Here is a 55,634-nt window from a genome sequence, read left to right as displayed (position 1 = left end):
TCTCGATCCGGAGGCCCAGCTGGGCGGCAGCCACCTGGCCTTCGCCGTCGATCTGCTGCTGCGGCTCCGGCAGGCGGCGCCGGGGATCCATCTGCATGCCTTCTCTCCCCAGGAGCTCCTCTTCATCGCCGAGCGCGACGGACTGCCCCTCGATCGGGTCCTGGTCGAGCTCCAGGCGGCGGGTCTCGGCTCCGTGCCGGGGACGGCTGCCGAAGTGCTCAGCGATCCGGTGCGACGCCTGATCTGCCCCGAAAAGCTCTCCGCCCGTGCCTGGGTGGCCGTGATTCTGCAGGTGCACAGGCAGCGGCTGGCCACCACGGCCACGCTGATGGCCGGTCATCTGGAGAGTGCCGCCGATCGGGCCGCCCACCTGCTCACCCTGGTGGCCGTGCAGCAAGACGCCCACCGCCGCGGACTGCCCGGCTTCAGCGAGTTCGTGCTGCTGCCGTTCGTGGGAGCGGCGGCCCCGGCTCCCCTGCGGCGGAAGGTGGGGCGTGATCAGCCCGACCCTGCCGCCATGCTTGCCCTCACGGCCCAGTGCCGGTTGCTGCTCGGATCCTGGTTTGTCCATCACCAGCCCAGCTGGGTGAAGCTCACCCTGCCGGTGGCAGCCGAGGCCCTGCGCTGGGGCTGCGACGATCTGGGCGGCACCCTCATGGAGGAGCACATCACCACCATGGCAGGAGCCCTCGGCGGTACCCGCCAGACACCCGCCACCCTGCGGGCCGCCGCCGCCCGGCTGGGGCGACCGGCGCTGCAGCGCACCACCCTCTACGGTCGGGCCGAAACGGCGAACCCATGAGCCGCCTGCCCGATCTGCTGCGGCTGCCCCGGCTCCCACGGGTCAGGCTCCCGTTGCCGCTGACCACCGCCACGCTGCTGCTGCTGCTGCTGCTGCCGAGTCTTGCCCTCTGGCGCTGGCCCCGGCCCAGGGCCCAGGGTCTGGAACAGCTGATGGCGACGGCGAGCCTGCTGCAGAGCTTCCCGGCCAGTCCGGAGCGTCCCGTGCCGGCCCTCTGGAGGCAGCGCCTCGGCGAGGACCTGGCCCCCCGCCTGTGGCGGCAGCAGCGACGCCTCTGGTGGCAGTTCTGGGGGATGCACACCGATGGGGCCGCCTACCTGGCGGTGCAGGACCCCGCCGGGGAGGGCGAGCAGAGACCCCTCCCCGCCAATGGCCTGCGGGTGGGCAACCTGCTGGTGGTGGCTCCCGATCCCCTCTCCCGTCGCCTGCTCAGGGACCAGCTCCGCCCCGAACAGCGTGCCGGACGAGGGCTCTACAACGCCTGCCTGCCGCGCCTGGAGAACGGCCAGGGGGTGTTCTGGAACGCGGCCGGCCTGGGTGTGCTGGTGGGCCAGGTGGCCCCGCTGCTGGAGGCCTATCAGGAGGGGTGCCTCTCCCTCGGCCTCGATTCTGAAGGAGTCCGGTGGCAGGGGGAAGCGGCGACCCGTGCCAGCGCCGGAACGGGGTCGATGGTCCCGACCGGTTCCCGCGAGACGGCCCCATCCCTGGCGCCGCTGCCGGCGGATGTCCTGCTGGAACTGCAGGGTTCCTCCCTTGAGCAGCTGTTCCGGGGATTGCTGTCACGCCAGCTGATCCGGGATCCACTGGCGGCCCGTTACGGCATCGACACCAGGGGCCTGGCCCTGCTGCGGCGCTCTCCCTTCCGGCTGCGACTCCTGCCCCAGGCGAGCGGCCCCTTTCAGGCCTCCCTGGAACTTCAGGTGGCGGTTGGCAACGACCGGCAGGGCTGGCGCCAGCTCCTGGCAGGGCTGGCCCGTTCGCTCCAGGCCCAGGACCTGGAGCAGGCCTCTGCGGCCCCCGCCGCCTGGCGCCGCAAGGACGGAGTGGTGCTGGGCGGCTGGCGGTGGATCGGCGAAACCGGACCCACCCCCCAGCTGCAGCTCTTCCTCGGCCCCGTCCCCTCCCGGGGGGCTCCCATCGTCACCACCACCACGGGGGATCAGGCTTCCGGGGACGGAGCGCTGCGGATGCAGGTCCGTCCCCAGGCCCTCGACCTGCTGGGGCTGCTTCCCGAGCAGATGCCCGAACTGGTGCGCCGCTCCGACCAGCTCTGGATGGAAGCGGCACCGCTCCAACCCGGGGGGCGAAGCGCTGGAGTCAGCCGGCTGTGGGGACGCCTTCGGGTGAACCGGTGAGTTCCTGCCGCTCCCGGCGGCGCCGTTCAGCCGCCACGGTCTCCTCCATCAGTTCCACTGCCATGGACATCTTCTCCAGGTTGCTCGCATAAAGGGACAGGTCCTTGTCCAGCCGCTCGCGCAGCAGGCCGATCGACTCGCCGATGTCATGGGCGAGCTGGCGCAGGGCCAGGGGCTCCATGGCGTCATCGGCGAGAGCCTGTTCCAGCAGAGCCAGCAGGCCCACGGCCATCAGCCGGGAGTAGTGGAAATGCGGCCGTCGGATGCTGGCCAGGGCAGTCGACACCGGGTGGGGGGCACCTTCCCCCTGGTGCTCGATCCACTGACGCACCTCCTGCTGGCTGTGGCGTCCCATGGCCGCCAGCGCTTCGGCGGCCTGACGACGCAGCTCGGGGCCGTCGAATCCCGAGGAGGCGCACAGGGCTTCGAACAGAGGAGCCTTCTGCTCATCGGGGCGGTAGCCGCGGGCGAAGCCGTCGAACACCTGCACAAGCCCGACGGCGAACAGGGGATCACTCTGGAAGCCCTTCTGGCGGCTGAGCAGGTGGAGTTCCACCAGCAACTCATCAACCATCCGCCGGTAGAGGGGGCCGATGACATGGGGGAAGGCGCCGTGGAAGGCACGCTTGCTGTCGGCGACGGTGAGAGCAGCGCTCACGCGGTTCGAATCTTCATTGCTGCGACCTTAGCGCTGCAGGCACTCGTCCCGATCAGCGCCTGGGTAAGATCGTTCCAAACGTCTGCCTGGTGCCCATGATCCCGATCGTCATCGAAGAGTCGGGTCGTGGAGAGAGGGCCTTCGACATCTATTCCCGTCTGTTACGGGAGAGGATCATCTTTCTGGGCGAACCGGTCACCGCGGAGTCCGCCAACCGCGTGGTGGCTCAGCTTCTCTTTCTGGAGGCCGAAGACCCCGACAAGGATATCTTTCTCTATGTGAATTCCCCCGGAGGTTCCGTCTATGATGGGCTGGGTATCTTTGACACCATGCAGCACATCAAGCCCGATGTGCAGACCGTGTGTGTCGGCCTTGCGGCCAGCATGGGTGCTTTCCTCCTCTGTGCCGGTGCCAAGGGCAAGCGCAGCAGTCTCACCCACTCCCGGATCATGATCCACCAGCCCCTCGGGGGCGCCAGGGGCCAGGCCAGCGACATCCGTATCCAGGCCGACGAGATCCTCTACCTGAAGGACAAGCTGAACAGGGAACTGGCTGAACGCACCGGTCAGGACCTGGCGCAGATCCAGATCGACACCGATCGGGACTTCTTCATGTCTCCTGCAGAAGCCATGGCCTACGGACTGATCGACAAGGTGATCGAGAAGCGCCCTGTGCGACCGGTCTGAAGCCTTCCCCCGGTCAGGAGAGCTCCTTGATGAACAGGCCATGGGGTGTTCCCATGACACGCAGTCAAGGAAATGAAGCCGGCTTCCAGCCGGCTTTTTGATGCTCCGGACGGTTCTGCCTCTCCCCAGCCGCGGGAGCTGGCCGTCGGCACAGCGGGCGAGGCATGAAAAAAGGGCCTGCCATCTGCAGACCCCGGACATAAGTGATACAGATTCGAAGCAATCGGGACGCGGGCCGAAGAAAAGACTTCAGCTGGCTTCTGCAGGATCAGGAACAGCAGAGCCCTGGAGGGGAGACGGGGGCAAATCGGCGGCCGTCAGCAGTGGGGAGAAACGATCCTTGTCGGGGATCGTGGCGAACTCCGAGACAATCAGCCGGAACTCATCACCATCGAGGCTTTCCTTTTCAATCAACATCTCCACGAGCCGATCCATGCAGGCCCGATGCTCGGCCACCAGCTTGACGGTGTCGACATAGCAGCTCTGCACGATTTGGCGAACGGCCGCATCGATCTTGTGGGCGATGGCATCGGAGACATCGCTTCGCGTCATCAGATCGCGACCCAGGAACACCTCCTGGTTACCGGTCTCGAGGGACATGGGACCCAGCTCGCTCATGCCGAATCGGGTCACCATCTGGCGGGCCATCGAAGCGACCTGCTGGATGTCACCCCCGGCCCCGGTGGTCACCTCCGAATGGCCGAAGATCACATCCTCGGCCGCACGACCGCCCAGGGCGCCCATGATGCGGGCCCGCAGCTGGGCGCGGCTGACGAGCATCTGTTCCTCATCGGGCGCGAACCAGGTGAGGCCCTGGGCCTGACCCCGTGGGATCAGGGTGACTTTCTGGACCGGGTCATGGTTCTTCACCAGGGTGCCCACCAGGGCATGGCCCACTTCGTGATAGGCGATCAGGCGCTTGCTGCGACCGTCGGTGAGGGGTTTGCCCTCCATCCCGGCGATGATCCGGTCGACGGCGTCATCGATCTCTGCCAGGCCGGTGGCATCCTTGCGGCGCCTGGCCGTGAGGATCGCCGCCTCGTTGAGCAGGTTGGCCAGGTCGGCGCCGGTGAAGCCGGGTGTGCGGCGGGCGATCATCTCAAGGGAGACATCGTCGGCGAGCTTCTTGTTGCGGCTGTGCACCTTGAGGATCGAAAGACGGCCCTTGATGTCGGGAGCATCCACCTGGACCTGGCGATCGAAACGACCCGGGCGCATCAGGGCCGAATCGAGCACATCGGGACGGTTGGTGGCGGCAATGATGATGATGCCGCTGTTGCCCTCAAAGCCGTCCATTTCGGTGAGCAGCTGATTGAGGGTCTGCTCCCTTTCGTCGTTGCCGCCGCCGATGCCGGCTCCGCGCTGGCGACCCACGGCATCAATTTCATCAATGAAGATCAGACAGGGGCTGTTCTCCTTGGCCCGTTTGAACAGATCTCGCACACGACTGGCGCCGACACCCACGAACATCTCGACGAACTCGGAGCCGGAAAGGGAGAAAAAGGGCACCCCGGCCTCGCCGGCAATGGCCTTGGCCAGCAGCGTCTTGCCGGTGCCGGGGGGGCCCACAAGCAGCACGCCGCGTGGAATCTTGGCACCTACGGAGGTGAAGCGTTCGGGAGTCTTGAGGAAGGTGACCACCTCCTGGAGGTCCTGTTTGGCCTCTTCAACCCCAGCCACGTCATCGAACTTGACCCCGGTTTCGGCTTCCATGGCGAAGCGGGCCTTGGTCTTGCCGAACTGCATCGCCTGGCCGGGGCCACCTGGCATGCCCGAGGAGCGGCGGGCCAGGAAGATCAGCGAGCCGATCAGCAACAGGGGGAACAGCAGATTGCCGAGCAGCCCGAGGGCGGGAGGGGTGGTTTTCGGGGGATGCACATCGAAGCTGATCCCCTGATCCTTGAGCTTGTTGATCAGCTCCGGGGCCACGCCGGGGAGGTCGACCCGGAGCCGTTGCACCCGGTTGTCGAGGTCGGGATCCACTGCCTCGATCACCGCGGATCGGCCGCCATCGAAGATATCGACGGCGGTGACCCGCCCGGCATCGACGTAATCCAGAAAACGGCCGTAGCTCATGCGCGCCACGGCGGCGTTGCGCGGGGCCGACAGGTCGCCGGTGCTGCCTGGCGCGAGCCGCCCGCCCGAGCCCAGCAACTGCCAGCCGAGAAAGAGGGCGACGGCTATCGGCAGAAGCCAGAGGGCAATGACACGCCAGCGCTGATTCATGGTTGAAACGCTTTTTGACAACCTTAAGGCTGTGGAGCCCGTCACCGGGACGCCGGCGCCCGCAACCTGAAATCAGCTGGCCTGCAACCAGGGGTTGGCGTCGATGCCGCCCACGGTGGGCTCGGGAGGGGGAACGGATTCCACGACCAGGTCATGGGCCTCGATCGACTCGAGCAGTTCGGGTCCCCCCAGCCCGTGCGTCCAGATCTCCACCTCACTGCTGTCGGGGCAGAAAAAGGTGAGCAATTCGAAAGGGAAGACGACACGCTCGAGGAAGAACTGATCGGGTCCGATGCAGCGCAGGATGACCATGCGGTCGGAGCCATTCCGATACCCGCAGTCGATCTGTTCTGTCCGGGACAACTGATCCAACACTTCCTTGAGGCTGCTTCTTCCCCATCTACTCACTCTCCACTGTGGGCATTTGGTGACCGACGCGACGGATCGCCAGTCTTTATGTTTTTTTCCGTTCTCCGGCGGCGTCGGACTGGCTAAGAACCATGATCCTGCCCTGGGCAGCGCATCAGGGGGGTCAGAGGCTTCTGAGGGCTGCGATCGGATCCAGCCGTGCCGCCCTCCTTGCGGGCACCACGCCGAAGAACAGACCGATCGATCCGGACAGGGCCACCGTCAGCAGCACGGTGCTGGCCTCGATCGTGGCCGGAAGGGGCGTGAAGGCGGCCACCAGGGCCACTGTGCCCAGGCCAAGGCCGCTGCCGATGACGCCCCCCAGGCTGGCCAGCACCAGAGACTCCACCAGGAACTGCAGCAGCACATCGCTGCTGCGGGCGCCGAGGGCCTTGCGCAGGCCGATCTCCTCGGTGCGTTCGCTCACCGACACCAGCATGATGTTCATGATGCCGATCCCTCCCACCAGCAGGGACACGGCACCGATGGCCCCCAGCATCAGGGTCAGCCCACCGGTGATCGTGCCGACGATGGTGAGGGCATCCTTCTGGGAGCGCACCGCGAAATCGTCCTCCCGCAGCAGCCGATGGCGCTGGCGCAGCAGGTTGGTGATCTGGAACGCGGCGGCACCGGTGCTCGCCTCGTCGCGGGCCTCCACGCTGATGAAGGTGAGGCTGATCCCGTAGGTGGGATCCCTTCCGCTCAGCTGGCTCACCATGGTGCTGAGGGGGATGTAGGCGTTCTCGTCCTGGTTGGAGCCGAACACGGCCCCCTTGGGGGCCAGCACGCCGATCACTTCGAAGGATTTGTCGCGGATGCGCAGCTGGCGGCCCAGGGCCTCCCCGGTGGGCAGCAGCTTGTCACGCAGGTCAGGGCCGATCACCACCACGTTGCGGGCTCCCTGCAGATCCCGCTGGTCGATGAAGCGGCCGCGGGCCACCTCGAAGCTGCGCACCGGCAGGAATTCGGGCGTGATGCCGGAGATCGAGGCCGAGGAACTGAATCCCCCGGCCTGCACCACCTCGTTGAGGGTGATCTGGGGGGCGACCCGACGCACGCTCGGCACCTGCTCGGCGATCGCCTTGGCGTCCTCCAGCACCAGGGTGCGGGGGGTCTCGATGCCCTGCCGCCGCGTGTCGTTGTTGCCGGGCACCACGAACAGCACGTTGGCGCCGAGGGTGCTGAGCTGGCTTTCGGCCAGGTTCTGGGCGCCTCGCCCCACCCCCACCAGGGTGATCACCGAGGCGTTGCCGATGACGATGCCGAGCATGGTCAGCAGGCTGCGCAGGCGGTTGGAGCGCAGGGTCCGCAGCGCCATGCCCACGGTTTCGTTGAACGGCAGCTTGGAGGCCATGGCGGCAGGCCCGGTGGAACCCCGGTTCTAGAGGAACGAGGGCACGGCCGAGGGATGGGCGCTCTGGGGGCCGCGATGCACCACCCCCTCCTGCACCTCCAGGGTCACCACCTCCCCCATGCGCAGCTCAAGGGTGGCGTTGGCCACCCCGACGATCACGGGGATGCCCAGGCGCTCGGCGATCACGGCGGCATGGCTCTGGCGACCCTCCTCCTCGGCGATCACCCCGCGGGCCTTGCGGATCGCCTCCAGGTAGGCGGCGCTGGTTTCCCTCACCACCAGGATCTCGCCGGCCTCGAGCCGGGCCGCGTCCTCGGGGGAACTGGCCAGCCGCACCTTGCCGCTCACGCTGCCGCTGCCGATGCCGACACCCCGGCCCATCACGGCCGAGACGATGCCCACCTTGACCAGATCGGTGGAGCCGCTGACCCCCTCCAGGGTGCCGGCGGTCTGGACCACCAGGTCGCCGGCTGCGAGCAATCCCTTCTGCTGGGCCGAAGCCATCGCCACGCTGAAGGTGAGGCTGCTGCTGGCCTCGTCCTGGATGAGCAGGGGGTTGACGCCCCAGACCAGCTGCAGCTGGCGGGCCACCGTGACGTCGCCGGTGATCGCCAGGATGGGGGTGCTGGGACGGAACTTGCTGACGTTGCGGGCGGTGGAGCCTGTCTTGGTGAGGGGAAGAATCGCCGCGGCGTTGAGTTGCCGGGCGATGCTGCTGACCGCCTGGCAGATGGCGTTGGGGATGGTGGTGGCCATGTGGCTGTCCAGCACCCGCTGGGGGTAGTCGCGCTCGATCCGGCGGGCGATCTGGTCCATGGTGGCCACCGCCTCCACCGGGTAGTCGCCCACGGCGGTCTCGTTGGAGAGCATCACGGCGTCGGTGCCGTCGAGGATGGCGTTGGCCACATCGCTCACCTCGGCCCGGGTGGGCCGGGGACAGGAGGCCATCGAATCGAGCATCTGGGTGGCGGTGATGATCGGGATGCCGAGACTGTTGGCCTTGCGGATCAGTTCCTTCTGCAGCAATGGCACTTCCTCGGCCGGCATCTCCACCCCGAGGTCTCCCCGGGCGACCATCACGCCGTCGCAGAGAGGCAGGATCGCATCGATGGAGTCGATGGCCTCGAACTTCTCGATCTTGGCCACCACCGGCGTGTTGTGGCCCTGGCTGCGGATCAGTTCCCGGATCTCCAGCATGTCGGAGGGATTGCGCACGAAGCTCAGCGCCACCCAGTCGACGCCCTGCTGCAGGCCGAAAGCCAGGTCGCGGCGGTCCTTGGGGGTCAGGGCCCGGATCGAAAGCTGCACGTCGGGAAAGTTGACCCCCTTGTTGTTGGAGAGCACCCCGCCCACGGTCACCTGGCACTTCAGGGTCTGGCCCGGGCCGTCCACCTCCTCCACCCGCATCTCGACGCGGCCGTCATCAAGCAGGATGCGGCTGCCAAGGCTCACCTCGTCCGCGAGTCGGTCGTAGGTGACCGTGGCGATGGTGTGGTCGCAGTTGACGGCCCGGGAGGTCAGCGAAAAGGAGTCTCCCTTGGCCAGGGTGATGGGTCCGGCCTGGAAACGGCCCAGACGGATCTTGGGGCCCTGCAGGTCCTGGAGGATGCCGATGTGGACGCCGAGCTCGTGGGCCACCTGGCGGATGATGGCGATCCGGTCGGCGTGGTCACTGTGATCGCCGTGGGAGAAGTTGAGCCGGAAGGTGGTGGCGCCGGCCCGGATCAGCTGCCGAAGCACCTCCGGGGATTCGGTGGCGGGTCCGATCGTGGCCACGATCTTTGTGCGACGCATGAGATCGTTGGGGGCCATCGGACGACCGTGGGGAAGGGCGGAAACTACCATCCGAACTTGCCAGGAGCGCGCTTGCAATGGACTTTCAGGACTACCAGCGACGCTCCAGTGAGACCGCGCGCTACCCCGATGCCGGCAGCAATGCGATCTATCCCACCCTGGGTCTCTGCGGGGAGGCCGGCGAGGTGGCCGACAAGGTGAAGAAGGTGCTGCGCGACCGGGGGGGAGTGTTCTGCCATGAGGTCCGTGACGACCTGCGACTGGAACTGGGGGACGTGCTCTGGTATGTGGCCCAGCTGGCCACCGAGCTTGGCCTTGATCTGGAAGATGTGGCCAGCGCCAACCTGGCCAAGCTGGCCAGCCGGGCGGACCGTAACGTGATCGGAGGCAGTGGCGATCGGCGGTGATGCAGCGAAGAACCGTTCTTTCGTTCTCCCGGCTGCTCACCGTTCTGGTCCTGAGTCTGGCCCTGCTGCTGGGAGCTCCCGCTCCTGTCGGCGCCGCCGACCTGAAGGTCTCGGAGGTGATGCTGGAGCCCTGCCCCGCTGACGACCTGGCCACCCAGCCGGAACTGGCCCGCCCCAGCGGTGCCACCTGCTGGGCCCTTCGGGGCGTGGTGGTGAACCCCGGCTCCCGGCCGGTGGTCGACACCGACGTGTTCGGCCTGATCCTCGATGCCAGCGGCGAACCGGTGCTGCCCAACCGCACCCGGGTGGGATCCATCGGTGATGTGCCCCCCGGCCGCTCCTCCTTCGCCCTGCGACTGGCCGTGCCGGCCGGCACCCCCGGGCCTCTGCAGACCCGCAGCGTCAAGGCCCGCGGTTTCAATGCCCCGGTGCGCACCCGCGCCGGAATCGACGACGAGCTGCTGCCCCTGGAGCAGGCCCTGGCGGATTCCTGAGGGCCAGCTTCAGTAGGGGATGCCGGAGGAGAGGGTGGCGATGGAGGCTCCCAGCAGGCTCTGGGCCAGCTGCAGGGCGATGAAGGCCAGCAGGGCGGAGAGATCCAGGCCCCCCAGGGGGGGAATGATGCCGCGGAAGGCGTTGAGATAGGGGTCGGTGATGGCGCTGACGCTGGAGAGCACCGGGTTGCTCCAGTCGAGGTTGGGGAACCAACTCAGCAGCACCCGTGCCAGCAGCACCAGCAGGTAGATGCTCAGGGTCTGGGCGATCACCTGGAGCAGGAAGACGAGGATGTTCATCGAGACAGTCTGATGGGTGGAGCTGCAACCGCTCTCCAACTCTATGGAGGGGCTTCTTCGCCGGGAGGTTCAGTGACCTCGGCGGCCGCCAGGCGCGAGCCCAGGGCGGCCAGATCTTCCGCCTGCAGGGAGAAGGTGCGGTGGAACTTCTCGCTCAGGCTGAGCCAGTAGGAGCGGCCTTCGCTCTGGCGACGGCGCTCGATGAAGTCCTGGGCCAACAGTTCCTTGATGTGGTCGTAGGCCCCCGACCCCCGCAGTTCCACCAGTTCCGACTGCAGCAGCCGCTTCTTGAGGGCGATGGTGGCCAGGGTGCGCAGGGCGGCGACGGAGAGGTCCACCGGCAGCAGGTTCTGCACCAGATCCCCCAGGCCCGCCCGCAGCTGCAGACCGTAGCGCTGGCCCTCCTGGTGGATCTCCAGGGCCGTGTCCCGGTGGGCATAGTCGGCCATCAGGGTGATCAGGGCCAGTTCCGCATCGTCCCGCTCGATCCCGGCGATGGCGGCCAGTTCGCCCAGCTCGAGGGGGCGGCCCTTGAGGTAGAGGATCGCCTCAAGCCGCGCCGGCAGGGAGAGCCCCGGGATGGGATCGATGGCGGTGGGTTCGGGTGCAGGCATGGCGAGGTCCGCCACACGGCGTGGCGGCAACGTATCGCAGGCCTCAGACGCCCACCAGTCCGTTGCTGTTGGCCAGGGGCCGGCCCATCTCGCCCAGGAACAGCCGATAGGCCTGATTGTCGGTCTCGTCCCAGTGCTGGTAGGGCAGTCCGGCGAGGAAGGCCTGCCAGTCGTCGCGCTCCGCCGGCGGCACCTGGACGCCCACCACGATGCGCCCCACGTCGGCGCCATGGTTGCGGTAATGGAAGATGCTGATGTTCCAGCTGGGATGCAGAGCGTTCACGAAGGCCATCAGGGCTCCGGGCCGCTCGGGGAACACGAACCGGTAGAGCCGCTCCTCCCCCTGGTTCCGGGCGCTTCCGGCGCTGGCTGGCAAGCGTCCTCCCACCATGTGGCAGAGGTGCAGTTTGGCCAGTTCGTCGTCGCTCAGGTCGAGGCAGGGAAATCCCTGGGCCTCCAGGGCCTGCATCAGCTGGCGGGTGTCCTGGTGGCCGCTGATCTGCACGCCGACGAAGATATGGGCCAGTCGGGGATCCGCCAGCCGGTAGCTGAACTCGGTGAGGCTGCGCTGGCCGAGCACGGCGCAGAAGCGGGCCAGGCTGCCGGGCTGTTCCGGGATCTCCACTGCCAGCAGGGCCTCCCGCTCCTCCCCCAGCCCAGCCCGTTCGGCCACGAAGGCCAGCCGGTCGAAATTCATGTTGGCTCCGCAGGCCACTGCCACCAGGGTGTGGTCGCGAAGCTGGCGCTGGGCCACGTCCTTCTTCATCCCGGCCACGGAAAGGGCTCCGGCCGGTTCCAGGATCGAGCGGGTGTCCTCGAAGACGTCCTTGATGGCGGCACAGATCTCGTCGGTGTCCACCGTGATCATCCGGTCGACGCAGCGCTGGGCGAGGGCGAAGGTGTGCTCCCCCACCTGACGCACGGCCACGCCGTCGGCGAAGAGGCCCACCTGCTCCAGCCGCACCCGCTTCCCCGCCGCCAGGGAGCGGGTCATGGCATCGGCATCGCAGGGCTCCACCCCCACCACCTGCACCCGGGGCCAGAGGCTCTTGACATAGGCGCCGATCCCGGCGATCAGACCGCCGCCCCCCACCGCCACATAGATGGCATCAGGGGGTTCGGAGCACTGGCGCAGGATCTCGAGGCCGATGGTGCCCTGGCCGGCGATCACGTCCGGATCGTCGAAGGGATGGATGAAGGTCAGACCCCGTTCCCCCTGGAGCCGATGGGCGTGGTCGCAGGCCTCGTCGTAGGTGTCGCCATGGAGCACCACCTCGGCTCCGCGGGCCGCCACCGAGCGCACCTTCATCTCGGGGGTGGTGACGGGCATCACGATCACGGCGGTGCAGCCCAGCCGCTGGGCGGCCAGGGCCACGCCCTGGGCGTGGTTCCCGGCACTGGCGGCGATCACGCCCCGGTCGAGTTCCGCCCGGTCCAGGCCGGCCATCTTGTTGTAGGCGCCCCGCAGCTTGAAACTGAACACGGGCTGGAGATCCTCCCGCTTGAGCAGCACCCGGTTGTGCAGCCGGCGGGAGAGGTTGGGGGCCGGATCGAGGGGTGATTCGATCGCCACGTCGTACACCCGCGCCCGCAGGATCCGCTGCAGGTAGGGGCTCGCCCCGGGGTCGGCGTGGTCGCTGGCGGCCTCGGTCATGCTTCCAGTGTTGCAACCCGACCATGCAACGGCGGCGGTTGTCGCCGCGTGCTTTGTCGAACCCCGTAGATTGACCGTCTGGAAGCAAGGACGGGCATGCATCTGAGCGAGCTGAGCCATCCCAATCAGCTGCATGGCCTCAGCACCGCCGAGCTGGAAGCCATGGCCCGCCAGATCCGCGAGAAGCACCTGGAGGTGGTGGCCACCAGCGGTGGTCACCTGGGACCTGGCCTCGGGGTGGTGGAGCTCACCCTCGCCCTCTACCAGACCCTTGATCTCGACCACGACCGGGTGGTGTGGGACGTGGGTCATCAGGCCTACCCCCACAAGCTGGTCACGGGCCGCTACAAGAATTTTCATTCCCTGCGCCAGAAGGGCGGGGTGGCGGGCTACCTGAAGCGCAGCGAAAGCCGCTTCGACCACTTCGGCGCCGGCCATGCCTCCACCAGCATCTCGGCCGCCCTGGGCATGGCCCTGGCCCGCGACCGCCGCGGTGAGGATTTCAAATGCGTGGCGGTGATCGGTGACGGCGCCCTCACCGGCGGCATGGCCCTGGAGGCCATCAACCATGCCGGCCATCTGCCTCGCACCAAGTTGCTGGTGGTGCTGAACGACAACGACATGTCGATCTCGCCGCCGGTGGGTGCACTCTCCACCCACCTGAACCGCATGCGGCTGAGCAAGCCGGTCCAGTTTCTCTCCGGCAGCGCCGAAGAGGCGGTCAAACACCTGCCGTTCCTGCACGGGGAGCTGCCCAACGAGCTCAAGACCCTCAAAGAGAGCATGAAACGGCTGGCGGTGCCCAAGGTGGGCGCCGTGTTCGAGGAGCTTGGCTTCACCTACGTGGGCCCGATCGACGGCCATGACATCCCTGAGATGGTGCGCACCTTCCAGGCCGCCCACCGCTGCGAAGGCCCGGTGCTGGTGCACGTGGCCACCACCAAGGGCAAGGGGTATCCCTATGCCGAGGCCGACCAGGTGGGCTACCACGCTCAGTCGGCCTTCGACCTGGCCACCGGCAAGGCCTATCCCTCCAGCAAACCCAAGCCCCCCAGCTGGAGCAAGGTGTTCGGCCAGACCCTGGTGAAGATCTGCGAGCAGGATCCCCGCGTGGTGGGCATCACGGCCGCCATGGCCACCGGCACGGGCCTGGACCTGCTGGAGAAGGCTCTGCCCGACCAGTACTTCGACGTCGGCATCGCCGAGCAGCATGCCGTCACCATGGCGGCGGGCATGGCCTGTGAAGGCCTGCGGCCGGTGGTGGCGATCTACAGCACCTTCCTGCAGCGGGCCTACGACCAGATCATCCACGACGTGGGCATTCAGAAGCTGCCGGTCACCTTCGTGCTCGACCGGGCCGGGATCGTCGGCGCCGACGGCCCCACCCACCAGGGTCAGTACGACATCAGCTATCTGAGGTCCGTGCCCAACTTCACGGTGATGGCCCCGAAGGATGAGGCCGAACTGCAGCGCATGCTGGTCACCTCGATCGCCCACGACGGTCCCTGTGCCATCCGCATCCCCAGGGGAGAGGGGGAAGGGGTGCCCCTGATGGACGAAGGCTGGCAGCCCCTGGAGATCGGCCGCGGTGAGCTGCTCACCGACGGCGACGATCTGCTGATCGTGGCCTACGGCGCCATGGTGGCCCCGGCCATGGCCACCGCCGGTCTCCTCCAGGAGAAAGGGGTGAGGGCCGCGGTCGTCAACGCCCGCTTCCTGCGCCCCCTTGATGAGGCCCTGATCCTGCCCCTGGCCCGCCGGATCGGCCGGATCGTGACCATGGAGGAGGGTGCCCTGGCGGGTGGTTTCGGAGCCGCCGTGGTGGAGAGCCTCAACGACCACGAGCTGGCGGTGCCCGTGCTGCGGATCGGCATTCCCGATGTCCTGGTGGACCACGCCAGTCCCCAGCAGAGCAAGGAGACCCTCGGGCTCACGCCCTCCCTGATGGCCGACCGGATCCTGGATCGCTTCCGTCCGGTGTTCCGGGTCGCCGTTCCTTCCGCCCTTGCGGTCTGAGGCGGACCTCCACTGCCAGGTGCTGGTGGTGGGATCAGGGCCGGCCGGCGCTGACCTGGCCCGTCGGCTCGCCCGCAGCGGGGTGGACGTGCTCCTTGTGGACAGATTGAGCGACCTGGGTCGCTCCTCCTTCAGCAGCGCCGCCCTGCCGATCGAGGCCATGGATGCATTCGCTCTGCCGGCCGAGGTGGTGGGCAGTCGCTGGCGGGAATGGCAACTGATCGGGCCCGGTGACGCCACACGACGCTGGGGGTCCCCCAGGCCCCTCGGGGTCGTGCTCGATTTCGGTGCCCTGCGCCAGTGGCTGGCCGATCAGTGCCGCCGCTGGGGCGGACAGGTGAGGCTGGGGCTGCAGGCCGTCTCCTGCCACCAGGAGGACGATCGGATCACCACGGTGCTGCGTCGCGCCGACGGCAGCACCCTGCGGGTCCGCAGTGCCTGGACGGTGGATGCCAGCGGCCACACCCGGGCCCTGCTGGGGGATCCCCCTGCCGCCGGCCCGCGGGATGGACTGGTGCGGGCCGCCGGTCTGGAGTGGCTGCTGCGGGTGTCCCCGGAATGCTGGCAGCCCTGGGCCGACCGGCTCAGTTTCTGTCTCGGCAGCGACTGGGTGCCCCAGGGCTACGGCTGGATCTTTCCCATGACCCCCGGGGTGCTGAAGCTGGGGGTGTGCCGGCTGGTGGACACCCAGCGCGATCAGCCGCCGCTCGGTGCCCTGATCACCGATCTGGGCCGTCGTCTGCTGGGCACCGGCCCGGCTGGCGCGCCCTTCGATGTGCTGGATCGCCACGGTGGCCTGGTGCGCAGCACGATCCGGCGCAGGGAGCCCCACCGCCGGGGCCGGCTGGTGGGGCTCGGGGATGCGGTCAGCACCGCCAACCTGCTGGGTGGTGAGGGCATCCGCCACGCTCTGACCAGCAGCGTTGTGCTGACACCGCTGCTGGTGGAGGCCCTGGGCTGCGGTGGTCGCACTGCCTGCCAGGACCGGGCGCTGGATCCTTACCCAGGCCAACTGCGTCGAGCCCTCGGCTGGCGCTGGTCCCTCAGCGGACGGCTGGCACGGCGCACCTGGCTGAGCCTCCACGAGTCCCGCGCCGATGGGCGGCTGGACCGGGTGCTTCGCGGCCTGGAGAGCAGCAGGGCGGAGGATCTCTCGGCCCTGCTGTTCGGCTATCGGTTCGAGCGCTACGGGCTCAGGGCGATGCCCTATCTGATGGGTTGGCGCTGAAGCGGCTGGGCTGGCGCAGAAGCGGATCGGCCTCAGAGGACGCCGCGGGAGGCCAGGCCGAGGATGGCACCCATGCCGAAGATGTGACCCAGGCTGGTGGTGCCGAGCATGGCGCCATGACTGAAGCCACCGAAAAAGCTGTCGTTGGGAAGCTTCAGGCCCACGTTCTGCTGCTTGATGGTGGCCTTGCCGATGGCGATGGCGATGACGTTGCAGACGATCATGACCAGGGCCACCTTGGGAGACCAGCTGATCGAAGCGGGAGCCATGGCCAGGAGAGGAGCGATCATGATGCACTTGCCGACGCCCCATCTTCCGGGTGATGCCTGGCGACGCCCCGCCCCCTTAAGACTTGTTCACCTTGGATCCGAGAGCTCCGGGGGGGACCCTGGCCCTTTTGACGGATCGTCCCCGGGTGGGTCTGCCTGCGTCTCCCCGGGCCGGAAGCCCAGCAGCACCACCAGGTTGCTGAGGGTCAGGAAGGCTTCGGCGCCCCCGTGCAGGGGATCCACATCCGCCAGTTGCCGGCCGTAGTTCACCTGGGCCAGCACCGCGGCGCCGATCGTGACCGCCACGAACAGCAGCGTCAGCCGGAAGCCCTGCAGGGCGAGCCGCGGAAAGGCCCGCACCCGGCCGGCCCACCAGAGGAAGGCCAGGTACGGCAGCAGGGAGAGCACGAAGAAAGGTGCCGGATCGACGCCGCCCAGCTGCTCCAACCACCGTGCCCAGGGCAGGCCGATGCTCACGGGGTGTCCTGGCCGCCGGCCAATCGTTGCAGCCGCAGCAGGTTCCAGGTGGCCAGCGCCAGGGCCCCGTTGCCCAGGGTGGTGAGGGCCGCCTGGAACACCACCAGCCCCTTGAGGGCCTCGCTGTTGTCGAACAGGTGCCAGGTGCAGGCGGCCATGGCGCTGACCAGGGCGGGCACCATGGCCAGGGCCAGCCAGCGCCAGCCCCCTTCTCGCCGCCGCCGGCCAAAGGCCTGCACCGCCAGGATCGCCAGCATCCACTCCAGCACTGAGGTGATGTGGATCCACCAGGTGGGCAGCGACAGTGCGTGCATGGGCGCGTCCCGGTGCGATCCGTAATGTACGGAGCCGGAACGGCCGCTGCGTCGGATGCGTGCTCTGATCTGCGGTTACTACGGCGAGCACAACCTGGGCGACGATGCCCTCCTCCAGGTGCTGCTGGACCAGCTTCCCCCCGTGTGCCTCCCCGTGGTCACGGCCCATGATCAGGAGCTGGTGCGGGACCGGTTCGGGGTGGAGACCATCGACCGCCGCCGTCTGGCAGCGGTGCTGGCCGCCCTCAGCCGCTGCGATGCCCTGGTGCTGGGCGGCGGCAGCCTGCTCCAGGACGCCACCAGCTTCAGCAGCCTCCTCTACTACGGCGCCCTCATGATGGCGTCCCGTCTGGGCGGCAGGCCCGTGATCCTCTGGGGCCAGGGGCTCGGTCCCCTGCGCCGCCGCCGCAGCCGCGCCCTGGTGCGGGCCCTGCTTCCGCTCGCCACCGCCATCAGCTGGCGCGACGGGGCCTCCGCCCTGCAGGCACGGGCCTGGGGGGTGGAGGCTCCCGTGGGCAGTGATCCGGTCTGGGCCCTGCCGGCCCGCACCTGGAGCGGCCGTGGCGGCCCGATCGTGCTCTGCTTCCGCCCGGTGCACCAGCTGCAGGGGGCGGCCTGGCTGCCCTATCTGGAGGCGGTCGAACGGCTGGCGGTGACGGCGGACCGGGAAGTGCTCTGGCTCCCCTTCCACCGGGACCAGGATCGCGGGCTTCTGGCGGGCCTTGGCCGGCAGGGACTGATCGGCCCGGCCCTGGCAGCCCGCAGCCGGGAGCTGGCGGTGGCGACTCCGGAGGAGGCCCTGGACCACTTCCAACGGGCCGGACTGGTGCTGGCCATGCGGCTGCATGGTCTGATCCTGGCCGCCCTGGCGGGCAGTCCCTGCGCTGCCCTCAGCTACGACCCGAAGGTGGCCGCCGCCGCCGCCGGCATCGTCTGCCCCTGCCATGACCTCGAGGTTCCTGCCGGCGCCGCCCTTGCGGACATCTGGAGCGCCCTTCTCGATAGCCCGCCGGATCGGGACGGGATCGAGGCCCTGCAACGGTCCAGCCAGGTGCACCGCAGTGTCCTGGCTTCCCTCGGTGGCGTCACGGCAAGGGAGTGACCCTCAGTCGGTCCGGCTGAGCACGGCCAGGTCGATGCGCTCCCCCCGACTGTCCCAGGCGTCGATCCGCAACTGCTCCGGCGTGACCGAGATCTCGGCGAAGCCGTAGGTGCTCAGGGCCCGGACCGTACGGGCGTTGGGCACAATCGCCCGCAGATGGGCCCCACCGTTGCCCACCGTGAGGTAAGTGGTGCCGTCGATGACGCGGGTCCGCTCGTAGTTGTGCTCATGGCCGTTGATGTACAGCTGCACCCGGTGACGGCGGAACAGGGGGCTCAGCCGGGCGATGGCCACCGGATCATCGCCGTAGAGGCCGGCCGAACGGATCGGATGATGGCCCACCAACACCTTCCAGGGGGCTTTGCTGGCCGCCAGGACCCTCTTCAGCCAGGGCAGCTGGTGCTGCCAGGGAGCATTGACGTTGGTATCGAGAAGAAAGAACTCCACCGGGCCACGCCGCAGCGTGTACCAGCGGCCCCTCATGCCGAAGGGGGAGTAGGCGATCTGCCGCGCACCGTCGGCGGTTCGGATGTCGTGGTTGCCGAGCACCGCATGGAAGGGCACTCCCGCCTGCAGCAGGTCCCGGTAGGGCCGCAGGAAGGTGCTCTCGACCAGCTTCAGATCACCATCGGGGTAGATGTTGTCGCCGGCCATGATCACCAGGTCCACGGGCCGGAGCCGGTGGGTTTCCGCCATGCGACGACCCACCGCCAGCTGGTTGGCATTGCCGCTGCCGCTGTCGGCGGTGGCCAGGAAATGCAGCCGCTGCGGGTCCGGCTCGCCCAGGGACGGCATGGACAGCAGCGGGGCGGCCAGGGCGGCCGCCCCTAGAAGTCCCAGGAAGCGCCGCCTCCGGATCTTGGGGTTCACGCGTCCTGCAGCCGGGTCAGGGCGTCGAGCACCTCAGCGCTGTGGCCCGAGGGCCGTACCGCCACCCAGCGCTCCCGCAGCACCCCGTCGGGATCGATCAGAAAGGTGTGGCGGGCCGAGAAGGGGGCCAGCCAGGATCCATAGCGCTGGCTGACCTGCCCACCGGGATCGGAGAGGAGGGGGTAGGCCAGGCCCTCGCTGCCGCAGAACGAGAGATGCGCTTCGGTGTCGTCGGCGCTGACCCCCACCACCTCGGCGTTGCGGGCATGGAAACGGGCCAGATCCCTCTGGAAACCCCTGGCCTCAAGGGTGCAGCCGCTGGTGAAATCCTTGGGATAGAAGTAGAGCGCCAGCCAGCGACCCCGGAAATCATCCCTGGCCAGGCGTGTTTCACTCACCTCCCCCTCGGCCCCGGGAGCCACACCGGCCAGCTCAAAGGCAGGGGCCTGAGCGTCGAGCTCGGGCAGGGTGCCGCCCATGGCCAGGGACCGGTCGGGCCGGCTGAGCAGGGCCAGGGAAGCCAGGGCGGCGCCCCCAAGGAACACGCGGCGCTGCATGGGCTCTTCGGGGGATGGGGGATGGACTCAGATCTTGGCGAGATTGACGCCCAGTTCCTTGGCATAGGCGCCCAGGCCCTTTTTCTGGATCGTCTTGAGGGCCTTGGTGGAGACGCGCAGCTTGATGAAGCGCTTGCCTTCGGCCCACCACAGCCGGCGCTCCTGCAGGTTCACCTGCTGCAGCTTCTTGGTGCGCACGTGGGAATGGCTGACGGCCATGCCGTTGTTGGCGCGCTTGCCGGTGAGCTGACAGACCCGGGACATGACGGATGACGACGTTGGACAGTTCGGGCCGTAGCCAGCCTGTGACTTTATCAAATGGGCCCTGTGGTCCTGATTCCCGGGCTGCCAACAGGATTGGCGGAGTTCAGGAGGTCAGTCGCACGCCGCTGTCCGGATCGAACCGGAGTTCGTGCTCCGGCAGCCGGCTGCCATCCACCAGCGCCAGCAGGGCCGGGCGCCGCCTCAGAGGCCCCGCTGCATCAGCTGGCCCATGAGGTCGGCGCTGCGCTGCTGGAAACCGGCCAGCTGGTTGGGTTCCAGGCCCCCCACCGCCAGGCGGGCCATCTCATAGATGTGGCGGCTGAGAGCCTCGGCCAGCTGCTGGGTGGGGGAGCTGCCCGCAGCTCCGGTGATCACGGCCCCGGAGGAGAGCTTCAGCAGTCCCTCCACAAGGGGATGGCGGCGGTTGACCAGCAGCACGTGGTGGTCGGGCAGGCCCGGCAGGCGCTGGTCCATGAGCGCCCCCATGTCGTTGAGGCGGCGCATCTGCTCCGGCAGCAGGATCAGGGCGGCCGGCGAGCCTTCTCCCTTCAGCGACTGCACCTGGACGGTGATCTTGTCGTCGTTGAGAGAGGCTTTGAACAGATCCCGCAGTTTCTCGCCGCTGTCCTTGCCCTCGGCATCGGCCAGCTCGCTCTCCGGCTCGTGCAGGCTGGCGTCGAGCTCAGCGTCGACCCGCTGGAACTTGAGTTCGCCGTGGCGGGCCTCCAGCCAGGGGATGAACTGGGAATCGATCAGGGTGTCGGCCAGCAGCACCTCCGCTCCCTGGCCCCTCCAGAGGGCCAGGGCTCCGGCCTGGCCGGCCTCATCCGTGCAGTAGAGGATGCGGCTGGCGTTGTCGGCCGCCAGGCGGCTGCGATAGCCGGCCAGGGTGGTGTACACCCTGTCCTCGCAGGCGATGGGGTCGGTGGCTGCCGCCTCCGCGGCGTCGTCTCCGGGGGCCTCGCCGGCGGCAGCGGTGGTGCCGAACAGCACCAGATCGGCCACCTGATCGGCGAACTTCTCGTCCTCCATCGCACCGATCTTGATGAACGGGGCCAGGGAATCCCAGCTGCCGGCGTAGCGGGCCGGATCGTCGCGGTGCAGCTGCTTGAGCCGGTCACCCACCTTCTTGGCCACGAAGCCGCCGATGGAGCGCACCCGGCGGTCGGTCTGCAGGGCGCTGCGGCTGACGTTGAGCGGGATGTCGGGGGAGTCGATCACCCCCCGCAGGGGCAGCAGGTAGCGGGGCACCACCTCCTTGATCGAATCGCTGACGAAGACCTGGTTGCAGTAGAGCCGGATCTCGCCCTTCTCCCAGTCGGCCCGGCCGGTGATTCTGGGGAAATAGAGAATCCCCTGGAGGTTGTACGGGTAATCGGTGTTGAGGTGCACCCAGAGCAGGGGGTCCCCCTGGAAGGGATACAGGTAGCGGTAGAGGGCGATGTAATCGTCGTCGGAGAGGTCCCGGGGGCTCTTGCGCCAGGGGGCCTCGCGCTTGTTCACCGTTTCGCCGTCCAGCTGGACCGCCACCGGCAGGAAGTCGCAGTAGGTGGTGATCAGGGTGCGGATGCGGGAGGGCTCGATGTACTCCAGCTCCTCCTCCATCAGGTGCAGGATCACATCGGTGCCCGGCTCGGCGCGCTCGGCACCCTCGAGGCTGAAATTGGGGGAGCCGTCGCAGCTCCAGCGCACCGCTTCGGCCTCCGGCCGGGCGCTGCGGCTGACCAGCTCCACCCGGGCGGCCACCATGAAGCTGGAATAGAAGCCCAGGCCGAAGTGGCCGATGATGGCATCGTTCTCGCTCTTGTACTTCTCCAGGAAATCCTCGGCACTGGAGAAGGCCACCTGGTTGATGTAGCGCTTCACTTCATCGGCGGTCATGCCGATGCCGTTGTCGCTGATGGTGAGGGTCCTGGCTTCCCGGTCGATGCGGATGGCGATCGTGCCCTCCGCTCCCTCGCTGCAGTCGCCGGCCATGGCAGCCATGCGGCGCTTGCTGATCGCATCCACCCCGTTGCTCACCAGTTCCCGCAGGAACACCTCATGGCCGGAATAGACGGCCTTCTTGATGATCGGGAAGATGTTCTCGGTGTGGATCTGAATCTGGCCCTGTATCGTCTGGAGCACTGTCGGGTGAGAGGCTCCTGTGAGGGTAGGCCTGGCCAGGGTCAGCACCACCAAGCGCGCCCAGGACATCAGCATCGAGGGCCAGGTGCGCGACCTGGAGGCTGCCGGCTGCGACCGGGTGCTGGCTGAGCGGGCCAGCGCCTACAGCGGCGGGAAGCGGCCAGCCTGGGAGGAGCTGTGGTCGCTGGTGGCCTCGGGCGTGGTGTCCGAAGTCGTCGTGATCGATCAGTCCCGCCTCAGCCGCAGCGGTGACGACATGGCCTTCCTTGCCGCCTGCGCACAGCAGGGCGTCAGGGTGCAGGCGCTGACCGGCGGCCAGATCGAGGTGGAGAGCTACTCCGGATTCATCACCGCCGGCGTCCTGTCAGTGATGAACCAGGCCTCGTCCCGGCTGGTGGGCGCCAAGGTCCGCGACGGCCTGGCACGACGTCGTGCTGCTGGTTACCTCGGCACCGGCCGGCTGCCGTTCGGCTACTGCTCACAGGACGGACGCGCAGCACCGGACCCCACCACCTGGACCCAGGCCCGCGAGCGGTTCGATGGGCTGCTGGCGGCCGGGATGAACATCAACCAGTGGATCCGCGACAGCGGCACCGACGTGTCGCACACCGGTGTGCGCCGCTGGCTGGATCACCCCATGCTGCGTGGCTTCGCCCATGGCCAGTGGGGTGCGGTGCCGGCGCTGATGACGTGGCAAGAGTGGGAGCAGGCCACCAGGTTGCGGCAGTCCAGAGCATCAGCGATCGGGCGCACTGCCGGCCGGCTCAGGTTGTTCACCGGGCTGGTGAGCTGCAGCGAATGCGGCCGCTGCTGCCACCGGCAGATGGATGGCGCCGTGGCACGGCTGAAATGCAAGAGCCCCAGCTGCACGTTCTACGGCCGCTCGATCCAGGAGGCCGTCGTCCGGGCCCAGGTGCTCGAGGCCCTGCGCACCCGCGCCGTGGAGCTGGCCGAGCTGGCCGGCACCGTCCAGCATCAGGAGCCACCGGAAGCGATCGAACTGCGGGCACAGCTGCATCAGCTCGAAGCACTGGAGCGCTCCGGCGTGGCTGGCCTTGCCCCGGCGCTGGCTGATCTGCGCGGCCGGCTGGGGGCGCTGCAACAGGTGCCGTCAGGCCCGCGTTACGACGGGCTGGCGGATCTGTTCGCCACACCCGGCACGCTGGAGCTTGCCACCGATGAGGAGCTGCGGGCGATCGTGGTGGAGTTCGTCGCCAGCGTCCGGTTCTTGGGGAATCCCCGGCGGGTTGAGATCACGTTGCGCTAGGGCCCTGTCGCCGCGGCCAGCTGATCGGCGGTCTCCAGGACCTGGGCCAGCAGGTTGCGCAGCATGACGCCCAGGGCGACCGCCTCAGGGGTCACGTCCGGCGCGGCGCCCAGCTGGGCGAGGCAGGGCTCGGTGTCGTCACTCGCAGCTGCGGCGATCTCCAGCAGGGCGGCGGCGGCCTCAGCAGCAGGGCAGGGTTCCTCGTCAGGCTGCAGGGCCCACATCTCGGGAAGGTCCGTGAACAGGGTTGGCATGGGGTTTCCGGGGGTCGGTGGAGGCCAGGCGTAGCACCACCTCCACCGCCATGTCCAAGGCAACTCCGCACCGCTGCCGGTGAGCTTCCGCATCACCAGCGGGCCACGCTCACCGATCCACCGGCGGCCCTGCGAACACCGGCGCCATCAGCTGGCACAGCCGGCCGTGCGCTTCGGCCGTCACATCACCGGCGTGATCCGTGAGGCGCTTCTGGAGCATGGTGAGCTCGCCCCGTTCCCGGGTGTCGGCCGCCATCAGGCGCCAGCGGGTGGCCTCGCTCTCATCGGCCAGCAGCCTCAGGGTGAGCAGCGATGCACGGACCAGGGCCAGCTGGGCGGTGAGCAGCTGGGCGGCGATGGCCTGTTCCATCTGCTCAGGCGTGAACGATTCCTGATCGGTGGCCATAGTTCAACTCCAGTGGGTTGGGAGTAAAGGGGACGGGCTGGAAGTGGACCCGCCCCCGGTTCCCGCGTAAGTCTGCGGACTATGCCGTCAGAGCATCAGCCATCCGGGCGAATGCCGATGGCTGGCGCACACCGATGTCGACCGTGGAGAACGCCCGGATCTGCACGTCACCCGTGTTGAAGTTGGTGTACGGATCCACGGCGATGTCCAGGCCGCCCCACATCCCGATCACCAGCTGGCTGAAGTCGCCGTAGAACACCTCCGAGGCCACACCGGAAGCGGTGCCCTTGGTGAGGTTCGAGCGGGCCTGATTGGTGACGGCGAACCGGCGACCCCACAGGGCGCCAGGTGCACCGCCGGAGATGCTGCCGGGGCCCATCAGGTAGTTGCCCTGGCTGTCCTTGATCTGCATCAGGCGCGCCTCAGACCTCGCGTTGAGGATGAAGGCGGCACCGGCGGCGTCGGCGTTGTCGATGGAAACCTCTTTGATGAGGTCCATCAGGTGGTCGAAGGTCAGCAGGGCGCCGTTCGTTCCGCCCACGACTGCACCGATGCCGGACGTGCCGGCAATGCCCAGCGGCTCGTTACTGGAGCCGGCACCGTAGAGGGCGGCGGCGTCAATGCCCAGGGCCACCTGGGCGGCGAAGTCCTGGCGGATGAGCTGCTCGATCTCCGGTGTGCTCTGCAGCTGCGACAGTCGGGAGAACTTGGACAGGCATCCCAGGGTCTTGGGCGTCAGGCTCACCTGATCGAACGTCCCGTTGCTCTCGGTCAGCGCGCCAGATTCTGCGACCCAGTACGTGCTGCTGACACCAGAGCGACGGGGGATCAGCACGTTGCCAACCAAGCCCGGCAGCATCTGAGCACCCAGTTCTGCAACGACCGCACGATTCCGCAGGGCTTCGATGAAGCTCTCGGCGCGCACCTCATCCTGCACAAGGTTTCCGCCCAGGCTGTCGGTGCCCACCACGTAGGTGCTCCTCAGCTGGAGATCACCGGTCGGCACGTAGAAGCCACGGGGATTCTTCCCCAGCTGTTGCGCCATGGCACGGGAGGCCTCCAGCTCGAGGCCCGCTTCATCCCAGCGGCCGGTGGCCTGGGCCTGAATCGCCTTGACGATGGAATAGGACCGCTGCTCCCGGTCGCTCAGGCCCAGGCTGGCGTAGGCGTAGTCGGAAGCCCCAGCGATCGGCACGGCGCGACGTTGCACCGGCTGGGCAGGGGTCGCCAGCTGGCGGGTGAGTTTCGCGACCTGATCGCTCAGGGCGGCGATGGCGTCGGCCTGGCCGTTGTCATCGGCGGGGCTGATGTCGGCGGTGGTGGTCTTGGTGCTGGCCATGGTGGTGTGGCGGGTGGAGGGGGTGAGAGAGCGGCCGATGCCCACGGTGGCGTCGGCTGGAATACTCACGAGCGAGACTTCCAGCGGCTGCCAGGACGTGGCGAGGATGCCGGCACCGCGAGCCACCGAATCGAGGATCTGGTAACCCGTGGAAACCGCGGAGATGATCCCCGCTTCAACATCACGGCGGATCTGTTGTGCCAGGTCGGACGTGCCCCACCTGACGCGGGCACGGCCACGCTTGCCGCGGATGTTGGCCTGCTCGACAACACCGATCACCGCATCCGGCGAATGGTTCCAGAGCAGCGGTGCGGTGCCACCATTGAGGCGGGACAGGTCAACGGCGCCGGGGTCGTGGCTCAACACCTCCGGGCCGAAGTACCGCTCGACTGGCTCCTCTGACGAGAACGACAGCTCGAAGGTGTCGGCGGCTGCGGCGGCCCTTGTGAGGGCTGCGGATCGATGCTGAATGTCCACTGATACCGGGTCGCTGGCATCAGTCTGGGGGCCTTCCTTGCATACGGAACGGCGGCCAGACTCCACCGACAGGGGGCCCCTGTGCGGCGAGTGATGGATAGGCGCCGGTAGCGCCGGCTAAGGCCAGATAGGAGCGATCAGGGCATCGCCGGGGCGCTGGAGACCAGAATAGAACCACTGTTCAGCATCCCTGATCGGTGGCAGATTGGCCCGGTTTCGCCACCCTGGCGCGCTGCACGGCGCGACTGTGCGCTGTCCAGCGGACTGCATTCCGGCGGGCGGGGTGCATCATCGTCGGGCATGTGGCGGGGGGTGGTGTAGGTCTGCATGGGATCTTCGAGCAGTTCGCTACATCATCGCGCAGATGTGAAGGATCACTCCTCCTCTTCGCTGTCGATGTCGTCAATCACGTCGGCCAGGTGCTCGGGCATGTCGCCGTAGATCGCCAGTTCGGCCAGATCTTCCGGGTGGACTTCCAACGCGAGCACCAGCAGCCGCAGGGCTGCAATGGTGTCGGGGTGCATGTCTGTGACCGGGGCGCCGTGACGGGTCGCGCCTCGCCGGTCGTGAGTGGATTCTACCGCGGACGGGGAGAGGCGACGAAGGAACCACGCGATCAGTTCTTCATCACTCGCCATCGAATCTTCCCTCCGCCAGCTCTTCGAGGGCCTCTCGCTGCAGCTCTTCGAGCACGGCCAGATCGTCAAGGGTGAGATGAGGCAGGCGCGACCGCAACCGGCTGGGCACACCCAGCAGCCGGGTGCGGCTGATCGTTACCACTCTCGCCATGGTTGCCACCGCTGCCGCCCGCGGGATCAGCTCACCCTGTTTCACACCCAGCTCCACCTCCAGCAGGTCCGCTCGCAGCTCCTCAGACCGTGCTCGGCTCTCCTCGTACGGCGGCACCTTCCCACCCTTGCCAGCAGCACGGAGGGCCGGTGTCGCGTGCTGCTGGGTGCTGGCCTTCACCCAGTCCCGCAGGTGGGGCTCACCGGCCGGATGCAACACGATCTTCCCATCGGCCAGGTAGGCATCCAGCAGGCCACGCTCCTTCAGCCGCTGCAACGTGGTGTGAGACTTCAGGCCCAGCTGTGCAGCTGCGGCGCGGATGGACAACGGCTCGCTCATGCCTGTTCACACTGGATACAGCTAGCCTATTGATGTGAACATGCCCGGTTATCGGGAGGGGTTAGCTGTATTTACTAGCCGCTAATCAGGGTGGACACAAACAGAAAATGCTCACTACCTGCGGGAATCAAGGGCGCCAAGGACCCGCAGCTCAAACACCCCAGGAAGTACCTTGGAATTCCATGAGAATCACCGAGAACCCTTGCCATCACTGGGCCGGCTGTGTGGGAATGGTTCACTCTGTTGCTGATCTTTCAGTTCTGATCTCATCCATCAGTTCTTCCAGAGCAGGTGGAATGAGTTGGTTCATCACTGCATCAACAGCTTCAGGTGAGAAGGCAAAGCCTCGACCACGCTTGCCCCAGCCTTGACCGAACCGGCCAGCACTTCGCCAGTTCTTCAGGGTGCTGACTGAGATCTCCAGCAGCTCGCACACCTCGGCGCCGGAGAGCCAGCTGTCGGGTGCTGGGGGTGGTGCAGGCGGTGGCGGGGGGGCTGGCGGCTCTGGCGGGCGCTCCAGCAGCAGCACCGGGGCCTCGACCACGGCCTGGGCGGGGTCGCTCTGTGCGGCGTGCCAGATCGCGTCCAGGCGCTCAGCGATCTCCCCCAGCTGATCGGCGGGGGCAGGGGCCATCAGCACGCCAGGGGCCCCCAGCAATAGGGAGGCGCGGCAGGATCCGGCGATCACCTCGGGGGATAGGGCGGGCCACAGCAAGCCGCAGAACTCCACGGCCAGCCGGCCCTGATCCTGCAGCGTGCAGGTCTTGCCGACCATCGCCTCGGCTCGCTCGGCCAGGTCCTCGAGGCGGTTGCGCCATCCGGTCTCGGAGAGCGGGGCAGCGGGCCAGTTGACGGTGATGGTGCTCATGGGGTCAGCCTGCGGACGTGCTGCTACACCAGCTCGCCCAGGGCCAGCTCCCGGACCCAGGCGGCGAGCTGCTCATCCACAGGAGGGATCGGCCGGGCAGGCGGCGGTGTGGGCCTTGCCGGGGCTGCAGAGCGGGGCTGAGCGCGTGGGCGCCAGGTGGTCATGGCCATGGGTCCAGGTGGTGTGGGTGGTTGTCGGGCTGGTGTGGGGTGGTTGGGGTCATGGCTGGCGGAGGCATGTGGAGGCATGACGGAGGCATGACGGAGGCATAGGTGGAGGCATGGAATCGAGTTACCGCAGGCGTTCGGAGGCATCGGAGGCATCTTTCCCAAGTCACGGGCCCTTCACATGCGCATGTGCGTGCGCGCGCGCACGTGTAGGGGATTTGATTTGAGATCTATGCCTCCGATGCCTCCATCTGGTTGCTACCACAAGGTTTCATGCCTCCGCCCGTGCCTCCGCCGTGCCTCCGCCAGGGGCCTCTATGCCTCCGCCATTGGTGTCAGCGGTTACAAAACGGACGCCTCGGAGCACTGAGCGGCGGCTTTTATCGGTGCCGCGTTCGCTGCGCAGTTCCGGGAACACCGCGCGCAGGCGTGCTGCCAAGTCGCGGGGGATCTTCACCGGGTGATCGCCACCCAGGTCGTGAGTGTTCCAGGTGGGGCGCTTTGTTGACGGGTCAACGTGGAGGATCCTCTGCCTCTGATACCAGTTCCACAGCAGCTCGAAGACGTAGGACGCCTCCACACTTCCGCCTGTGTGAGCCTTCAGGCCGGCGTCATCCGCGAAGTCGAACAGGTGGCAGGACGCCCGCCGTACTGCCTCCAGGGCCTCGCTGTCAGGGTCGTAGGTGATGCCTTCAGAGACGGCCAACTGGAGCCCTTCCAGCAGCCAGTTCAACATTGCGGGGCAGACGGCCTCGCGGATGAACTGGTGATCGTCCTTCAGGCGTGGATCAGCCTGCAGTTCGTTCGGCTTGGCTGGATCGGGCCGGCTGGTGAACCGTTTTCGGAACGCCATGACATGCCACCTGGATTCCATCGCGGCGCTACTCGCATCGAGACGCGGTGGATCGTTGCAGTTGAAGATCAGCAGCGTGTTCGGGCTGTAGGAGATCTCCTGAACGTTCTTCACCTCGTAGCTCATCCGTTCGCCGGTGATTGCCGTCTTCAAGCTCTGGATGGATTCCAGACGGGCGTAGCCGGTGTTCTCTGAAGACCAGTTGATCCTGGAGCGGTAGAGCTGGGCCAGTGGGAACTTGCGGCCCCGGTCGTACTGCTGGAAGTCGCCGATGCTGCAGTGGGTAAACCCACGATTCCCAAGGGTTTCGCTCATCGCACCTTGCAGTGTGTCCTTTCCGTTCTGCCCGTCGCCGATGGCCAGGATTGCCCGTGGGCGTCCCTGGATCGCGCGGTAGCGGGCAAGCTCCAGGCCCGACCCCATCACCCTCTGGAAGGTGTCCTGCTCGCCGTCTTCTACGGCCTGCAGCAGCCGGTCCAGGGTGCCGCGACTGGCGTTGGGGTCATAGCTGTAGCCCTGGCAGTAGGTGAACCGCTGCGCCGGATCGTGGGGGTCAAGGCGGGTCACGAGGCTCCGCCCTTCCCAGGTCCAGGAGAGGACGCCGTTCTGGAGGTTGAGAGCGTTCGCTGGGTTGAAGTCTTCAATGCTGGCGACGGTGCGGCGCTTGAGCCATTGGATCGCCTCATCCACTCGCGCGGGCCGGGCCCAGTGATGCACGTCTTCTCCCGCCTTGACGTCGAAGTAGCTCAGGCGGCAAAGAAACCTGGCCACCTTGGGAGCCAGCTCCAGGTCCGCCACGGGGCCGTAGTGCGTCCCGGTCCATTGGTGGAGGACGTTTTCAACAGAGATCCACCGCTCACCATTGGCCATGAAGACGTGCTTCATCACCAGCGGCAGCCAGTCGGAGCGGTAGGACTCCAGGGTGAAAGGCTCGGCCGGCTGCTGCTGCTCCTGTGAGCTTGCAGGAGGGTGCGGCGGAGGCGGCGGGCTGTTGCGCTTCCTGCTGCCGAAGCTCAGGCCGCTCCATTTGATGAGAGTGCCAAGGGTCGCGGCGCCTTTGCTGCTGCCGGTGGCCTTGAAAGTGCGCCATCTCCGGGAACACTCGCCGGGCTTGTACTTGGCCGGATCACCAGCAGACCAGCGATCCCAGTCGTCCAGCAGGGAGTCATCACCAACAGAGTGCAGGATCTGCCCGACCTTCACCCAGTTGTCGTGGTCGCCGAAGCGGGCCAGGTCCAGGGCAGCGAGGCAGGCGCGGGCCTTCTCGCTGTCGCTGATCGTGCTGTCCCTTGGTGCTGCTGCTGGTGTTGGTGCGGCGGGTGCGCCGACCACCTCCAGGGCCAGTGCCCACCACTCGGGTGGGATTTCCGCCAGATCGGCGGGTCCGTTCTCCCAGATGTAGTGGCCTCCGGAAGGGACATGTTCACCGGCCAGGATGATCTGACCGACGCCGAAGAACACTTCGATCTGTTCGCTTTTGGCCTTAGCGGTCTTGGCCTTTGTCTGGATGGCGCTTTTGACTTCACCGAGAAGGGGCCACAGCTCGGGCGGCACCCTGAACAGCGTCTTACGCCGGTTGGCGTCGGTGGTGCGCAGGATCTGCCAGGTTTCAGCATCGGCGGGGTCGCAACCGGCGCTGATCGCCCGGTTGATTGCCGTGGCACCATCCAGATCAAACGCCAGCAGCCCGTCAGCATCCGGCCCTGTGCGGGTGCCGACGGAGCGGACGACCCCATTCATTCCGAGGATCTCGGCGGGGCTGTAGGCGGCTTTCTCCCAGCCGCTGAGGCAGTAGCCGGTCGCCGGGTTGATCGGTGCTTTGTTCTCGGCCCCGGCCCCGCACGGCAGCAGCGGGAGGCCTTCGAGCTGCGGCAGCAGCTGGCGCCAGTCGTCGGTACGATTTGCTGAGGATGATCTTCCCCAGGCCCCGCCGCCCCCCCCAGGGCTGTGCGGGGCCTCTCCGTGTGTGGCCATCGCTCAGCCCTGCTGCTGGCCGGCGAGCAGGCGGCGGGACCGCTGAGCCAGTGCCTGATCCGACGCTTCCACGTCCCAGAGCAACGGCGGCCGTGCGGTGCCGGTGCCCATGGCGCGGTAGTGCACGCCAGCCTTCAGCACCCCCTCCCGGCGCAACCGCCACAGGGTTGCATCACTGACTCGGAGCTGTGTCGCGGCCTCCTTGGTGGTTGCGGCGAAGACGGACTGGGCCAAAGCGCTGTCGCATGTAGCTCAGGCTATGGAGCGCCTCCATCACCACCCTGCAGGGTCTTTTTGAGTTTTCCACAGGGCGTCCAGGTCATGCACCGCCACAGTGCCCCCCATCACCTACATCTGGCCCTGCTCCAGCACCGTCATGACGATTGAGAAGAATCGCCTTGAACCTAGGTGGGGCCCTCTCCGGCCTCAAGGGGCCGGAGGGTGGGGTCTCCGAACCGCCGCGGCTCAGCCGCCGGGCTTCTGCAGATCGGGCCGTTCCTCCGGCAGGATCGCCCCCTCCACCGGACACACCTGCAGGCAGATGCCGCAGTCGATGCAGGTGTCGAAATCGATCCAGTAGAAAGCGGTTCCCTTGCTGTTGGCCCCCGCTCCGGGATGGATACAGGCCACCGGGCAGGCATCGACGCAGTCGGCCACGCCTTCGCAGACGTTGGTGACGATCGTGTGGGCCATCGACGCGGGCAGGCGGCAGCCGCGGATCCTAGGCAGCCAGCCAGACGGCACCGCGGCAGCCCCGTTCCCCGGCGAGGCGCTCCGCCTCGGCGCGGTCGGCGCAGGGGCGGGTGCAGAGCTCGGCGGCCTCGCCCCGGCGATGCAGCTCTCCCATGCGGCTGAGGGCCAGGCCCAGGCCGGCGGGGGTGGCGCTGGCCACCAGCCAGGGACCCGGGCCCTGCCCATCGCCGGCCTCTCCACAGGTGTCCGACGCCAGCAGGTCGCGGATCGCCTCCACGTCGAAGCCGAATCCCGTGCCGGCCGCCTGGGACAGGTCGCTGCAGAAGCGGCCCACCAGCGCGTCGTAGCGGCCGCCGCTGGCGATCGCCACCGGGGCGTCGCCCCCCTGGCAGACGAGCTTGAACACCAGACCGTCGTAAAGGTCGAAATGGGGCTGGAAGGTGGGATCCAGCTGCACCCGCACCCCGAGGGCCGACGCGGAGGGATTCACGCTGGCCAGGGTGGCGGCCAGGGTCTCCAGCAGGGGAATGGGCCCCAGCCACTGCTCGAGCTGATAGAGCACCTGCACCGGTTCCCCCCGCAGACCGATCAGGGCCCGCAGGCGCTGGCGCTGGCTGTCCGGCAGGTTGAGGGCTCCCAGGGCCAGGGGATCGAAGTCGGTGAGGGCATGGCGTGCGGCGGAGCGCTGCTCGGCCGCCACCTGGCTGAGCAGGGCTGTCAGCAGGCCGTGGTGGCCCACCAGCAGGGTGGGCTGGTGCTGGGGCCGCAACCCCAGGGTGGCGACGGCTGCCAGCAGCAGATGCACCAGTTCGGTGTCCGCCGCCGGCGAGGGTTCGCCCAGCAGTTCCACGCCGCTCTGCAGCTGCTCGCTGATGCGCTGGCCGCCCCCATCGCCGGTGAAGCTGCGGAAGGTGGTGCCGCTGGCCCAGAGCCGCAGGGGCCGCGGGCGACCGAGCATGCGGGTGCTGGCCGCCCGGGCGATCGGTGCGGTGAGCTCGGGCCGCAGGCCGAGGGGATCATCCGCGGCCAGCCGCACCAGCTCCCGCTCGGCGATGGCCCCGCCGGCCTCCAGGGTGTCCAGACGCTCGATGGTGGGAGGCGCCACCTCCTGGTAGCCCCAGAGGCGGTAGACACTGGCGAGCAGGTCAGAGAGGCGCCGGTTGCTGTCCACCTGGCCGGGGTTCAGATCCCGTGCGCCGGCGGCAGGTTGGAGGGCCATGGGGGGGAGGGGTCGGGCGCGGAGGGATCCTATGGAGCGTCGCCGCCGGCGGCATCCAGTTCGGGGGCACCGAAGCTGGCGCCGCTGAGGGGGCGGCAGCTGGCCAGCCCCTCGATCAGGGGCTGGCGAAGGGCGGGGGTGCAGGCGATCACCCGCCCTTCGGCCAGGGCCATCGGCGCGCCGCCGTAGGCACACACCACCCCTCCCGCCTGCTCCACCAGCACCACACCGGCGGCCAGGTCCCAGGGGGCCAGGCCCCGCTCCCAGTAGCCATCGACCCGGCCGGCGGCCACGAAGGCCAGGTCCACGGCAGCGGCCCCGGCCCGGCGCACCCCGTGGCTGCGGTGGGTGAACCAGGCGAACTCGGCGTAGTTGTTGTCGAGCCGGTGAATCCGGTCGTAGGAGAAGCCGGTGACAAGCAGGGCGTCCTCCAGCCGGCTGCAGTCACTCACCCGCAGGCGTCGCCCGTTGCACCAGGCCCCCTGCCCGGGAGCCGCCCAGTAGTGCTCCTCCAGCACAGGCACTTCCAGGGCGCCCAGCAGGGGCAGGCCCCGCCAGCTGAGCCCCACGGAGGTGGCGAAGATCGGATAGCCATGGGCGTAGTTGGTGGTGCCGTCGAGGGGATCGACGCACCACTGCAGGTCGCCGCTGCCCTCCCGGCGACCGCTTTCCTCGGCCAGCACCGCCAGGCCGGGGGTGCGCTGCTCCAGCACCGCCAGCACGGCCGCCTCCGCCGCCAGGTCGGCCTCCGTGACCAGGTTCCCTGCCGCTCCCTTCTCCCGCACCTGCTCCAGCCGGCCGAAATGGCGCCGCAGCTCCCGACCTCCGGCAGCGGCGGCCTCCCGGGCCACCAGCAGCAGCCGCTCCACTTCGGACCCGTCCAGAGCGGAGCCGGCCAGGGCCTGGTCGCAGAGGGAGGTCATTCGTCGTCCAGGGGCAGCCCGGACCGTACCTGTCCCCGGCCGAAGAAACGACCGAACTGGCGGTCGTAGACCTCATCCTCGTCCTGGGTCTCCACCTCCAGCGGACCGGTGGCCCGGGCGACGCAGAGCAGGCCGTAGCCCTCCTCCCGCAGCTCCCGCGACAGGCCGAGGGCCTCCCGCTGGTCGATCGTGCCGGCCAGAACCCGCACGGCGCAGGCGGTGCAGCAGCCGTTGCGGCAGCTGAAGGGCAGCGGCTCACCCTGGGCTTCGAAGCTGCGCAGGATGTACTCACCTTCCGGCACCTCCCGGCGGATCACCCGCTGCGCCTGGCGCCAGTGGACCGTGATCGGGAAGGTGCGGGTCATGGGAGGGCGGGAGAACGCAGGTGCAGCCCCTGCTACATTGCCATCTGCCCCATTTCGCCGCTGGAGAGGTGGCCGAGTGGTCGAAGGCGCAGCACTGGAAATGCTGTATAGGGGCAACTCTATCGAGGGTTCGAATCCCTCCCTCTCCGCTGAAGAAGCCGGTCCCCTGGGCCGGCTTTTTTGTGGCCGGACCCCCGGGGTCACAAGCATGCGGGGCCAGCGCTGACGCAGGCTTCCCCGTCTGCTTTTCTGATGCATGCGGGAGCGATCTGAATCAGCCGAAGCGCCCGCTCACGTAGTCGAGGGTGGATTGCTGGCTGGGGGAATTGAAGATCTTCTCCGTGTCGTTGAATTCCACCAGATAACCTACTTTCCCGGAGCCCCCTTCCACCGCTTCGGCGTTGAAGAAAGCCGTCATGTCAGCCACCCGTACGGCCTGCTGCATGTTGTGGGTGACGATGATGATGGTGTAACTGCGCTTGAGTTCGTGCATGGTCTCCTCGATCTTCAGGGTGGAGATCGGATCGAGGGCGGAGCAGGGTTCGTCCATCAGGATCACCTCAGGTTCGGTGGCGATCGCACGGGCGATGCAGAGCCGCTGCTGCTGGCCTCCTGAAAGGGAGAGGCCGCTCTCCTGCAGCTTGTCCTTGCACTCGTCCCAGACGGCGGACTTGCGCAGGGAGCGTTCCACCAGTTCGTCCATGTCCCCCTGATACCCGTTGATGCGGGCGCCGAAGGCGATGTTTTCGTAGATCGTCTTGGGGAAGGGGTTGGGCTTCTGGAACACCATCCCGATGCGTCGGCGCACCTCCACAGGATCCACCCGCCTGTCGTAGAGGTCGTGCTGGTCGAAGATCACCCGGCCCTTGAGGCTGCAGCCGGGGATCAGGTCGTTCATGCGGTTCAGGGCCCGCAGCACGGTGCTCTTGCCGCAGCCGGAAGGACCGATGAAGGCGGTCACCTTGCCTCTGGTCAGATCCATGTAGACGTTCTTGACCGCTTCGAAGCTGCCGTAGGAGATGGTGACGTCCTGGAGGGACAGGCAGACGTCACGGGCCACGGTGGTGGTGGAAGAGGTCATGGCTGGATCAGGGATGGATGGGGGAAAAGCCTGGGGAGAGGCGTGAACGGGGACGTCAGGTCCTGGTGAGATGGCTGATCCAGCGGGCAAGCAGATTGGCTGCGAGGATCATCATCACAAGCACGAAAGACGCGGCCCAGGCCAGTTCGTTCTGGGCCTCGTAGGGCATGATCGCGAAGTTGTAGATCAGCACCGACATGGTGGCGATCGGGTTGAACACCCCCTCGGGCCAGAAGGGGGAGAACAGGGCGGTGAAGATCAGGGGGGCCGTTTCTCCCGCCGCCCTGGCGATGCCGAGGACCACTCCAGTGGCGATCGGGGTGAAGGCGGCAGGCAGGGTGATCCGGGTGATGGTGACGAAGCGGGAGGCACCGACGCCGTAAGCCCCCCAGCGCAGCTCCTGGGGCACCAGCTTGAGGCCCTCGTCGGTGGTCTTGATGACGGTGGGCAGCATCAGCACCGCCAGGGCGATGCCGCCGGCCATGGCGCTGTAGCTCTGCTCGAAGAACACCCGGGTGGCAACAACCAGGCCGTAGATGAACACCCCGCTGATGATCGAGGGAACCCCGGCCAGCACGTCGTTGCCGAAGCGCACGAACTGGGCGAACCAGCCCTTCTGGGCGTATTCCGACAGATAGATCCCACCGCCCACACCCACGGGAATGGCGATCATGGAGGCGACCAGGGTGACCAGCAGGGTGCCGAGAATGGCATTGCCGATACCTCCCCCGGAGAGGCCAGGGGCCGGAGGCAGGCCGGTGAACAGCTGGGGGCTGATCAGGCGTCCCCCCTGGATCAGGACATAGATCAGAACAAGGAACAGGGGCAGAACGGCGATCAGGGCGAAGCTTCCGGCGATGCCGTTGCAGATCTGGTTGAAGCGGTTGCGCCTGAGCCCCGGCTCGTAGAGAAGGGTGACCCTCTCTTTGAAGCGGGTGGATCGGGGCTGGAGGGTGACGGTCATGGGAGGAGCATTCAGTACCGGAGACTGAGCCGGCGCACGATGTACTGCGCCACCACGTTCACAGCGAAGGTGAGCACCATCAGGATCAGGGCGGCATACATCAGCGCCGAAACCTGGATCCCATCGGCCTCACCGAACTGATTGGCGAGCATGGAGGCGATGGTGTTTCCCGGCGCCAGCAGGGAGAAGCTGAAGTTGAGCGAATTGCCGATGATCATGGTGACGGCCATGGTCTCCCCCATGGCCCGGCCGAGGGAGAGCATCACGCCGCCGGTGATCGAGGAGATCGCTGCGGGCAGGATCACGTTGAAGATGGCACCCCAGCGGGTGGTGCCGACCCCGTAGGCCCCCTGGCGCAGTTCAATCGGCACCTGGTTGAGGGCATCACGGGAGATGGCCGTGATGATCGGCAGCACCATCACCACCAGGATCAGCACCGCCGGAGCGGTGCCGGGCCCCTGGGGCGCGGTGCTGAACAGGGGGAACCAGCCGAGCAGTCCGTGCAGCAGGACCAGAACCGGGCGGATGACGGGCTCCATCACGAAGATGGCCCAGAGTCCCAGCACGACGGAGGGAATCGCCGCCAGCAGCTCAACCATCAGCCCGATCAGTTCCCGCGGGCGGCGGGGAATGAGGTCTTCGGTGATGAAGATCGCCGTTCCCACCCCAAGGGGAACAGCGATCAGGAGGGAGAGAAGGGAGGTGACGAGGGTCCCGTAGATCGCGACGAAGGCCCCGTACTGGTTGTTGACCGGATCCCAGGAGGAGGAGGTCAGGAAGCTGAGGCCGAAGCTGGCCATGGCCTCGCGGGCCCCCTGAAAGACAGTGAGGAAGATCGCCAGCAGGATGGCGGCCACGGAACCGGCCAGGACCAGGGTGAGCTGCCGGAAGCCGATGTCGGTGAATTTCTCGGCGGGGGGGCGTCGGCGCAGGGTGAAGGCGTCGATGGTGGATGCGCTCCTCATGCGGGAAGGGGTGTCGATGGACGCGGACGGCCCACCGGATCTCCCGATCATCCTCGGCCAGCGCGTTTAAGCTGGGTTTAACGGTGGACAGGCTCCGGTAGCGTTGGGCCGCCAACAGCCGCCAATCGAAGATTTTTCATGGGGCGCATCGTCGGCATCGATCTGGGCACCACCAACTCGGTGGTGGCCGTGCTCGAAGGCGGTCGTCCCCAGGTGATCGCCAACGCGGAAGGGGGGCGCACCACCCCTTCGGTGGTGGGCTTCACCCGTGACCAGGAACTGCTGGTGGGCCAGCTGGCCCGCCGCCAGCTCGTGCTCAATCCCCGCAACACCTTCGCCAATCTCAAACGCTTCGTCGGCCGCAGCTGGGACGAACTCGACGAGGGCAGCCTGGGGGTGCCCTACAGCGTGCGGGCCAATGACCAGGGCAACGTGCGTGTGATCTGCCCGGCCACCGAGCGGGAATACGCCCCCGAGGAACTGGTGGCCTCGATCCTGCGCAAGCTGGTGGACGACGCCACCACCTACCTGGGGGAGCCGGTGGAGGCGGCGGTGATCACGGTGCCGGCCTACTTCAACGACGCCCAGCGCCAGGCCACCCGCGATGCCGGCAGGCTGGCCGGCATCGCCGTGGAACGGATTCTCAACGAGCCCACCGCCGCCGCCCTCGCCTACGGCTTCGACCGCAGCACGGTGAAGCGGGTGCTGGTGTTCGACCTCGGCGGCGGCACCTTCGACGTCTCGGTGCTGCGCATCGCCAACGGTGTCTTCGACGTGATGGCCACCAGCGGCGACACCCAGCTGGGCGGCAACGACTGGGACCGGCGCATCGTCGACTGGGTGGCTGAGGCCTTTCTCAAGGCGCATGGCATCGACCTTCGCCGTGACCGGCAGGCCCTGCAGCGGCTCACCGAGGCCGCCGAGAAAGCCAAGGAGGAGGTCTCGGGGGTGCAGAGCACGCCCCTGTCGCTGCCGTTCATCGCCACCGGCCCCGACGGTCCCCTGCACATCGAGACCACCCTGGAGCGGGGCACCTTCGAGGGCCTCTGCCCCGACCTGCTCGACCGCCTGCTGCGGCCCGTCCAGCGGGCTCTGCGGGATTCCGGCCTCAGCGCCGATGCCATCGATGACGTGGTGCTGGTGGGGGGCTCCACCCGCATGCCGATGGTGCAGGAGATGGTGCGCACATTGATCCCCCGTGAACCCTGCCAGTCGGTCAATCCCGACGAGGTGGTGGCCATCGGCGCGGCCGTGCAGGCCGGCATCCTCACCGGCGAGCTGCGCGACCTGATGCTCAACGACGTCACGCCCCTCTCCCTCGGCCTGGAGACGATCGGCGGCGTGATGAAGGTGCTGATTCCCCGCAACACCTCGATCCCGGTGCGCAAGTCGGATCTGTTCAGCACCTCGGAGGCGAACCAGTCGTCGGTGGAGATCCACGTGCTCCAGGGTGAACGCCAGATGGCCGCCGACAACAAGTCCCTGGGGCGCTTCCGCCTCTCCGGCATCCCCCCGGCCCCGCGCGGGGTGCCCCAGGTGCAGGTGTCCTTCGACATCGATGCCAACGGCCTGCTGCAGGTCTCCGCCACCGACCGCACCACCGGCCGTCAGCAGAGCGTCTCGATCCAGGGGGGATCGAACCTCAGCGAGGAGGAGATCCAGCGGCTGCTGGCGGAAGCGGAGCGCAAGTCTGTGGAGGACCGCCGTAAACGGGCGTCCATCGATCGCCGCAACCGGGCCCAGACCCTGGTGGCCCAGGCCGAACGCCGTCTGCGGGATGCCGCCCTGGAGCTGGGGCCCTACGGCGCTGAGCGCCAGCAGCGGGCCGTGGAGCTGGCCCTCCGCGATGTCCAGGAGGTGCTGGGCGAGGAGGATCCCGCCGATCTGGAGCTGGCCGTGAGCCAGCTGCAGGAGGCCCTGTTCGGTCTCAACCGCCGTCTGCTGGGGGAGCGCCGGGCCGAGAGCGGTCCGCTCCAGGGGCTCAAGAACACCCTGGGCTCCCTGAAGGACGAACTCTTCTCCGACGACGACTGGGACGACTGGGGAGGAGCGGGTCGTTCCGATCCCTGGGCCAGCCCGCCCCGGTTCTCCCAGCGGGATCCCTACCCCCTCAACCGCTTCGCCGAGCGGGAGGCCCGGTACGACGACGAGGTCCCCTCCCGGCGCCGGGAGAACGGCCGCTCCTGGGATCGCCAGGACTCCGTCGAACAGGAGGCTCCCCGCGAGCGGCACCGTCCCCGTCCGGGTGGCGGGAATGACCACGATGATCCCTGGGCCGACGCCTGAGGGTCGTGAGTCAACCCCCCGCCCCGGACTCGGTGTCCACCGCCGCCAGCGATCACTGGGAGGTGCTCGGACTCCATGCCGGCGCCGATGCCGCCAGCATCAAACGGGCCTTCCGCCAGCAAGCCCGCCGCTGGCATCCGGACCTCAACGGCAATGATCCGGTGGCGGAGGCCCGGTTCAAGCGGGTCAACGAGGCCTATGCCGTGCTCTCCGACCCGATCCGCCGGCGGGCCTGGGAGGCCGGAGAGGGCAGCGATGGCGTCAGCGGTGAGGCGGATCCCTTCGCCACCGGTTTTCCCCGTTTCGAGGACTACCTGGAGCAGTTGTTCGGTCACGGCCGCGAACGCCGGCATGGGTCGGAGGAGGACGACGACCTCCGGGCCGATGCCCCCGAGCCTGAGGCCTGGGCTGAACCCCCCGGGAGTGACGGCCGCCCTGGCGCCGGCGGGGGCGTCGCCACCACGCCGGACTCCCCGCCGCCGGTCAGGGCCGCCACGGACGAGGAAACCCTCGTCCGCCTGACCCCGGAACAGGCCCTGGCCGGCCAGCGGCTCGAACTGGAGCTGCGCGACGGCACCCTGGTGGAGGTCTGGACCCCACCCCTGGCGGGGGATGGCTGGCGGTTGCGGTTGGCCGGCGTGGCACCAGGAGGGGGCGATCATTTCCTGCAGCTGCGGGTCCGCACCGAAGAGGGGCTGCGCATCGACGGACTGCGGGTGCTCTATCAGCTCGATCTGCACCCCGCGGACGCGGCCCTCGGCTGCCAGGTGGTGGTGCCCACCCTCGACGGCCCCGTGCGCCTGCGGGTGCCCCCCGGGTCCTCCAGCGGCAGGCTGCTGCGCCTGCGTCGCCGTGGCCAGACCCTGGGCGAACAGCGGGGCGATCAGCTGGTGGAGGTGCGCATCGTCGTTCCGGCCGATCCGACGGACGCGGAGGAGGCCCTGTTCCGGCGCCTGCGGGAGCTGGATCTGGAACAGACTGCCGCGGTCGAGGATGGGTGAGCGAGCCGCCTGGAATCGGCGGATGAGACACTGGCCATCGCCCCACCCATGACGATGTGACTGCCAGCGGTCCCCCACCCAAGCCGGTGCACGTGCTGCTGTTCGATCCCGGCAGCGACCAGGAGGGAATCCACTCCCTCGAGCTGGGTGGGCGCACGGTGGTCCTGCTGTTCGAGGATCCGGATGATGCCGAGCGCTACGCCGGTCTGCTGGAGGCCCAGGATTTCCCGGTGCCCTGTGTCGAGGCCCTGGACCGGGAGGAGCTGGAGAAGTTCTGCGCCGAGGCGGGCTACGAGGCCCGCTTCGTCCCCGCCGGCTTCCTGCCCAGCACCGACGAGGACCGTCTGCTGATCGCGCCCCCTGAGCGCAACATGGATGTGACCAGCTGGAAGGAGGAGCAGGAGGCGGCCCAGAGGCTCGCTGCAGCCGGTGACGAGGGCAGTGGTGGCGAGGCAAGCGGTGGCGAGGCAAGCGGTGGCGATCCGGAGCTGGAGGCGTTCCGCCGCCGCCTCGAAGGACTGCTTTGAGCGAGCCGAACGGCGACAGGGGCCATCTGCTCACCGAGCGCTCCAACCCGGCCAGCGAAGCGCTCGACCGGCTTCCGACGGCAGACCTGGTCGAGCTGTTCTGTGCCAACGATCTGCTGCCCCAGCAGGCGGTGGCCGCCGCTGCCCCGGCCCTCACTGCGGCCATCGACGCCATCGCGGCGCGGCTGGGGGCCGGCGGCCGGCTCTTCTACCTGGGCGCCGGCACCTCCGGGCGGCTCGGGGTGCTGGATGCGGCGGAGTGTCCGCCCACCTTCTGCAGTCCCCCCGAGCAGGTGCAGGGAGTGCTGGCCGGCGGTGCGGCCGCCCTGCTGCGCAGCTCCGAGGGACTGGAGGATCTGCACCAGGCGGGCCGTGATGACCTGCTGGCGCGGGGGTTCTCCGCGACCGACGCCCTGGTGGGCATCGCCGCCGGCGGCACCACGCCCTACGTGTTGGGAGGGCTGGACCACGGCCGGGCCATCGGCGCCCTCACCGTGGCCATGGCCTGCGTGCCCGCCGATCAGGCGGCCATGCCCTGTGACATCGACATCCGCCTGCTGACCGGCCCCGAACTGCTCACCGGCTCCACCCGCCTCAAGGCGGGCACGGCGACCAAGATGGCCCTGAACATCCTCTCCACCGGTGTGATGGTGAGGCTCGGCAAGGTCTTCGGTAACCGCATGGTGGATGTGGCGGTCACCAATTCCAAGCTGGAGGACCGGGCCCTGCGCATCCTGCGGGATCTGGCCGGCCTCCCCCGCACTCAGGCTCAGGAGCTCCTGCAGCAGGCCCGGGGATCGGTGCGGCTGGCCCTGCTGATGGCGGCCTCCGGCCTGGAGGCCCAGGCGGCACGGGACGCGCTGGAGCGCCATGGGCCGGGTCTCCGCCAGGCCCTCGACGCCCTCGCGGTCAGCCTGCCGGCGGCTCCCCGGTCTCGTTGAACGGTCCCCAGTAGGGGGCGGTGAACAGGTCGGTGCGGCGCCGGGTGGCCACCGGCACCTGGGCGGCTGGGGTCATCAGGGCGTCGCGCAGGGCCTGGTGGGCGCTGCTGGGGGGGCGCAGGGCCTCCAGCCGCTCGGCGGCGAGGCGCACGATCTGCTGGGCCAGGGCCGCGTTGGCACGCAGATTGCCGATCACCAGCTCCACGGTGACCGCATCGTGGGCAGCGTGCCAGCAGTCGTAGTCCGTGACCATCGCCAGGGTGGTGTAGGCCATCTCCGCTTCCCGCGCCAGCCGTGCCTCGGTGTGATTGGTCATGCCGATGATGTCGCAGCCCCAGGATCGGTAGAGCTCGGATTCAGCCCGGGTCGAGAAGGCCGGGCCCTCCATGCAGAGGTAGGTGCCGCCGCGGTGCAGCTGGCGTCCCTCCGGCATCAGGCTGTCGCTGACATCGGCGAGGATCCGTGACAGCACCGGGCAGTAGGGGTCGGCGTTGCCCACGTGGGCCACCAGCCCCTCGCCGAAGAAGGTGAGCGGCCGCTGGTGGGTGCGGTCAATGAACTGATCCGGCACGAGCATGTCGAGGGGACGCACGTGCTCCTGGAGGGAGCCGACGGCCGACACCGAGAGGATCCAGCGGACCCCGAGGGACCGCAGGGCCCAGAGATTGGCCCGGTAGGGCACCTCGCTGGGGGTGAAGGTGTGGTGGCGGCCGTGGCGGGCCAGGAAGACCACCTCCAGATCCCCGATGCGGCCGATCCTGAGGCTGTCGGATGGGCTGCCGTAGGGCGTGTCGACTCTCAGCTCCCGCAGATCCTCCAGCCCCTCCATGGCGTAGAGCCCGCTGCCACCGAGCACTCCCAGGCGGGCGCGGGTCAGATCGGGGCCTGTCCGGCCGCTGGCTGTGGTCGCTGGGGCGGTGGAGGCGGTGGTGGCCATGGAGGAAGGATGCCCCTGACAGATACAGTCGAAGTTTGCCTGCTCGCCCGTGACCAAGGCCCTGATGGACACCGACGCCGGTCCGATCAGCATCGAGTTGTTCGACGCCGATGCTCCGGCCACCGTGGCGAACTTCGTGAAGCTCGCCGAAGAGGGCTTCTACGACGGCCTGGCCTTCCATCGGGTGATCGATGGTTTCATGGCCCAGGGGGGCTGTCCCAACAGCCGCGAAGGTGCCCGCGGCACGGCCGGGACCGGCGGCCCCGGTTACACGATTCCCTGCGAGATCAACCCCCAGAAGCACCGGGCCGGCAGCCTCTCGATGGCCCATGCCGGGCGGAACACCGGCGGCAGTCAGTTCTTCCTCTGCCATGCTCCCCAGCCCCACCTCGACGGCCAGCACACGGTGTTCGGCCACACCGACAACATCGATGCGGTGCTGGCGCTCAAGAACGGCAGCCGCATCCGCAAAGTGAGCATCGAGAAGTAAGCGCCAGCCTGACGGTTCACCTGCCCCTGGGCTGTGGATGGCCATCGGCCGGGCGCCCAGGGTTCAGGGCTGGTCGGGTGCCCGACCTGTTAAGGATCAGCCTTGCTGATGGATGCGCTTGTGCTGTGGCGGGGGTCCGGCCTGGGATCGGTGCTGCCGCTGGCTCGGGACCCGCCCGTCCACCGAGGGGGTGGAGGCTGCTTTCGCACCAGGGGGCGCCACTCCAGAGGGAGTGGATCAGGCCACAGACGATCGCTGCCGCACCCCTGGAAGGAGCGGCGCGAGCAAGAGGCTGTTTGGTAATAACAAAGACAGAGCAAGGGATCTGAGGGGATTCGCGGCCGGTCGCGGAAGTAGCTGTCCACCACCTTCGGTCTGGCGCTGGCCAGGACGTTGGGCATGCGGGCGGTATCGAAGACCAGCCAGGGAAAGGAAGTGCAGGGATGCAGAAATACTGTGAATCACGAAACTCTCAGGTTCGAATCATGCGCAGGAGCCACGTGTTGGCGATTTTTTAACTAATGCGGATCTGCAGCGTGAGCGCAGATTCTTGATCATCTGTGAGATTTGTTCTTAGTTTCCTTTATGTCATTGGTGGTAGTAGTGAGCAACGGCCCGGCTGAAACCTCCGCCTTGCCCTCCTGGGATTACAGGACGTTTAGTACCTTCATCCTTTGCAACCATGACCGCTACAAACACCACCCGCACCGTCGGGATCGAAAAGTCAAAGATTGAGGTCGGCACCAGCACTGTCATCACGGCATCGGCGGACTCCTCCACTCCGGCCATCGATGATGTCGTTTCCGGCGACGCCAGTGCCACAGCCAGCACCACGGCCCAGGCGGCCATCCTGAACAGCAAGATCAGGATCGGCACGGCCGGTACCCTCAACGCCACGGAAACCGGCTCGGTGGGGGCCGCCGCCACCACCACGACCGGAGATGCCACGGCCAGCGCCAGTAACGACGGCCCCACCGGCGGCATCATCAACAGCACCCACCGTCCGAATCAGATCCAGATCGGCACCGATGCGGTGGTCACGGCCACGGCCACCAACGATGCCGCCGCAGCCGCCACCGCGGTGGACGGAGCCACCACCGCAACGGCCAACACCGGCAAGGTCTTCGGCCTCAAGAACGTGGGCCTCAGCGCCGGCAACGGCACGAGCCTGGATGCCAGTGCCACGGGAACCAACACCGCCGCCGCCCAGTCCGTGGGGCTGCCGCCGGGAACCGGCAATGCCACGGCCACGGCCGGCGACGCCTACGCCAAGGTGGTGGGCATCTACGCCAGCGGCGCCAAGGGCAGCGTTGCGCCCCCACCGTCCGGCACTGACGAACCGGCACCGGAGACCGCGCTGGACTCCACGAACGGCGATTACGGCGGGCCGGCCGGTCCGCTGAAGATCTCCTTCGGCAACAGCGGCGTCATCAGCGCCTTCGGTGACGGGCTGTTCAACTCCAGCGCCAACAGTGTCACCGGCGCGGCCAATGCTGAGAGCCTGGCCAAGCTTGTGGCGGGGATCGCCGTCGGCAAGAACAAGATCAGCAATGGATCCGAAGGTGAAGAGGTCCAGGCCGAGTCGGTGATGCTGTCGCCAGGCGGCATGGCCATCAGCTTCGGTGAGAACGGAACGGTGGCGGCCCAGGGCAGCTCAAATGCCAATGCCACCGCCGAAACGACCACAGGCCCTGCCAACGCGACCGTCGGGATCCGGACCATCGGCGGCATCGTCGATGTCAACAGGCTCCCCGGCGGCGATCCCGGCGGTGCCCCCACCACTCTCACCATCGGCAAGGACGGCGATGTCCAGGCGGCCGGTGTCGGCACCAGCGTCGCCCAGGCCACGGCGGTGACGGCGCCGGCGATGGAGGACGTCACGGCGACCACCAATCACTCCAACGTGGTGGGTATCGCCATCGACAAGCTCGCCATCGGCGAGAACGCCACCCGCCTCTTCGCCCAGGGTTTCAGCCAGCAGTCGGCCACGGCCCAGAGCACGACCTCCGGTGGTGATCCTGCTGCCAATGCAGCCAACGGGGATTTTGTCGCCGGCGTCCACAAGACCACGGTGACGGTGGGCAAGGATGCCACCGATCCCGCGGCGGACGCCGCACTCCTGGCCAGTGCCACCGCGATCGGGGTCACCACCACAGCGGGCAGCACCGCAGTGGCCGGTGACGGTTCCAAGGTGGTGGGCTTCAACAAGGGCAGCCTGTCCATCGGCGAGAACATCGTCGGAGGCGGGGTGTTCAACGCCACTGCCGCCGCCGATCTGGCCGCCGCCGCCACGGCGACGACAGGCAATTCCTTCGCTCAGGCCGGCGGGGACGATGACTCCCTCGCCCCTTCCAAGGTGATCGGCCTCAATCGCGCCCCGGTCTCCATCGGCCGGGCCGGCAGCGTGGCCGGTTCCGCCGTGGGCAGCGTCGCAGCCTCGGCGCTCTCTGTGACGGGAGACGTCACCGCCGACGCCCTCCAGAAGGCTCGGGGCATCAAGGACAGCAAGATCACCATCGGCACCGATGGCAACGTCGACGGAACGGCTGAGCTCACGGGTCAGGCCTCCGCTACCACCACCACCGGCAACGCCACCGCCGAGACCGAACTCTCCTCCAAGGGGATCGACAATGACGTCCTGATCACCATCGGCCGGGCGGGCAACGTCACCGGTACCGGCTCGGCGATCGACAACGGCACGCTGGCGTCCACCGTCACCGGGGACGCTGATGCCGAGTCCGATCTCAAGGGCATCGGCATCCACCTCGCAGCTGGTGCCCCGATCGCGATCGGGACCAACGGCAACATCACCGGCACCGGCACCGCCAGTGCCGCCAGCGTTCTGGCCAACGCCACCACGGGGAACGCCACGACCGAGGTGGAGCAGACCGCCATCGGGATCAAGGGCAGCGGCGGTGATCGCGGCGTCGCTTCGCTCACCAAAGGCGGCGGCAGCTCGATCGGTCCGGGCCTCTCCGGCGACATCACCGGAATGGGCGCCGGCAGCGCCATCAGTGCGGCCAACACCATCACCGGTCTGGCCAGCGGCAGCACCGATGCCCTCGTTGCGGGAATCAGGAAGGTGAACCTCTCCGCCGACAACGTGACGGCCCAGGGCACCGGCAGCTATCAGACCATGGCCACCAACGTGAACGGCGATGCCGACGCCAGTTCCTACGTGAAGGTGGCGGGCCTCCTGGGTCGCGGCAATACCGCCAGCCTCAGCGGTGATCTGACGGCCACAGCGGTGCTCAGCAACATCGTGATGGCCTCCACGACCACCGGCGCGGCCACCGCCAACGCCAACAGCGATGCGGTGGGCATGAGTGGATACCACGTCAACATCCTCCAGAGCGGCAACATCACCGCCTCGGCGGTGAGCGACACGATCGCCATGGCTTCCACCGTGACGATCTGACGTCTCTACCCAGACGTCTCCCAGCGGGGGGGCCGGATCCTCGGATCCGGCCCCCGTCCCGCCTCCATTCCGGTCCCTGCGCCTGTCGCTCTCCATGGCGTTCCAACCCATCACCACCGCCCTGTCGCGGGCCCTGGCCCTGCGCCTCGATCCGGGCACCATCTTTCTCGGCGGTGGACTTCAGCTCACCATTTCCCCCAGCGCCCAGGCCAGCAACCGGGTGGTTCTGCCGGCCTCCCAGCCGATCGGCGCGATCGCTTCCGCCCTGGGCCTGGGTCTTGGCTCCAGCCGTTTCCTGGCCGGCCCCGATGACGCGGCGTTCTTCAACAGCCCCGGCCTTTCGATCGTCACCGGCGGAGGATCGATCGCCGGCAACGCTGACGCCACGGCCAGCACCACGGGCCGCAACGAGAACATCGCCGCCGCCACCGCCGTCAACATCGGCCTGGCCAACCTCGATGTCGTCAGCCGCGGAGGCGGCGTCCTGAGGATCGGCACGCCCACCGATCCCCTGCGGGCAGCCGCCACGGCGGCGAGCCGGTCGCTGCTGGCGCCCCAGGGCCTCCCGGTGCTGGCCGCCCAGCTGAGCGCCCTTGCCACGGTGCGGGGACTGGAGGGAACACCCGCCACCCTTTCCCCGCTGACCGGATCCCTGCCGACCTTCTATGGCCAGCCCGATGCCTCGGTGCTCGCCAGCGCCGTGCTCGATCTGGATCCGGGACCCACCGCCACGGCGGCTCGTGCCGTGGCCGATGCCCGGGGACTTGAGGGCTACCGGGTCATGGCCCTCTCCCCGGGAACGGGATCCCCGGCCCTGGTGGGCGGGATGGCCGCCGCCACCCTGGGCCTCCGGGGCGCTCCGCCCACCGGCTCCCTGCCGGCGGACCTGTCGGCGACGGCCATCGGCATCGATCACGCCGCCCTGCGCGGCCCCGGCAGCGGGCCGGTGCAGTTCATGGGATCGGGTCTGGCCCTGCTGGAGGCGACTCCCGCCGCCACTCCCCTGGCCCCGGATGCGTTGAACCTGCGCAGCCTCCGCGGCATCGGCATCTTCGGCAGCGACATCCAGAGCAACGGTGGCGATGCCACCGTGATCGGCATCGGGGGATTCGCCGCCCCCGCGGCGCCGGGGGCAACGGAAGCGATGGATGCCGCCGGCATCGATCGCTCGACGGTGACCACCGGCTCCGGCAATGACGTGGTCATCGGACGGATCCTCACCGAGCAGGATGCCGGGATGGATGCGGATGGGGATGGAACGATCTCCCCCACCACCTTCCTCGACGCCTCGGCGCTGATGGGTGGAGCAGGGGGCTTCGATGGCATCCGCGACAGCCTCATCCACACCGGCTCCGGAAGCGACGGGATCTACGGCTCCGCCAGCGGGAGCAGGATCGACACCGGCAGCGGCCAGGACGTGATCCTTCTGGACCGGGCCCGCTCCTCGGTGCTGGACGGCGGCTCCGGGAATGACCTTGTCCGGGTGAGCCAGCTGGCCGTGGCCAACAGGCTCCTGGGTGGCTTCGGCAATGACCGGGTGGAAGTGGCCGCCGGAGATGGAAATCTCCTCGACGGCGGTTTCGGCCAGGACCTGGTGGTGGGCGGAACCGGCAGGAACACATTCCAGCAATCGAATGCCGGTGCCGCCCTGGATGCCGTCAGCCGGAGTGCGGCGCCGGGCACATCCTTCGCCGAGCGCCTCACCGATCCCGCCTTCTGGGCCGGCCTGGGGAGCCAGGAGCAACAGACCCTCTGGGACACGGGCACCCTGGTGCAGGGCGCTCAGGTGTTCACCGCAGACACGATGAGCAACTTCGATGCCGCCCGGGGGGACATCCTCGAGCTGAGCAGTTCGCTGGGTTCCCTCACCCAGACCCTCTGGGACACCCAGGGGGCCCTGTTCGGTGTCCAGAACGGTCAGCTGGTTGCGCTGGACGGTCCGCAGAACAGCCAGCTGGGAGTGGTGGTGGGATCCCTGGCCGACATCCGCTCGCTGGGGATCGGTTCCCCATCGCTGGCCTACGCCACCGACACCCGCCAGCTGATGTTCGATGCCGATGGGGACTGGAAGCAGGGCAGCCAGAGCCTCGGCACCGTGAACATGGCCGATCCGGCCGCCCTCTCCAAAGCCAACATCAACTTCGGCAGCGGCAGCTGAGTCGAGGGTGATGACGCCCCGTTTCGAACCATCCCCGAGGGACAGTTCCATGCATCCGGTTTCCCTGCTCCACCGCGACCTCCGCAGCGCTGTGGACGCCATGGCCCGCCGCCCGCTGCACGAGCTGCTTGAACAGCAGGGCATCCTGCAGGCGCTTGCCAGGGACCTGGCCCTGAAGGCGCTGCGACAGGACGTCCGTTTCACGGCGGAGGAACGAGACGTGGTGCTGGCCCAGGTCTGCGCCGGATTGCCCTGCGTCCCCCCCGCCCACCTGGAGGGCGACTGGATCGCCCAGCTTCCCGAACAGCTGCAGGACACCGTCAGGCAGCGCTGGGAGCATCTCTGCAACCAGAAGGCGCTGGAAGATCGCTATGGGGAGCAGGTGGAGGCCTATTTCCTCGAACGACGGGAGGATCTCGAGCAGGTGGTGTTCCGGCTGCTGCGACTGCCCCAGCAGGGACTCGCCGAGGAGCTGTACCTGCGCCTGATCGACGACGACGCCAGCTTCGGTGATCTGGCCAGCCGCTATTCCTCAGGGGATGAGAGCATCACCCGGGGCATTGTCGGACCGATCGAGCTCTCCCAGCTGCACCCCACCCTTCGCGGCGTTCTCCAGGGGCTGGCGGTGGGCGACATCCACCCGCCCTTTCTCCTCGAACCATCGATCCTGCTGGTGCGCCTGGAGCATCGGCGCCCCGCCAGCCTGAACGAAGCCCTGCGGCACCGGTTGCTCGAGGAGCTGCTGCAGCCGGATCTTCAGGCCGGCATCGATGCCGCCCTGGCGGAGCTGCGTCGCTCCCTCGCCCCGGACGACGCGACGCCCGCGCCGACCCCGGCGCTGGCCCTGGCGAGGAGCTGAGCCATGGCCACCGCCACCCGCATCGACGAGCTTCTGCGCTGCTTTCCCTTCCTGGCCGACCAGCCGGAGGATGGGCTGGAGCGGATCTCCTCCCAGGCCCAGCTGCAGCGCTTCGAGCAGGGTCAGCCCATCTGCCGCGTCGACCAGCCCCCCGCCCGGATCTACTTCCTGCTGGAGGGAACGGCCCGGGCGGTGGTGTTCTCCAGCCGCCTGCCGCGGGGCGTGGCCACCTTGCAGCGGCTGCAGCCGGGCACCGTTATGGGCTGGACCCAGCTCAGCTGCGGCCGCTGCTGGGAGACCCTGATCGCCTCCACCGACCTGGTGGTGGTCGCTGTTCCCCAAGAGGCCCTGCAGAGGGAGATGGAGCGCAGCCCCGCCCTGGGGGAACGGGTGCGACAGAGCGTCAGCCCGTCGGAACTGTTCGCGGTGCTCGACGCTCACCTGCAGGATTACCCCCGGGCCCTCTCCCAGGTGGTGGTGGAGGCGGCCACCGAGCTGGCGGGCGGCAGCGTCGCCGTGTTCTGCCCGCCCACGGATCCGGCCGTCTTCGAGCCGGACGGAGAGCGGCTCTGGCTGGTGGCGGCCGGTCCGCTGCCCCTCGGCAGCGCCAGGGCGAGCACGGAACCCCTCGAGGCGCAGCAGACCGTGCGGTGGCTCGGGATCGACCGCCAGCGTCTGGCGACGATCCTCGAGCCACCGGAAGCGGCAGCGGCGGCGGCGACCGGCGACGGCTGGCACGCCAGGCTGCTGGCCCACTGGGAGCAGCAGCGCCAGACCCTGGAGCCCTCCGCGATCGTTGCGGGCGCGGCGATCGACCCGAGCCTGGTGATCGAACCCTTGGATCAGGACCACCAGGGCCCCGAGGCCTTTCCCTGGGTGAAGGGGGTGGGCCCCCTGGAGTCGCCGATCGCGGCCTTCCTGATGCTCAGCCAGCATCTCAACCTGCCGTTCCGGCGGGACATGATGCGTCGCGTGTTCGGCGATCAGGTGCAGCGGCACGGCGAGTCCTCCCTGCCGCTGGCCGGCGCCGTGGCCGAATCGATGGGCCTGCAGACCCAGCTGCTGGCGATCCAGGCAGCGGCCCTGCCGCGTCTGACTCCCCCGCTGATGATCCGCTGGGGGGATGGACTGGCGGTGGTCTACCGCTGCACAGCCAGGTCGCTGGTGCTGGGTATTCCGGCCGTGGGCAATCAGGAACTCAGCCTCGCCGACTTCCGTGAGCAGTGGGGCGAAGCGGGGGATGTGCTGACCCTGCGGGTGAACGATCTGACGCCACAGCGCCGTTTCGGCTTCCGCTGGTTTCTGCCGGCTCTGCGACAGCACCGCACCGTGCTGATGGAGGTGCTGCTGGCCAGCTTCTTCGTGCAGCTCTTCGGCCTTGTCAATCCCCTCCTGATCCAGCAGGTGATTGACAAGGTGATCATCAACAACAGCCCCAGCGCCCTCGGAGTGCTCGGCGTGCTGCTGGTGGTCTTCGCCCTGTTCGAGGGCCTGCTGCTGTGTCTGCGCACCTTCCTGTTCGTGGACACCACGAACCGCATCGATCTGAGCCTGGGAACCCAGATCATCGATCATCTGCTGCGGCTGCCCCTCAGCTACTTCGACCGACGACCGGTGGGGGAAGTGAGCAGCCGCATCGCGGAACTGGAGAAGGTGCGTGGCTTCCTCACCGGCACCGCCCTCACCACGATCCTCGACGCCGTCTTCTCGGTTCTCTACATCGGGGTGATGCTGATCTACAGCTGGCAGCTCACCCTGCTCACCCTGGCGGTGGTGCCCTTTCTGGTGCTGCTGGTGCTGGTCGTTTCGCCGATTGTGCGTTTACAGCTGCAGAACCGTGCCGTGGCCAACGCGCGCACCCAGAGCCACCTGGTGGAGGTGCTCAGCAGCATGATGACGGTGAAGGCCCAGAACATCGAACTGCGCAGCCGCTGGAAGTGGCAGGATCTCTACACCGACTACGTGGCCGATGGCTTCGACAACACCCTGGTCGGCACCACCGCCAGTTCGATCAGCGGCTTTCTCAACAAACTCTCCGGTCTGATCGTCATCTGGGCCGGCGCCGGCATGGTCCTGTCGGGTGCGCTGAGCCTGGGGGAACTGATCGCTTTCCGCATCATCGCCGGCTATGTCACCGGACCGTTGCTGCGCATGACCTCCATCTGGCAGTCCGTGCAGGAAACGGCCCTGTCGCTGGAGCGGCTCAGCGACGTGATCGATCACCCCCAGGAGGCTCCTGAAGACAACGCCACCCGACTGATCATGCCCCCCATCCAGGGGGAGATCTGCTTCCGGAACATCTCCTTCCGCTACAAGTCCTCCTCGCCGCTGCTGCTGAAGGGCCTCAATCTGACCATCCCCCGGGGCACCTTCGTGGCGATCGTGGGCACCAGTGGATCGGGCAAGAGCACCCTCACCAAACTGCTGGCCAGGCTCTACAGCCCGGAGGAGGGCGTGGTGCTGGTCGACGGCATCGACGTGGCCAAAGTGGAGCTCCATTCCCTGCGCCGTCAGCTCGGCATCGTCCCCCAGGACACGGTGCTCTTCGATGGTTCGGTGGAGGAGAACATCACTCTCACCAACCCGGACGCCAGCACCGAGGAGGTGATCGAGGCCGCCCGCATCGCCGCCGCCCACGATTTCATCATGGAGCTGCCGGCCGGCTATTCCACCGAGGTGGGCGAACGGGGCAGCAGCCTCTCCGGCGGCCAGCGCCAGCGGATCGCCATCGCCCGCACGATCCTCCAGAAGCCCCGGCTGCTGATCATGGACGAGGCCACCTCCGCCCTGGATTACCAGACCGAGCGAGTGGTGAGCGAACACCTGATGCAGGCCCAGCAGGGCTGCACCGTGCTGTTCATCACCCATCGGCTCTCCTCGATCGTGAAGGCCGACATGATCGTCTGCATGGGGCAGGGTGCCGTGCTCGAAGTGGGCAGCCACGACGAGCTGATGCAGGCCCGTGGCCCCTATTACGCCCTCTTCCGTCAGCAGGGGCGCTCCTCCCCGAGCCCTTCCCCGGCCCCCGTTCCCCGCTCCGTGGCCATGGCCGGGGTGGGGGGAGCGGATCCGTTCATTCCTCCAGGAGCGGTGGAACCATGAATTCCTCCAACAACGGCAACGGCAACGGCAACGGCAACGGCAATGGCAGAAACCAGGCCCCGGTGGTGGGTCAGACCGGGCGCACGGCCACCCTTGCTCCCCCCGGGGAGGCGCCGCTGCCGCTGGTGCGCCTATCCCGCAGCCGCCGACGCACCCACCTGCCCCGTTCCACCCGCGGCTGGAGCCGCGCCATCGTCTGGAGCCTGATCGGACTGACCGGATTCGGGGTGATCTACGGCTCCGTGGCCCGGATCGATGCCTCGATCAGCACCACGGGCAAGCTGCGCCCCATCGGCGGCAGCCTCGAGGTCATTCCCCCGTTCACGGCGCCCATCGAACAGGTCCGTGTGCGGGATGGGCAAATGGTGAAGACCGGCGACGTGCTGCTGGACTTCGACAGCCGACAGGTCCGCCGGGAACGAAGGGATCTGCTGCGGCAGGCAGATCTCTGGCGCAAGCAGGTGAACCAGGCCGCCCAGCAACTGGGCCTTCCTCCCCTTCCGGGCAGCAGCGCCGAGGAGAGGCAGGTGCTGGCCCTCGAGCGCAGGGACATCCAGCTGCGCCATCGGGTGGCCCTGCAGCGGCTGCGACGCAGCGAGGCCGGGCAGCGGGAGCAGACCGATGTGCTGGAGGCGCTGCGGGCCCGGTACGCCCTCAACGCCAATATCCGCGCCCGCATGGCCCAGCTGGCCCGGGAAGGGGCGATCTCCCACCTCGAGCTGGAGCGCCAGGACGAACGCCAGATGGATCTGCTGAGCACCATCCGGCGCACCGAGCAGCAGCTGGCCGCCGCCGGCAGCGGCGTGCTCGAGAGCCGGACCAACCAGGAACAGGTGACCACGGAGAATGCCCGTCGCCTCTGGGATCGCTACGACGAGACCCGCCATCGCCTGCTCGAGACCACCACCCGTCTCGGCCAGGTGGAGGAGCGGCTCCGCCTGGGTCGGGTCGTGGCCCCCCGCCCGGGCCGGGTGTTCGACCTCCAGGCCCGGGCCGGTGAGATCGCCAACCCCGGCCGGCCCCTGCTCAAGCTGGTGGGACAGCAGGGTCTGGAGGCGGAGCTGGCGATCTCCAACCGCGACATCGCCTTCCTGCGGCCGGGGATGCCGGTCGACGTGCGGGTGACCTCCCTGCCCTTCACCGATTACGGCTCCCTCAAGGGAACGGTGGTCAGGGTGGGGGCGGATGCCCTGCCCCCCGACCCACGCACGGGCCAGGAGTCGTTCCCTGCGATCGTGCGCCTCGATCGCGACAGCCTCGACCGGCGGGGGCAGACCTATCCCCTTCAGGCCGGCATGGCGATCACGGGCATGGTGCAGCTGGGCTCCCGACCCGTGCTGGCCCTGCTCAACGATCGCTTCGGGGGCTTCCTCGATGCCACCCGCACCATGCGCTGAAGCCTCGAAGCGCCTCAGGCGGCCAGCCCGGACGCGATGGCGCCCGGGTCGGGGATGGAGCTCACCGAGCGCAGACCGGGGAGATCGGCGATCGCGGTGATGCTCCTGTCGGAGCCCAGCAGCACCAGGCGGCTGCCCATCTCCCCGGTGGCGATCGCCAGCTGGTCCATCCCGGTGGTTCGGGCGCCGATGCCCGCCACCAGCTGCTGGAGGGGCGCGATCGGCAGCAGCCTGGGCTGGCCGATCCCCTCGAGTCCCGCTGGCGTCAGGTCGACCACGCCCCCATCCCCGTCACCACCCAGCAGAACCCCGCCCTGGCGCCAGGACACCAGGTCGGTGAGACCGATGCCGTTGCCCGTGTCCGGACTGAAGGCGAGGTCGGCCAGGACCGGCAGGACCCCGTCGCTGCCTGCTGCCATGGTGCGGATGGCCTCCATGCCGGCCAGGACGAACCGATCCCGTCCCAGGCCGCCGATGACGACCAGCGGAGGATCGGCTGACGTCCAGGCCGTCGATGGCGCCGATAGATCCAGGTCGAACTCGTCGTCCCCTTCACCGCCGTCCAGTCGCACGGTGTCGGCGGCGGCGATCAGCCGGTCGTTTCCCGATCCGCCACGCACCTCCTCGAAGCCGAGGATGCCCCCCAGGATGCCGCTGGCCTCCCCCCTGCCGAGATCGACCGTGACCGGCTCCTGCCAGGCGGCGTAGTCGAGCCCATCGACGCCACTCCCCGCTTCCAGGACACCCTCGAGGCTGCCCTGGGCCCCCACCGACACCAGGCTCCCGCCATCGCCGAGGAAAAGAGTCTCCAGATTCCGGAAGCCAAGCGCCCCGAGGGTTCCTGTTCCGGGACCATCAAGGCTGACGGCCAGGGGAGCGGATTCGGAGCCGTTTCTGAGCGTGTCGTGGCCTGCACCTCCGTCGATGGATCCCGACAGGCCCTCCAGGGGAAGCAGGATCAGGTCGTCTCCGGCCGCCGTGTCCAGATGCAGCACCGCCTGCTCGCCGCTGGCCAGGGTGATCGTCAGACCGTCGTCGCCGTCACCGAGTCGGATGGCATTGCTGGAATCCGGAGCCAGCGCCACGCTGGAATCCTCCAGGCGGCCTGTGATCTGCAGCCCGTTGGAGCCGCTGCCCAGATCCAGGCGGGAACCGATCACGGCGCCATCCACGCTCAGCTGGTCGTCGCCATCCCCGAGAATGACGACCGAGTCCAGCAGGGCGATCTTCTGGAGATCGGCATCCCGGTCGTCTGTGCCCGCTGCGAGGTTGGCCTCGAGGGGCACCGGCCAGGCCGGCTCCAGCCAGGTGGCGATGCTGACCTGATCGTCGCCTCCACCCACGTCCAGCAGGCTGTCCACCAGTCCGAGGGCCCGGGCCCGCAGCTGCAGGGAGTCATCGGCTTGCCCCGCCTCGGCGGAGGGGATGTCGAGGATCAGGCCGGGGCCTGCCCCGTCCAGGTTCCGGAAGCCGCTGGTGATCGTGACGTGATCATTGCCGTCCCCTAGGAGGCTGCTGAAAAACCAGCTCAGCCGCGGGAGAATGGCCTAACGGCACTGAGCGAATGCGCGGCCAGCAGGAACGCACCGGCCCCCTGTT

53 protein-coding genes and 1 tRNA gene (1 of these 54 running past the window's edge) are annotated in these 55,634 nt (G+C 68.1%); 21 read left to right on the top strand and 33 right to left on the bottom strand.

Translation table 11 applies throughout. The features are described from left to right. Both KUG41_RS08745 and KUG41_RS08740 read left to right on the top strand, forming a co-directional pair. On the top strand, nt 1-802 hold the 3' portion of the coding sequence (locus tag KUG41_RS08745; RefSeq protein WP_371734091.1) for a CofH family radical SAM protein. The gene continues 455 nt to the left of window position 1, outside the view; 802 of the gene's 1,257 nt are visible here — the last part of the coding sequence; the start codon falls outside the window, past its left edge; it ends in the stop codon at nt 800-802. Further along, on the top strand, nt 799-2,157 hold the full coding sequence (locus KUG41_RS08740) for a hypothetical protein (RefSeq protein WP_216903238.1): 1,359 nt from the start codon (nt 799-801) through the stop codon (nt 2,155-2,157). Before KUG41_RS08745 ends, KUG41_RS08740 begins: the two co-directional genes overlap by 4 nt. Here KUG41_RS08740 and psb29 read toward each other — a convergent pair. Next, entirely contained in the window at nt 2,120-2,815 is a 696-nt protein-coding gene (gene psb29 / locus KUG41_RS08735; RefSeq protein ID WP_216903236.1) for a photosystem II biogenesis protein Psp29, read from the bottom strand. The genes KUG41_RS08740 and psb29 overlap by 38 nt on opposite strands. 95 nt (nt 2,816-2,910) lie before the next feature. Here psb29 and clpP point away from each other — a divergent pair, with 95 nt between their 5' ends. Further along, nucleotides 2,911-3,501 (top strand): ATP-dependent Clp endopeptidase proteolytic subunit ClpP, encoded by a 591-nt coding sequence (gene clpP / locus KUG41_RS08730; protein WP_216903234.1) that lies wholly within the window; start codon nt 2,911-2,913, stop codon nt 3,499-3,501. A gap of 249 nt (nt 3,502-3,750) precedes the next feature. Here the strand turns inward: clpP and ftsH are convergent, their stop codons facing one another. The 4 genes from ftsH to pyk all read right to left on the bottom strand — a co-directional run bounded on the left by ftsH (nt 3,751) and on the right by pyk (nt 9,301). After that, on the bottom strand, nt 3,751-5,727 hold the full coding sequence (gene ftsH / locus KUG41_RS08725) for an ATP-dependent zinc metalloprotease FtsH (protein ID WP_216903232.1): 1,977 nt from the start codon (nt 5,725-5,727) through the stop codon (nt 3,751-3,753). 72 nt (nt 5,728-5,799) lie between these two features. Then, on the bottom strand, nt 5,800-6,102 hold the full coding sequence (locus KUG41_RS08720) for a DUF1830 domain-containing protein (RefSeq protein WP_371734090.1): 303 nt from the start codon (nt 6,100-6,102) through the stop codon (nt 5,800-5,802). A gap of 157 nt (nt 6,103-6,259) precedes the next feature. Continuing rightward, on the bottom strand, nt 6,260-7,489 hold the full coding sequence (locus tag KUG41_RS08715) for an ABC transporter permease (RefSeq protein ID WP_216903222.1): 1,230 nt from the start codon (nt 7,487-7,489) through the stop codon (nt 6,260-6,262). A gap of 27 nt (nt 7,490-7,516) precedes the next feature. Continuing rightward, nucleotides 7,517-9,301: a pyruvate kinase gene (gene pyk, locus KUG41_RS08710; RefSeq protein ID WP_216903220.1), complete on the bottom strand. Its 1,785-nt coding sequence runs from the start codon at nt 9,299-9,301 to the stop codon at nt 7,517-7,519. A gap of 59 nt (nt 9,302-9,360) precedes the next feature. Here pyk and KUG41_RS08705 point away from each other — a divergent pair, with 59 nt between their 5' ends. After that, complete coding sequence (locus tag KUG41_RS08705; protein ID WP_216903218.1) at nt 9,361-9,690, top strand: nucleoside triphosphate pyrophosphohydrolase family protein; 330 nt, start codon at nt 9,361-9,363, stop codon at nt 9,688-9,690. Then, nucleotides 9,690-10,184 (top strand): hypothetical protein, encoded by a 495-nt coding sequence (locus KUG41_RS08700; protein WP_216903216.1) that lies wholly within the window; start codon nt 9,690-9,692, stop codon nt 10,182-10,184. Before KUG41_RS08705 ends, KUG41_RS08700 begins: the two co-directional genes overlap by 1 nt. Before the next feature lie 9 nt (nt 10,185-10,193). Here KUG41_RS08700 and KUG41_RS08695 read toward each other — a convergent pair whose 3' ends face one another. Genes KUG41_RS08695 through ilvA form a run of 3 tightly spaced genes read right to left on the bottom strand, consistent with a single transcriptional unit; the run spans nt 10,194 to nt 12,752 of the window. After that, nucleotides 10,194-10,484 carry a YggT family protein gene (locus tag KUG41_RS08695; protein WP_216903214.1) on the bottom strand — a complete coding sequence of 97 codons (291 nt, stop codon included), beginning with the start codon at nt 10,482-10,484 and terminating at the stop codon, nt 10,194-10,196. Nucleotides 10,485-10,525: 41 nt separating this feature from the next. Next, nucleotides 10,526-11,098: an SMC-Scp complex subunit ScpB gene (scpB, locus tag KUG41_RS08690; protein ID WP_216903212.1), complete on the bottom strand. Its 573-nt coding sequence runs from the start codon at nt 11,096-11,098 to the stop codon at nt 10,526-10,528. A 43-nt stretch (nt 11,099-11,141) separates the two neighbouring features. Beyond that, on the bottom strand, nt 11,142-12,752 hold the full coding sequence (gene ilvA / locus KUG41_RS08685; protein WP_216903210.1) for a threonine ammonia-lyase, biosynthetic: 1,611 nt from the start codon (nt 12,750-12,752) through the stop codon (nt 11,142-11,144). 96 nt (nt 12,753-12,848) lie between these two features. Between ilvA and dxs the strand changes: the two genes are divergently transcribed. Then, entirely contained in the window at nt 12,849-14,768 is a 1,920-nt protein-coding gene (gene dxs / locus KUG41_RS08680; RefSeq protein WP_216903208.1) for a 1-deoxy-D-xylulose-5-phosphate synthase, read from the top strand. After that, entirely contained in the window at nt 14,758-15,996 is a 1,239-nt protein-coding gene (locus KUG41_RS08675; protein ID WP_216903206.1) for an NAD(P)/FAD-dependent oxidoreductase, read from the top strand. Before dxs ends, KUG41_RS08675 begins: the two co-directional genes overlap by 11 nt. A 32-nt stretch (nt 15,997-16,028) precedes the next feature. On the opposite strand, the gene psaK is transcribed toward KUG41_RS08675, so the two are convergent. The 3 genes from psaK to KUG41_RS08660 all read right to left on the bottom strand — a co-directional run bounded on the left by psaK (nt 16,029) and on the right by KUG41_RS08660 (nt 17,056). After that, complete coding sequence (psaK, locus tag KUG41_RS08670) at nt 16,029-16,286, bottom strand: photosystem I reaction center subunit PsaK (RefSeq protein WP_216903204.1); 258 nt, start codon at nt 16,284-16,286, stop codon at nt 16,029-16,031. 66 nt (nt 16,287-16,352) lie between these two features. Continuing rightward, complete coding sequence (locus KUG41_RS08665; RefSeq protein ID WP_371734089.1) at nt 16,353-16,742, bottom strand: DUF3593 domain-containing protein; 390 nt, start codon at nt 16,740-16,742, stop codon at nt 16,353-16,355. Next, nucleotides 16,739-17,056 (bottom strand): DUF2499 domain-containing protein, encoded by a 318-nt coding sequence (locus KUG41_RS08660; RefSeq protein WP_216903202.1) that lies wholly within the window; start codon nt 17,054-17,056, stop codon nt 16,739-16,741. The genes KUG41_RS08665 and KUG41_RS08660 overlap by 4 nt, the downstream gene beginning before the upstream one ends. A gap of 55 nt (nt 17,057-17,111) precedes the next feature. Between KUG41_RS08660 and csaB the strand changes: the two genes are divergently transcribed. Continuing rightward, on the top strand, nt 17,112-18,158 hold the full coding sequence (csaB, locus tag KUG41_RS08655) for a polysaccharide pyruvyl transferase CsaB (protein ID WP_216903200.1): 1,047 nt from the start codon (nt 17,112-17,114) through the stop codon (nt 18,156-18,158). A 3-nt stretch (nt 18,159-18,161) separates the two neighbouring features. Here csaB and KUG41_RS08650 read toward each other — a convergent pair whose 3' ends face one another. The 4 genes from KUG41_RS08650 to htpG all read right to left on the bottom strand — a co-directional run bounded on the left by KUG41_RS08650 (nt 18,162) and on the right by htpG (nt 21,976). Beyond that, on the bottom strand, nt 18,162-19,028 hold the full coding sequence (locus KUG41_RS08650; RefSeq protein WP_371734088.1) for a metallophosphoesterase: 867 nt from the start codon (nt 19,026-19,028) through the stop codon (nt 18,162-18,164). Next, nucleotides 19,025-19,585 (bottom strand): peroxiredoxin, encoded by a 561-nt coding sequence (locus KUG41_RS08645; protein ID WP_216903198.1) that lies wholly within the window; start codon nt 19,583-19,585, stop codon nt 19,025-19,027. The genes KUG41_RS08650 and KUG41_RS08645 overlap by 4 nt, the downstream gene beginning before the upstream one ends. 27 nt (nt 19,586-19,612) lie before the next feature. Next, nucleotides 19,613-19,849, bottom strand: coding sequence for a 50S ribosomal protein L28 (gene rpmB / locus KUG41_RS08640; protein WP_216903196.1), 237 nt, complete (start codon nt 19,847-19,849; stop codon nt 19,613-19,615). 201 nt (nt 19,850-20,050) lie between these two features. Further along, a complete protein-coding gene (htpG, locus tag KUG41_RS08635; RefSeq protein ID WP_216903194.1) occupies nt 20,051-21,976 on the bottom strand; it encodes a molecular chaperone HtpG in 1,926 nt (641 codons plus the stop codon). A gap of 19 nt (nt 21,977-21,995) precedes the next feature. Here htpG and KUG41_RS08630 point away from each other — a divergent pair, with 19 nt between their 5' ends. Then, nucleotides 21,996-23,243, top strand: coding sequence for a recombinase family protein (locus KUG41_RS08630; protein WP_216903192.1), 1,248 nt, complete (start codon nt 21,996-21,998; stop codon nt 23,241-23,243). Here KUG41_RS08630 and KUG41_RS08625 read toward each other — a convergent pair. From KUG41_RS08625 to KUG41_RS08615, 3 genes are all read right to left on the bottom strand, one after another. Continuing rightward, nucleotides 23,240-23,497 (bottom strand): hypothetical protein, encoded by a 258-nt coding sequence (locus tag KUG41_RS08625; RefSeq protein ID WP_216903190.1) that lies wholly within the window; start codon nt 23,495-23,497, stop codon nt 23,240-23,242. The two genes, KUG41_RS08630 and KUG41_RS08625, sit on opposite strands and share 4 nt — an antisense overlap. 109 nt (nt 23,498-23,606) lie before the next feature. Next, nucleotides 23,607-23,903 carry a hypothetical protein gene (locus KUG41_RS08620; protein ID WP_216903188.1) on the bottom strand — a complete coding sequence of 99 codons (297 nt, stop codon included), beginning with the start codon at nt 23,901-23,903 and terminating at the stop codon, nt 23,607-23,609. A 79-nt stretch (nt 23,904-23,982) separates the two neighbouring features. Continuing rightward, nucleotides 23,983-25,608: a phage major capsid protein gene (locus KUG41_RS08615; protein WP_371734093.1), complete on the bottom strand. Its 1,626-nt coding sequence runs from the start codon at nt 25,606-25,608 to the stop codon at nt 23,983-23,985. Between the two features lie 129 nt (nt 25,609-25,737). Here KUG41_RS08615 and KUG41_RS16110 point away from each other — a divergent pair, with 129 nt between their 5' ends. Further along, on the top strand, nt 25,738-25,830 hold the full coding sequence (locus tag KUG41_RS16110) for a hypothetical protein (protein ID WP_371734092.1): 93 nt from the start codon (nt 25,738-25,740) through the stop codon (nt 25,828-25,830). A 263-nt stretch (nt 25,831-26,093) separates the two neighbouring features. Here KUG41_RS16110 and KUG41_RS08610 read toward each other — a convergent pair whose 3' ends face one another. From KUG41_RS08610 to KUG41_RS08565, 10 genes are all read right to left on the bottom strand, one after another. Further along, nucleotides 26,094-26,357 carry a hypothetical protein gene (locus KUG41_RS08610; RefSeq protein ID WP_216903184.1) on the bottom strand — a complete coding sequence of 88 codons (264 nt, stop codon included), beginning with the start codon at nt 26,355-26,357 and terminating at the stop codon, nt 26,094-26,096. Further along, nucleotides 26,347-26,847 (bottom strand): hypothetical protein, encoded by a 501-nt coding sequence (locus tag KUG41_RS08605; protein ID WP_216903182.1) that lies wholly within the window; start codon nt 26,845-26,847, stop codon nt 26,347-26,349. Before KUG41_RS08605 ends, KUG41_RS08610 begins: the two co-directional genes overlap by 11 nt. A 235-nt stretch (nt 26,848-27,082) precedes the next feature. Further along, nucleotides 27,083-27,715 carry a helix-turn-helix domain-containing protein gene (locus KUG41_RS08600; protein WP_216903180.1) on the bottom strand — a complete coding sequence of 211 codons (633 nt, stop codon included), beginning with the start codon at nt 27,713-27,715 and terminating at the stop codon, nt 27,083-27,085. A gap of 23 nt (nt 27,716-27,738) precedes the next feature. Continuing rightward, on the bottom strand, nt 27,739-27,879 hold the full coding sequence (locus KUG41_RS08595; protein ID WP_216903178.1) for a hypothetical protein: 141 nt from the start codon (nt 27,877-27,879) through the stop codon (nt 27,739-27,741). 274 nt (nt 27,880-28,153) lie between these two features. Next, a complete protein-coding gene (locus tag KUG41_RS08590) occupies nt 28,154-30,709 on the bottom strand; it encodes a PriCT-2 domain-containing protein (protein WP_216903176.1) in 2,556 nt (851 codons plus the stop codon). 3 nt (nt 30,710-30,712) lie between these two features. Further along, nucleotides 30,713-30,943 carry a helix-turn-helix domain-containing protein gene (locus tag KUG41_RS08585; RefSeq protein WP_216903174.1) on the bottom strand — a complete coding sequence of 77 codons (231 nt, stop codon included), beginning with the start codon at nt 30,941-30,943 and terminating at the stop codon, nt 30,713-30,715. Between the two features lie 231 nt (nt 30,944-31,174). Next, nucleotides 31,175-31,402, bottom strand: coding sequence for a ferredoxin family protein (locus tag KUG41_RS08580; protein WP_216903172.1), 228 nt, complete (start codon nt 31,400-31,402; stop codon nt 31,175-31,177). 28 nt (nt 31,403-31,430) lie between these two features. Then, nucleotides 31,431-32,621 (bottom strand): ATP phosphoribosyltransferase regulatory subunit, encoded by a 1,191-nt coding sequence (locus KUG41_RS08575; RefSeq protein WP_216903170.1) that lies wholly within the window; start codon nt 32,619-32,621, stop codon nt 31,431-31,433. A gap of 29 nt (nt 32,622-32,650) precedes the next feature. Beyond that, nucleotides 32,651-33,544 carry an inositol monophosphatase family protein gene (locus tag KUG41_RS08570; protein ID WP_216903168.1) on the bottom strand — a complete coding sequence of 298 codons (894 nt, stop codon included), beginning with the start codon at nt 33,542-33,544 and terminating at the stop codon, nt 32,651-32,653. Continuing rightward, the gene (locus KUG41_RS08565) at nt 33,541-33,909 is read right to left on the bottom strand and encodes a 2Fe-2S iron-sulfur cluster-binding protein (protein WP_216903166.1); all 369 of its coding nucleotides are present in this window, start codon (nt 33,907-33,909) and stop codon (nt 33,541-33,543) included. The genes KUG41_RS08570 and KUG41_RS08565 overlap by 4 nt, the downstream gene beginning before the upstream one ends. A gap of 62 nt (nt 33,910-33,971) precedes the next feature. Here KUG41_RS08565 and KUG41_RS08560 point away from each other — a divergent pair. Further along, nucleotides 33,972-34,058, top strand: a tRNA-Ser gene (locus tag KUG41_RS08560). A 125-nt stretch (nt 34,059-34,183) separates the two neighbouring features. Here KUG41_RS08560 and pstB read toward each other — a convergent pair. From pstB to pstC, 3 genes are read right to left on the bottom strand one after another with little or no spacing between them, the layout of a single operon-like run. Beyond that, on the bottom strand, nt 34,184-34,990 hold the full coding sequence (pstB, locus tag KUG41_RS08555; RefSeq protein WP_216903164.1) for a phosphate ABC transporter ATP-binding protein PstB: 807 nt from the start codon (nt 34,988-34,990) through the stop codon (nt 34,184-34,186). A 55-nt stretch (nt 34,991-35,045) separates the two neighbouring features. Further along, nucleotides 35,046-35,954: a phosphate ABC transporter permease PstA gene (gene pstA, locus KUG41_RS08550; RefSeq protein WP_216903162.1), complete on the bottom strand. Its 909-nt coding sequence runs from the start codon at nt 35,952-35,954 to the stop codon at nt 35,046-35,048. 11 nt (nt 35,955-35,965) lie between these two features. Then, nucleotides 35,966-36,919 carry a phosphate ABC transporter permease subunit PstC gene (gene pstC / locus KUG41_RS08545; RefSeq protein ID WP_216903160.1) on the bottom strand — a complete coding sequence of 318 codons (954 nt, stop codon included), beginning with the start codon at nt 36,917-36,919 and terminating at the stop codon, nt 35,966-35,968. A 138-nt stretch (nt 36,920-37,057) separates the two neighbouring features. On the opposite strand from pstC, the gene dnaK reads away from it, so the two are divergent. Genes dnaK through murQ form a run of 4 tightly spaced genes read left to right on the top strand, consistent with a single transcriptional unit; the run spans nt 37,058 to nt 41,674 of the window. Further along, nucleotides 37,058-39,205, top strand: a complete 2,148-nt coding sequence (gene dnaK / locus KUG41_RS08540) for a molecular chaperone DnaK (protein WP_216903158.1) — start codon at nt 37,058-37,060, stop codon at nt 39,203-39,205. A 5-nt stretch (nt 39,206-39,210) separates the two neighbouring features. Continuing rightward, complete coding sequence (locus KUG41_RS08535) at nt 39,211-40,206, top strand: DnaJ domain-containing protein (RefSeq protein ID WP_216903156.1); 996 nt, start codon at nt 39,211-39,213, stop codon at nt 40,204-40,206. 56 nt (nt 40,207-40,262) lie between these two features. Further along, nucleotides 40,263-40,733: a DUF3110 domain-containing protein gene (locus tag KUG41_RS08530; protein ID WP_371734087.1), complete on the top strand. Its 471-nt coding sequence runs from the start codon at nt 40,263-40,265 to the stop codon at nt 40,731-40,733. Beyond that, complete coding sequence (murQ, locus tag KUG41_RS08525) at nt 40,730-41,674, top strand: N-acetylmuramic acid 6-phosphate etherase (RefSeq protein WP_216903154.1); 945 nt, start codon at nt 40,730-40,732, stop codon at nt 41,672-41,674. Before KUG41_RS08530 ends, murQ begins: the two co-directional genes overlap by 4 nt. Here murQ and mtnP read toward each other — a convergent pair. Then, the gene (mtnP, locus tag KUG41_RS08520; RefSeq protein ID WP_216903152.1) at nt 41,643-42,611 is read right to left on the bottom strand and encodes an S-methyl-5'-thioadenosine phosphorylase; all 969 of its coding nucleotides are present in this window, start codon (nt 42,609-42,611) and stop codon (nt 41,643-41,645) included. The genes murQ and mtnP overlap by 32 nt on opposite strands. Nucleotides 42,612-42,660: 49 nt before the next feature. On the opposite strand from mtnP, the gene KUG41_RS08515 reads away from it, so the two are divergent. From KUG41_RS08515 to KUG41_RS08490, 6 genes are all read left to right on the top strand, one after another. Beyond that, nucleotides 42,661-43,101, top strand: a complete 441-nt coding sequence (locus tag KUG41_RS08515; RefSeq protein ID WP_216903150.1) for a peptidylprolyl isomerase — start codon at nt 42,661-42,663, stop codon at nt 43,099-43,101. Between the two features lie 682 nt (nt 43,102-43,783). After that, nucleotides 43,784-46,519 carry a hypothetical protein gene (locus tag KUG41_RS08510; protein WP_216903148.1) on the top strand — a complete coding sequence of 912 codons (2,736 nt, stop codon included), beginning with the start codon at nt 43,784-43,786 and terminating at the stop codon, nt 46,517-46,519. 94 nt (nt 46,520-46,613) lie between these two features. Then, nucleotides 46,614-48,677, top strand: a complete 2,064-nt coding sequence (locus KUG41_RS08505) for a hypothetical protein (RefSeq protein WP_216903146.1) — start codon at nt 46,614-46,616, stop codon at nt 48,675-48,677. Nucleotides 48,678-48,726: 49 nt separating this feature from the next. Next, a complete protein-coding gene (locus KUG41_RS08500; protein ID WP_216903144.1) occupies nt 48,727-49,536 on the top strand; it encodes a peptidylprolyl isomerase in 810 nt (269 codons plus the stop codon). A gap of 3 nt (nt 49,537-49,539) precedes the next feature. Continuing rightward, complete coding sequence (locus KUG41_RS08495; RefSeq protein ID WP_216903143.1) at nt 49,540-52,638, top strand: peptidase domain-containing ABC transporter; 3,099 nt, start codon at nt 49,540-49,542, stop codon at nt 52,636-52,638. Further along, nucleotides 52,635-54,035, top strand: a complete 1,401-nt coding sequence (locus KUG41_RS08490; RefSeq protein ID WP_216903141.1) for an HlyD family efflux transporter periplasmic adaptor subunit — start codon at nt 52,635-52,637, stop codon at nt 54,033-54,035. Before KUG41_RS08495 ends, KUG41_RS08490 begins: the two co-directional genes overlap by 4 nt. A 14-nt stretch (nt 54,036-54,049) precedes the next feature. Here KUG41_RS08490 and KUG41_RS08485 read toward each other — a convergent pair whose 3' ends face one another. Beyond that, complete coding sequence (locus tag KUG41_RS08485) at nt 54,050-55,396, bottom strand: hypothetical protein (RefSeq protein WP_216903139.1); 1,347 nt, start codon at nt 55,394-55,396, stop codon at nt 54,050-54,052. Between the last annotated feature and the right edge of the window lie 238 nt (nt 55,397-55,634).

It is taken from the genome of Synechococcus sp. CCY 9618 (assembly GCF_019038415.1).
Taxonomy (GTDB): domain Bacteria; phylum Cyanobacteriota; class Cyanobacteriia; order PCC-6307; family Cyanobiaceae; genus Cyanobium.
This window is presented reverse-complemented; position numbering and strand designations above follow the sequence as displayed.

Bases quoted from the DNA above. Each gene is read 5' to 3' on its own strand.
- KUG41_RS08595 (WP_216903178.1), bottom strand. From the start codon at position 27,879: ATGACCACCTGGCGCCCACGCGCTCAGCCCCGCTCTGCAGCCCCGGCA.
- pstA (WP_216903162.1), bottom strand. From the start codon at position 35,954: ATGACCGTCACCCTCCAGCCCCGATCCACCCGCTTCAAAGAGAGGGTC.
- pyk (WP_216903220.1), bottom strand. From the start codon at position 9,301: ATGGCCCCCAACGATCTCATGCGTCGCACAAAGATCGTGGCCACGATC.
- clpP (WP_216903234.1), top strand. From the start codon at position 2,911: ATGATCCCGATCGTCATCGAAGAGTCGGGTCGTGGAGAGAGGGCCTTC.
- KUG41_RS08620 (WP_216903188.1), bottom strand. From the start codon at position 23,903: ATGGCCACCGATCAGGAATCGTTCACGCCTGAGCAGATGGAACAGGCC.
- dxs (WP_216903208.1), top strand. From the start codon at position 12,849: ATGCATCTGAGCGAGCTGAGCCATCCCAATCAGCTGCATGGCCTCAGC.
- KUG41_RS08565 (WP_216903166.1), bottom strand. From the start codon at position 33,909: ATGACCCGCACCTTCCCGATCACGGTCCACTGGCGCCAGGCGCAGCGG.
- psaK (WP_216903204.1), bottom strand. From the start codon at position 16,286: ATGATCGCTCCTCTCCTGGCCATGGCTCCCGCTTCGATCAGCTGGTCT.
- KUG41_RS08610 (WP_216903184.1), bottom strand. From the start codon at position 26,357: ATGGCGAGTGATGAAGAACTGATCGCGTGGTTCCTTCGTCGCCTCTCC.
- KUG41_RS08700 (WP_216903216.1), top strand. From the start codon at position 9,690: ATGCAGCGAAGAACCGTTCTTTCGTTCTCCCGGCTGCTCACCGTTCTG.
- KUG41_RS08570 (WP_216903168.1), bottom strand. From the start codon at position 33,544: ATGACCTCCCTCTGCGACCAGGCCCTGGCCGGCTCCGCTCTGGACGGG.
- csaB (WP_216903200.1), top strand. From the start codon at position 17,112: ATGCGTGCTCTGATCTGCGGTTACTACGGCGAGCACAACCTGGGCGAC.
- KUG41_RS08695 (WP_216903214.1), bottom strand. From the start codon at position 10,484: ATGAACATCCTCGTCTTCCTGCTCCAGGTGATCGCCCAGACCCTGAGC.
- mtnP (WP_216903152.1), bottom strand. From the start codon at position 42,611: ATGGCCACCACCGCCTCCACCGCCCCAGCGACCACAGCCAGCGGCCGG.
- pstC (WP_216903160.1), bottom strand. From the start codon at position 36,919: ATGAGGAGCGCATCCACCATCGACGCCTTCACCCTGCGCCGACGCCCC.
- KUG41_RS08590 (WP_216903176.1), bottom strand. From the start codon at position 30,709: ATGGCCACACACGGAGAGGCCCCGCACAGCCCTGGGGGGGGCGGCGGG.
- KUG41_RS08715 (WP_216903222.1), bottom strand. From the start codon at position 7,489: ATGGCCTCCAAGCTGCCGTTCAACGAAACCGTGGGCATGGCGCTGCGG.
- KUG41_RS08500 (WP_216903144.1), top strand. From the start codon at position 48,727: ATGCATCCGGTTTCCCTGCTCCACCGCGACCTCCGCAGCGCTGTGGAC.
- KUG41_RS08495 (WP_216903143.1), top strand. From the start codon at position 49,540: ATGGCCACCGCCACCCGCATCGACGAGCTTCTGCGCTGCTTTCCCTTC.
- KUG41_RS08740 (WP_216903238.1), top strand. From the start codon at position 799: ATGAGCCGCCTGCCCGATCTGCTGCGGCTGCCCCGGCTCCCACGGGTC.
- scpB (WP_216903212.1), bottom strand. From the start codon at position 11,098: ATGCCTGCACCCGAACCCACCGCCATCGATCCCATCCCGGGGCTCTCC.
- KUG41_RS08490 (WP_216903141.1), top strand. From the start codon at position 52,635: ATGAATTCCTCCAACAACGGCAACGGCAACGGCAACGGCAACGGCAAT.
- dnaK (WP_216903158.1), top strand. From the start codon at position 37,058: ATGGGGCGCATCGTCGGCATCGATCTGGGCACCACCAACTCGGTGGTG.
- KUG41_RS08510 (WP_216903148.1), top strand. From the start codon at position 43,784: ATGACCGCTACAAACACCACCCGCACCGTCGGGATCGAAAAGTCAAAG.
- KUG41_RS08505 (WP_216903146.1), top strand. From the start codon at position 46,614: ATGGCGTTCCAACCCATCACCACCGCCCTGTCGCGGGCCCTGGCCCTG.
- pstB (WP_216903164.1), bottom strand. From the start codon at position 34,990: ATGACCTCTTCCACCACCACCGTGGCCCGTGACGTCTGCCTGTCCCTC.
- ftsH (WP_216903232.1), bottom strand. From the start codon at position 5,727: ATGAATCAGCGCTGGCGTGTCATTGCCCTCTGGCTTCTGCCGATAGCC.
- KUG41_RS08575 (WP_216903170.1), bottom strand. From the start codon at position 32,621: ATGGCCCTCCAACCTGCCGCCGGCGCACGGGATCTGAACCCCGGCCAG.
- KUG41_RS08660 (WP_216903202.1), bottom strand. From the start codon at position 17,056: ATGCACGCACTGTCGCTGCCCACCTGGTGGATCCACATCACCTCAGTG.
- KUG41_RS08625 (WP_216903190.1), bottom strand. From the start codon at position 23,497: ATGCCAACCCTGTTCACGGACCTTCCCGAGATGTGGGCCCTGCAGCCT.
- rpmB (WP_216903196.1), bottom strand. From the start codon at position 19,849: ATGTCCCGGGTCTGTCAGCTCACCGGCAAGCGCGCCAACAACGGCATG.
- KUG41_RS08580 (WP_216903172.1), bottom strand. From the start codon at position 31,402: ATGGCCCACACGATCGTCACCAACGTCTGCGAAGGCGTGGCCGACTGC.
- KUG41_RS08645 (WP_216903198.1), bottom strand. From the start codon at position 19,585: ATGCAGCGCCGCGTGTTCCTTGGGGGCGCCGCCCTGGCTTCCCTGGCC.
- KUG41_RS08705 (WP_216903218.1), top strand. From the start codon at position 9,361: ATGGACTTTCAGGACTACCAGCGACGCTCCAGTGAGACCGCGCGCTAC.
- KUG41_RS08605 (WP_216903182.1), bottom strand. From the start codon at position 26,847: ATGAGCGAGCCGTTGTCCATCCGCGCCGCAGCTGCACAGCTGGGCCTG.
- KUG41_RS08600 (WP_216903180.1), bottom strand. From the start codon at position 27,715: ATGAGCACCATCACCGTCAACTGGCCCGCTGCCCCGCTCTCCGAGACC.
- ilvA (WP_216903210.1), bottom strand. From the start codon at position 12,752: ATGACCGAGGCCGCCAGCGACCACGCCGACCCCGGGGCGAGCCCCTAC.